Raw genomic sequence first — 56,082 nt, 5'->3', positions numbered from 1 at the left:
CAACTACCGGCTGCCCGACGTGCTGTGCGCGCTCGGCCTCAGCCAGCTGCGGCGGCTGGCGCGCTTCCGCGAGCGGCGCGCCGAGCTGGTCGCGCGCTACAACGTGCTGCTGCGCGACGTGCCGGGGCTGACGCTGCCCGCCCAGCACGCCTACGTGCGGCCGAGCTGGCACCTCTACCCCGTCCGGGTCGGCGGCGGGCGCAGGCGCGAGGTCTACGAGCTCATGCGCGCCGCCGGGATCGGGGTCCAGGTCAACTACGTGCCGGCCTACTGGCACCCGGTGTTCGAGGACCTCGGCTACCGGCGCGGTCTCTGCCCGGAAGCCGAGTCCTACTACGCCGAGGAGCTGTCGCTGCCGCTGTTCCCGGCCCTGACCGACGCGCAGCAGGAGCACGTCGTGGAGACGCTGACCGGCATCCTGGCCTGAGCCGGCACCCGGGTCGGCGCCCGGTCAGCGTTCCGCCAGCAGCAGGCAGCCGTCCTCGCCCCGGTCGATGAGGAAGCGCCGCTCCTCCCGGTCGGCGCCCTCCACGGTGGCGATCGCCCGCTGCCTCGTGCGCACCAGCGGGCGGATGGCCCGGCCCTGGTCGATGAGCACCTCCCACCACGACTCGTGGCCGACGCACTCGTCGATGTCGGCCAGCGGCACCCGCGCGTGGAAGTCCTGGCCGGCCAGCGCCACCGGGAAGTACATCTCCTCGCCGTCGCTCCTGCGCCGCAGCCTGAGCACCGGCTCGCCGTCGCCGATGTCGGACATCTCCCCCGAGAACACCAGGTCGCCGCCGTCCAGCCGGCAGTCGCCGATGATCGCCTGGGCCGTGCGCAGGCGTATCCCCCAGGCGCCTCTCGAGCTGCGCACCGGCACCAGCCACACGCCCGACCTGCGGCGCGGCGCCGGGATCAGCGGCGGCAGCCAGCGCGGCCCGGCCACCCTGCTCTCCAGCTTCAGCCCGTGGCTCCGCAGCCGCACGCACAGGTCCCATTGGCCGTGCCTGGCCAGCTGCGCCCGCGACAGCGCGACCGGGTCGAACGCGAACCTGAACGGGAACGCGTGCTCCGGCAGCCGCCCGCCGTCCTCCTGCTCGACGCTCTCCCACGCGGGCGCGCTCTCCTCGTCGGACAGCTGAAGGGTCTCGCCGGTCCCGCGCTCCTCCAGCCAGATCCGTACGCGCACCCGCCGCAGCCCGCTCACGTCGAACCTGCCGACGGCCACCCGCCCCGACCCGTGCAGCACGCCGTCGCGCCAGTCGAGGCTCACCAGCCTGGCCTGCAGGCCCAGCTCGCCGGAGAGCTCCGACAGGTGGACGGGCATCGAGGGGTGCCGGCCGTACCAGCGCCTGCGCAGCAACCCCTCCGAACTCATCCCGGGTCGCAGGCTGCCCTCCCGGGACTGGGCGAAGAGGTCGGCCAGCTCGGCCAGGCGGCGCCGGTGCAGCAGGTGGACCAGCAGGCGGTGCTCGAACGGGATGCTCTGCCAGGCCTCCCGCGACACGCCGTCCAGGTAGCGGACGGCCAGGTCCACCAGGTCCGGGTCCGCCGCCGGGCCCATGGCGGCCATCGCCTCCACCGCGACGCCCATGTCGATGTCCAGCGTGTCGCGGTCGAAGTCGGGCCTGAGCTTCGGCGCCCCGCGGCCGAGCAGCTCGGCGGTCTGCAGCACCGACAGGAGCCGGTCGCGCAGGTTGCCCGGCTCCAGGCGGCGCTGGGTGATGGAGGCGCCGGGCTCGTCGCGCTGCCGCCAGTGGTAGACGACCTTGGCCAGCACGTCCACCGAGCTGGCTCCGACGTGGGCGGCCATGGCGACGGGCTGGTCCTCGTACATGCGCTCGGGGAAGCTCAGGCCCAGGCCGTCCCAGAAGCTACGGCGGTAGACCTTGTTCCACAACATGCGGTCGCGGACCAGCAGCGGGTGGCGGGTGATGTGGGTGCGCCTGACCGCCCGGGCGAACGCCTCCCGGTGCGCCCACGACGGGATGAGCAGGTTGCGGTGGAGCCGCATGACGTTTCCGCAGGCCAGGTCGGAGCCGGTGGTCTCGAGCGAAGACACCAGCCGCTTGAACGCCTCACGCGGCACGGTGTCGTCGCCGTCCACGAAGGCCAGGTAGTCGCCGCTCGCGCGACGCACGCCGACGTTGCGGGCGTGGCCCACCCCGTGGTTGTCCTGCCTGATGAGGGTGATCCGCGGGTCGGTGGCCTGCCGGGACTCGACGACGGCCGAGCCTCCGTCGCCGCTGCCGTCGTCCACGCAGATCACCTCCAGCTCCCCCAGCGTCTGGGCGGCTATGGAGTCAAGGCAGGGTCCGATGTACTTCTCGACGTTGTGGAACGGGACGATCACCGAAAGAACCGGCACATGTACTCCTCATCGTTTCCTCAGCCGGACAACAGGCGGATGACGCGGCGGGCGACCTTGCGGGGCCGGGCCAGGCGGCGGGACAGGCGGTAGCCGAGCGTCCTGCGGTAGGCGGTGGCCTTGCGCTGGGTCCTGCGCAGCTTGGCCTTGGCCCTGACCAGCTCGCGCTCGCGGTAGGACAGCTTGGTCTCCAGGCGGGAGATCCTGGCCAGGGCCGCGGTGAGCTGGTCGGCCAGGCGGTCACGCGCGCCCAGCAGGTCGCGGTAGGTCGGGGCGTGCTCGGTCAGCTCGGCGGGCTGACCCAGCTCGGCGTCGAGCTTGCGGGCCCGGTCGAGGTCGCGATGGTCGCACGACCGGCCGGCCATGCCGCACAGGGTCAGCGTGAGCTGGTCGGCCTCCAGCGGCCACGGCCACGGGTGGTGGTGGCCGGCCGCCAGCAGCCGGACCGCGAACCGCCACAGGATCCGGCAGAGCACGACGTGCGGCTCGGGCCGCGTGGCCGGGCCCGACGGCGGGTTGACGGCGGCGAACCGCTCGCCGTCGTAGACCAGGCTGTCGGTCGCCGCCGACGCGTCGCCGCCCGACTCCAGCCAGTCGGCCAGCTCGGCGAGCAGCTCGCGTACGGTCCTGACGTCCTCGCGGGCGCACGCCTCGACGAGGATCTCCTCCACCACGCGGCCGGCCGGGATCGGCCGCTCCTGGCCGCCGGGCAGGCGCCGGGTGCCCGCGGGGGTGAGCTCGTACAGGGCGGGGCCCTCCTCGATGAGGCCCAGCGGCAGCTCGACCGCCGGGGCCTCGGCCGCGCCGTGCGGGGGGCGGGAGGCCACGGCCAGCCAGAGCGGGGCCAGCTCCTCACCCAGCCGGTGCCGGAAGACCAGCCTGGTCAGCCGCAGCGGGTCGGCCACCAGCATCCGGTCGCCGTCCTTGGCGCTCAGCGGGAACGTGAGCGCCTCGGGCAGGTCGAACGCCAGCGCCTCCCTGGACAGCAGCGAGCGCGGCGTCTGCCGGTCGGGGTAGGCCGCGTAGCACCGCTGCATGCTGAGCCCGGCCGACTCCAGCCCGAGGTCGAGCGCCCCGGGGCCGCTGGGGTAGCTGGGGTCGAAGCCGTGCGGCGCCCACTGGTCGTCGGCGCACTCCCGGTCGGCGGGCCTGGCCTCGATGAACCGGTCCACGCCCAGGTCGTTGCGGACGCCGAGGACCAGCCGCCCGCCGGGCGCGACGAGGTCGGCCAGCGCTTCGAGCGACTCGTTCCAGGCGGCGGCCGGGGCCTCGGCCGAGTGCGTGCGCAGCAGCCCGTCCAGCGCCAGCACCAGGTCGTACGGCTCGTCCGCGGCCAGCAGCTCCAGCCGCCCGCAGTAGACCGCCAGCCCGGGATGCCGCTCTCCCAGCGCGCAGGCGTCAGGGTACGAGCGCAGCAGCACGGCGGCCGCAGGAGCCCGCGCGACCACGTCGTCCACCAGCGCCTGGGGATGCGGCCCGACCAGCAGCACCCTGCCGCTCTCCGGGACCATCCGCCTGATCAGCTCCAGCGCCGCCCCCCGCCAGCCGGTGACGCCGCCCATGCCGGACACGTCCGACCACAGCAGCATCTCCCCGCCGATCAACCGGACGTTCTCGGGTGCCTCACTCGTGCGCGTGCTCGTGCTCATGCGCAGCGCACCCGCTTCCAACCGAACATTCGCCGTAGCTCCTCCGGTGTCGCCTGATACTCGAATCCCAGCTCGCGCCGCGCCACCTCGGCCGCCACCCCCGGATCGACGTGCGTGCCGTGCAGTTCGGGCCAGAGCCGCATGCGGCGCGCCGTGCCGCCGTATTCGGGCCGCTCGTCCTCGAACTGCATCGGGTCCCCGTACACGCCCAGCTCGCACCCCACCGAGGCGCCGTAGAACAGCGCGCTGCCGAGCCTGTTGGAGGCCACCCTGCGGTGGCGCCGCAACTCGACCAGCTGCTTGCGCAGGAAGTCGCGGCCCTTTCCCTCCCAGCGGGATCCGCGCTCGCCATGGCAGATGACCCGGAATCCCCTCGATTCGTACGCATGTCGAATGTCCGGATTTGCGAATTCCAGCCAATAAAGACATACCGTGACCGGACCAGTCTCGACATCTCGGATTTCGTCGGCGAGCCGAGCATGGTCACCGCTGACGGAACTCTTCTCCCAGCCGTGAAAGGGATACCAGATCGTACCCTCGCGATCGGGCCGCGCGCCCAGATCAGGCTCCAGGTAAAGGAGGTAAATCCAGGGGGCGCCGACGAGGTAGTGACTCCTGCGCCCCATCGACCAACCCCTGCGACGTAGCACGTCCGACCAGATGAAACGGGGATAACCAGGGCTGCACCAGTGGTCGTTCGGGGGAAATCCGTGGAGATAGTTCCATCCATGCTGGAGGAAACCTTGAATTCGCTTTGGCGACTCGTCCGGCAGGCCGCAGTATCTGCCGAGTATGCGGGAGTGCCCGTACCAGTGATTGGATTCGTCCATCATTCCCCCCGTACGGTTGCCGTGTCCCATCCGACATTCCCAGCCCCCAACGCGGGTCACGCCTCGTTATACGGTTCCATTACTCAGGTCGGGGCCTTGGTTTTCTCCTGGCACGCAATTGCCGCTACACTTCGTCGTGGCTTGAGGACAGAGAGTGAGAGTGATCATGAGTCATCTCGACCGCCTGCGGGCCGTGTTCCGCACGGCGCTCAACCTTCCGCCCGACGCCGACGTCGACGGCCTGGAATACCGGGCCATCCCCCAGTGGGACTCCCTGGCGCACATGGCGCTGATCGCGGCGATGGAGGACGAGTTCTCCATCATGATCGACACCGACGAAATGATCGACATGAGCTCGTTCGCCGAGGCGGCCGGGCTGCTGGAGAAGCATGGCATCGGCGCGGCCGCCCTCTGAGACCCCCACCCAGACACCCACTGAGACACCCACTGTGACCTCCATGGAGGCGCCGGCCGAGCCCGGCGTCGCGCTCGTCACCGGGTCGACGAGGGGCATCGGCCGGGCCATCGCCGGCACGCTCGCCGCGACCGGCCACGCGGTCGTGCTCCACGGCCGCGACGAGGAGCGGGCCGCCAAGGCGGCGGCGGAGGTGGCCGCCGAGACCGGCGGCGCGACCGACTCCGTCCACGGCGACGTGGCCGACCCCGCGCAGGTCTCCGCCATGATGCGGCGGATCTACCAGCGGCACGGCCGGCTCGACGCCCTCGTGGTCAACGCCGGCGTCCACGAGGCCGGCCTGCTCGGCATGACACGCCACGAGACGGTCGGCCACCTCTTCGAGGTCAACGCCATCGGGGCCACGCACACCCTGCAGGCCGCCATCAGGCTGCTGCGCCGCGGCGCGGCCCCCGCCGTGGTGCTGGTCACCTCGATCATGGGCCGCGCGGGCGGCCCCGGCCAGGCGGTCTACTCCGCGACCAAGGCCGCGGTCATCGGCCTCACCCGGGCCGCGGCCAAGGAGCTCGGGCCCGCCGGGGTCCGGGTCAACGCCGTGGCCCCCGGCTACATCAGGACCGACATGCTCGCCACTCTCGACGACCGGGCGCGCGCGGCCAGGGTCGAGGCGACCCCGCTCGGCCGCATCGGCGAGCCCGGCGACGTCGCCCGGGCCGTGGCGTTCCTGCTGTCACCGGACGCGGCCTTCATCACCGGCCAGGTCCTCGGCGTGGACGGCGGGCTGGTCCTGTGATGTTCCCGCACCCACAAGCCCGGCTCGTCGTCTCGGGTAACGGACAGGGGATCCGAGGCGACGAGCTGGCCAAATACGTCGGCCGCGCGGCCGCGAACCTGGACGGCCTGCGGCCCGGGCCGCTGTTCTGCGCGATGCGCAACACCCTGGCCTCCGTGTTCTGCTATCTCGGCGCCTGGCACGCCGGCCGGCCGGTCGCGCTGCTCGACCCCGACCTGCCGGCCGCGACGCTGGCCGATCTGTCGGAGCGGTTCAAGCCCGCCGCGCTGCTCGGGTTCACGCACACGCTCGACGGCCCGCCGCCGCCGCGCCGCGACGTGCCCGACCCGCATCCCGATCTCGGCCTGCTCCTGGCCACCTCGGGCTCGACGGGCAATCCCAAGCTCGTCCGCCTCTCCCGCCAGGCCGTGCTCGCCAACGCCGCCGCCATCGCCTCCGCCCTGTCGATCGGGCCCGGCGACATCGCGCCGACGAGCCTGCCCCTGCACTACAGCTACGGCCTGTCGGTGCTCAACAGCCACCTGGTGGCCGGCGGGACCGTGGTGCTGACCGAGGCGGGGCTGCTGGAGCGCTCGTTCTGGGCCGACCTGCACGACCACGGCTGCACGTCGCTGGCCGCGGTCCCCTACCAGTACACGATGTTGCGCCGCATGCGCTTCGACCGGTCCAACTACCCGGCGCTCACCACGCTCACCCAGGCCGGCGGGCGGCTGGCCCCCGAGCTGGTGAAGGAGTTCGCCGAGCAGGCCGACCGGTTCTTCGTCATGTACGGGCAGACGGAGGCCACCGCCCGCATCGCCGTCCTGCCGCCCGACCGGCTGGCCGACAAGCCGGGCTCGGTCGGGGTCGCCGTCCCCGGCGGACGGCTGACCGTCGAGGACGGCGAGGTCGTCTACCACGGTCCCAACGTCATGATGGGCTACGCCGAAGACGCCGCCGACCTGGCCAGGGGCGACGACCTGGGCGGGGTGCTGCGCACGGGCGACCTGGGGCGGCTCGACGACGAGGGGTTCCTACACGTCACCGGGCGGCTCAAGCGCATCGCGAAGGTCTTCGGCACCCGGGTCAACCTCGACGACGTCGAGCGCATGCTGCGCGGCACGGGGCCAGTGGCGGTCACCAGCGGCGACGACCGGGTGACCGTCTGGACCGAGCGGGTCGGCGACCCGGCGGCGCGCGTGAGCATGGCCCGGCGGCTGGGGGCCGAGCTGCGGCTGCACTGGAGCGGGTTCGACGTGCGCCACATCGAGCACCTGCCGCTCCTGGCGACGGGCAAGGTGGACTACCGGACGCTGGAGTCCCTCACATGACCGAGGTGGATGGCCGGGTGCCGGGAGTGCGTCACATGACCGAGGTGGACCGTCGGGCGCCGGGGTGCCGCTCATGACCGGGGGCGAGGCGCGGTGAGCGTCTTCACCCTGACCGGGCCCGAGCGGGAGGCCGTGCTGCTGCCCGAGCTGGCGGCGCTGACCGAGCGGCACCGCGCGGCCTGCCCGCCCTACCGCCGGATCCTCGACGCCGTCGGCGCGACGCCTCCCTACGAGCGGGTGGCCGACTTGCCGTGGCTGCCCGTCCGGCTGTTCAAGACCCACGAGCTGCGCAGCATTCCCGAGGAGCAGGTGTTCCGGGTGCTGACCTCCAGCGGGACCACCGGCCAGCGGCCGAGCCGGATCTACCTCGACCGGGAGGCCGCGGCGGCGCAGACCCGCATGCTGGCCGCCACGATCAGGGTGGTCCTGGGCGAGCGGCGGCTGCCGATGCTGGTCGTCGACAGCCGCTCGGTCGTCCGTGACCCCACGCTGAGCGCCCGCGGCGCCGGCGTGCTGGGCATGATGAACTTCGGCCGCGACCACACGTTCGTGCTCGACGAGCAGGGCCGGGTGGACGCGGAGGCGGTCAAGGGGTTCCTGGCGCGACACGGCGGCGGGCGCTTCCTCGTCTTCGGGTTCACGTTCATGGTCTGGCTGCACCTGCGCGGCCTGGGCGCGGACCTGTCGCAGGCGGTGCTGATCCACTCCGGCGGGTGGAAGCGGCTGGCCGAGCAGGCGGTGGACAACGCCGAGTTCCGGCGGCGGCTGAACGCGGAGTGCGGGCTGAGCCGGGTGCACAACTTCTACGGCATGGTCGAGCAGATCGGGACCGTCTTCCTGGAGGGGCCCGACGGCGACGGGCTCTACTGCCCCGACTTCGCCGACGTCGTGATCCGCGACCCCGAGACCTGGCAGGAGGCGCCGACCGGCGTGCCGGGGCTGGTCGAGGTGGTCAGCACGCTGCCCACGTCCTACCCGGGCCACGTGCTGCTGACCGAGGACCTGGGCGTGGTGCGCGGCGTGGACGACGGAAGCCTGCCGGGCAAGCGGTTCGAGGTCCTCGGCAGGTTGCCGCGGGCCGAGGCGCGCGGCTGCAGCGACACCTTCGGGCAGGGCTGATGCTGGACGACCGCACCACAGTCGACGTCAGGTTCCCCGCCGCCGGGCCCGTACCGGTCGAGGAGCTGATCGGCCGGCGCGCCGGCACCCTGCGGGTCGGGGACGAGCGGATCCGCGAGTTCCTGGCGGGGTTCGGCAGGCGGCTGCTGCGGCCCGCGCTGGCGCGGCGCCATCCCGAGCTGGGCTCGCTCGGCTTCTTCCTGCGGCCCAGCGAGCTGGCCCGCACGGTCGAAGGGCTCGGCCGCGAGCACGTACGCGTCCCGCGCGGCCTGGTCTTCCACATCCCGCCCGCGAACGTCGACACGGTCTTCGTCTACTCCTGGGCCCTGTCGGCCCTGATGGGCAACCGCAACGTCGTGCGCCTGTCGCCACGCGCGGGCGCGGTCGCCGAGGCCATCGTGGAGACGCTGCACGAGTCCCTCGACGGCGCCGACCCGGCCGTCGCCGCCACGCAGCGGATCATCTCCTACGACCGCTCCGACGCCGTCACCGCCGCGCTCTCGGCCGCCTGCGACCTGCGGGTGGTGTGGGGCGGCGACGGGGCCGTACGCGAGATCCGGCGTCACCCGCTCGCCCCGCACGCCCGCGACCTGACCTTCCCCGACCGCTCGTCGTTCGCCGTGGTGCGGGCGGCGGCGTGGTTGTGCGCGCCCCGGGCCGCGCGGGTCACCGTCGCCGAGGGGTTCGTCAACGACACCTACTGGTTCGACCAGGCCGCCTGCTCCTCGCCCAGGACCGTGTTCTGGGTGGGGGCCGAGGGTGACTGCGAGGCGGCGCGGGCCGACTTCACCGACCACGTCGCGCGGGTGGTGACCGCGCGCGGGTGGGGGGTCGACGCGGCGATGGCCGTGGAGAAGCGGGTCTCCACCTACGGGCTGGCCGCCGACGGGCTGGCCGAGAGCGTGGAGTTCCGCGGGAACGCGCTGGCCAGCGTGCGGCTGTCGGCCGCGGCGGCGGCCCCGCGGCGGTGGCTGGGGGCGGGGACGTTCGCGCACGCCAGGCTCGCGGCGCTGCCGGAGCTGGTGGCCCTGGTCGAGCGGCGGGACCAGACGATGACCCACTTCGGGTTCGGCGCGGCCGAGCTGGAGGAGCTGGCCAGGGAGCTGGCCGGGCGCGGGGTCGACCGCATGGTGCCGGTGGGCAGCGCGCTGAGCTTCCACCGGGTGTGGGACGGGGTGGACCTGCCGGCCGAGTTCACGCGACTGGTGACCGTGATCAGATGACGCTGGCGCCGCCCGAGAGCACGCTCGTCCGCCTGTCGATGTCCCGCGGGCGGCGGCTCGGCTCCCGGTGGGTGCCGGCCGCTCTCGTGTGCGCGGGCGCGGTCGGCGTCTTCCTGTGGTGCGGGGTCTCCGGGCGTGACCTGGCCGCCTTCGCCGCCTATCTCGGGGTCGGGGTGGCGCTGCCGGGGACGCTGCTGTGGCGGGGGCTGACCGGGGGCGGGCGGTCCATGGCCGAGGACCTGGCGGCGGGGCTGGCGCTCGGCTACGCGGTCGAGGTGCTGGCCTACATCCCCGCCCGGGCCGCCGGGGCGCCGCTGCTCGTGGTGGTGCCGCCGGCCGCCGTGCTGTGCGCGTTCGCGTTCGTGCCCCGCCTGCGGCGGCACTGGCGGGGGCCGGCCGTCAGGGAGCGCCTGCCGGGATGGTGTGCCTGGGTGCTCGCCGGGATCGTGGCCTACCTGATCGCATGGAGCACGTTGTTCCTGTACCGGCTGCCGGTCGGCACCGCGTACGTGGACATGCCGTACCACCTGTCGCTGGTCGGCGAGGCGCGGCACCACTTCCCGCTCACCCTGCCGTCCGTGCTGGGCGAGCGGCTGTCCTACCACTGGTACGTCTACGCCGAAATGGCCGCCACCAGCTGGGTCACCGGGATCGAGCCGGTGACGCTGGTCTACCGGCTGTCCACGCTACCGATGGCGGCGGCGATGGTCGTGCTGGTGGCGGTGCTCGGGCGGCGGCTGGGCGGGAGCTGGGGCGCCGGGGTGGCGGCGGCCGGGGTGACGTACTTCCTGTTCGGGCCCGTGCTGGTGGAGGGCGCCGAGTTCACCTCGCGGTCGATGTTCACCGTCTGGGCCAGCCCCACGCAGACGTTCGGGGCGCTGCTGTTCGCTCCCGTGGTGTTGCTGCTGCTCGGCGGGCCCCGGTCGCGGTGGGCGGCGCTGGGGGTGCTGCTGCTCGCGCTCACCGGGGCGAAGGCAACCTACCTGCCGCTGCTGCTCGCGGGGCTGCTGCTCGTGGTGGTCGTGCGCGGGGTGGTGGAGCGGCGGGTGCGGGGCGAGTGGCTCGCGGCGGCGGGTGCCACGCTGACGTGCCTGGCGTTCGCGCAGTTCGTGGTGTTCGGGCAGCGGGCGCAGGGGACGGTGCTCGCGCCGTTCGCGGCCATGCGGGCGTTGTGGGAGACGGTGGCGGGCGTCGGGACGCCCGTCGCGGTGCCGGTCGGCGAGCTGGTCGTGCTGGCCGGGGTGCACCTGTTCTGCCTGGCCTGCGTGTGGGGCGGGGTGGCGGGGCTGGGGCGGCGGGCGCTGGAGCCGCCCGTGCTGCTGCTGCTCGGGATCGGGGCGGCCGGGATCGGCGCGGCGGTGCTGCTCGGGCATCCGTCGCAGTCGCAGCTCTACTTCCTCGAAGGGGCCCGGCCCTACCTGTCGATCGCGGCCGTGTGCGGGGTGCTGGCGGCGCCGCGCGTGCCGTGGGCCCTGGCCGCGTGCCTGCTGGGGCTGGGGGCGGGGGGCGCGCTGGTGGCGTCGGGGCTGGAGTTCTCCGGCGGTACGGCGGCGCGGGTCGTGCTGCCGTACCTGGTGCTGGCGGCGGGGGCGCTGCTGCTGTGGCGGCGCGGGCACGTGCTGGCGGTGGTGGCGCTCCTGACGGGGTACGCCGTCCCGGCCTCCGTCCAGGAGGTGGCCGGGCACGTCCTGCCGGAGGAGGACAAGCGCGAGCGGCTGATACCGGAGGGGGCGCTGGAGGCGGGGCGGTGGTTGCGGGCGCACTCCTCGCCCGATGACGTGGTGGCCACCGATCTGCACTGCCGCTACCGGTGGTGGCAGGTGTGCGACAGCCGGCACTACTGGGTGTCGGGGTTCACCGAGCGGCGGGTGCTGGTCGAGGGGTGGGCGTACGCCGAGAGCACGCTGTCGCGGGCCCGGTCGTTCGAGGGCTCCTACCTCGCGGTGCCGTTCGCGGATCCGCCGCGGCTGGCCGCGAACGACGCGGTGTTCCGGGAGCCCTCGGCGGAGAACGTCCGCCTACTCGCCCAGAAATACGGCGTCAAATGGCTTTTCACCGGGATAAATCCGGAATTGGGGAAATTTGCCCGGCTTCGATTCCGGAATGCGACCTCCTCGGTCTACCAGCTCCCCGAATGGTAAAGATCTTTCCGGTTCTCGGAATGGTGAGGAGAAATCGTACGCGCCCCGCTGGACGCCCCGAGCAACATTTCCGTGGACCCACGGCCACGAGCAAGATCAGGGGAGTCTATGGACACGCGTGCCGCCATGGAGTCGAGCCCCCGCATCCTCGACCCGGCGACCCGGCTCGCGAGCGTCGACATCGTCATCCCGGTGCTCAACGAGGAGCGCGCCCTGCCCGGCTGCGTACGCACGCTGGCCGCCTTCCTCGACGGCTTCCCGCTGCCGTGGCGCATCACGATCGTGGACAACGGCAGCACCGACGCCACCTGGGTGATCGCCACCGCGCTGGCCGGCGAGCACGAGGACGTGTACGCCCGGCGGCTGGACATCCGGGGCCGGGGCGCCGCGCTGCGGGCGGCCTGGCAGGACAGCCCGGCCGACATCGTGGCGTACATGGACGTCGACCTGTCCACCGACCTCGACGCCCTGTTCCCGCTGGTCGCCTCGGTGGCCAGCGGCCACTCGGAGATCGCCATCGGCACCCGGCTGGCGCACGGCTCGCGCACCCGCCGCTCGCTGCGCCGCGAGGTGGTCTCACGGGGGTACAACGCCCTGCTCAGGTACGGCTTCGGGGTCCGGTTCAGCGATGCCCAGTGCGGGTTCAAGGCGGCCAGGACCGACGTGGTCAGGCCGCTCATGGGCAAGATCGAGGACGACTCCTGGTTCTTCGACACCGAGTTGCTGCTGCTGGCCGAGCACAACGGGCTGCGGGTGCACGAGGTGCCGGTCGACTGGATCGAGGACGCCGACTCCCGCGTCCGCGTCGTCAGGACGGCCATCGACGACCTGAAGGGGCTGGCCAGGGTCGCCTGGTCGATGTCGACGGGCCGGGCGGAGGTCGAGGTCGCGCGGTCCGAGCCGACGCCCACGCATCCGGACGCGGTGCTCACCGGCCGCCGGGCGGTGACCATGGCGAAATTCACCTCGATCGCCGCCATAGGTGTCGTCTCGGTCATGCTGTACGCGCTCATCTTTCTCCCCCTGCGCGAACTCTGGTCACCGGCGGCGGCGAATCTCGGCGCGCTCGTCCTGACCGGGGTCTTCAATGTCGAGGCCAGTCGGCGGTGGGCGTCCGGACGGCGCGGCGCGGCTCATCTCCGCGCGGCCGCGCTGTTCGCGACCGGCTTCGTGCTCACCACCGCGGCCGTGCTCACCCTGCCCGCCGGCACGGGGCGGCCGGTGGAGGTGGGGGCGGTCGTGGCCACGTACGGCCTGCTCACCCTGTTCCGCCTGGCCGCCCTGGACCGCCGGGTCTTCTCCCGTACAAGGAAATAGCTGATGGAAACCTCTGAGCTCCGCCGCCTGATCACCCTTGAGGACACCCACTGGTGGTACCGCGAACGCCGGGCCATCCTCCGCAGGGAGCTGCGCGAGCTGGGCCGGCCGGGGCGGGCGCTGGACATCGGCGCCGCGGGCGGCGGCAACACCAGGGTGCTGGTCGAGGCCGGCTGGGACGCGACGGCGACGGACAATTGCGAGGCGGCGGTGGAGACGGCCAGGCAGCGCGGGCTCAAGGCGGTCCACGCGGACGCGCGGGCACTGCCGTTCGAGCCGGGGAGCGTGGACCTGGTGACCGCGTTCGACGTGCTGGAGCACATCCGCGAGGACCACCTTGCGGCCGCGGAGATCGCCAGGGTGCTGGCGCCCGGCGGGCACGCGCTGATCGCGGTGCCGTGCGACATGGCGCTGTGGTCGGCCCACGACGACGCCGTCGGCCACGTACGCCGCTACGACCGCGACTCGCTCACGGTCGTCGTCGAGAAGGCCGGGCTGACCGTGGACCGCATCTGGAGCTGGAACGTGCTCCTGCGCCCGCTCGTGGTCCGGCACCGCCGCCGCTCCAGGGGCAGCGACCTGCGCAAGACGCCCTTCCTGGTCAACGCCGGCCTGTCCGCGATCGTCCGCGCCGAGCGCTACCTGCCGGTCAGGTCGCTCAAGGGCGTGAGCCTGTTCCTGCGGGCCCGCCGGGGGAGGCCGACTCCCGGATGATTCCCCGCGCGGTGCCCAGAACGTGACATCGACCGGTCGCATGGGCCGGTGGCGTTGGCTTTAGGCTGTGACATGTGGTGATTCATGCCCTACTCGCGGCCTCCCTGGCCTTGACCTCGCTGCCCGCCCAGGCGGCCGCCGTCGACTGTGACCGGGTCAAGTGCCTGGCGCTGACCTTCGACGACGGTCCTGGCGCACAGACGCCCGCCCTGCTCAAGGCGCTGTCCAAGGCGGGCGCCAAGGCCACGTTCTTCCTGGTGGGCAAGCGGGTGGAGGAGCGGCCCGAGGTGGCCAGGCAGATCGTCGCGAAAGGGCACGCGATCGGCAACCACACCTACTCGCACGCGTCGCTGCCGACGAAGCTCGACCACGAGATCGCCGAGGAGCTCGAGGTCACGCAGGACGTGATCGAGCAGGCCACGGGGCGGACGCCGACGATCTACCGCCCGCCCTACGGGCACACCGACGAGCGCGTGCTCGGGCTGGCGGCGCAGAGCGAGCTGGCGGAGATCCTGTGGACGGGCACCACGCTCGACTGGCAGCTCCGCGACACCAAGAAGATCAAGGCCGCCGTGCTCAAGCTGGCCAAGCGTGACGGCGTGATCCTCATGCACGACGTGGTGCCGCAGACCGTGAAGGTCATGCCGGAGGTCGTCAAGGAGCTCAAGAAGCGCGGTTACCACCTCGTCACGGTGCCGACGCTGCTGCGCGGCAAGCGACCGGTGCCAGGGGTCAGCTACTTCTAGCAGTCTCCCGGCAGTACGGATTGGATTCATGGGGAGTGACACCAGGCCCAGGCCGTGGGTCGCGCTCGCCATCTTCCTGATCATCCAGGCGGTGCTCGGATGCTGGTGGGCGGCGTTCTATCCCGGCCTGTTCAGCCGCGATTCCGTCCTCTACCTCAGCCACACCGTGGTCGGGCCGTGGGTGAGCGATCACTCGGTGGTCTACGACGCGCTGGTGTGGCTGAGCTTCACCCGCACGGGCGACCTCGGGGCCGTCACGTTCGCGCAGACGACGGCCATGGCGGGGGCGCTGACGTACCTGGCGCAGTCGCTCAAGCGGCTGGGCGCGCCGCGCCTGCTGACCACTGTGGTGGCCGTGCTGATGCCGCTGGCGCCGCCGGTGGGCGCGTTCACGGTGACGTTGTGGAAGGACGTGCCGTTCACGATCTGCGCGGTGGCGATCGCGGGCACCTGCGCGCGGATCGCCGCCCGGCGTGCCGTCACCGTGCCCGCCCTGGCCGGGCTCGGGGTGCTCTTCACCCTGCTCGGGCTCTTCCGCGCGAACGGCTTCCTCGTGGTGGGCGTGGCCGTCGTGGCGCTGGTCGTGATCGTCCGGACCATGCGGGTGCGGCTGCTGCTCGCCGGCACCTTAGCCGCCGCCCTCCCGCTCCTGCTCACCAACCTGGTGTTCCCGCTGTACGGCATCGCGGCCCCGTCCAGGACGTACGTCTACCACACGGCCTACGGCGACATCGCGGTCGCCTACCGCGAGCGCCCCGACCTGTTCACCCCGCAGGACATCAGCCTCATGACGTCGGTGGCGCCGCTGGAACGGTGGTGGGAAGGCGGCACCTGCTACACGATCAACCCGCTGATCTGGCGGCGCGACTTCAGCTGGTGGCAGGCCGACGCGCACGCCACCGAGCTGCTGGGCCTGTGGCGGCGGCTGCTGGTCACCGAGCCCCGGACGATCGTGGACGCCCGGTTGTGCCGGGGGGCGATCGCGTGGCGGCCGGTGCAGGACGAGTCGGCCACCGGGGGGATGACGTACCGGTTCTCGCGGCGGCCCAACGCCGACACCTACGTGGGGCCGGGCAAGGTGGCGGACTTCCCCGGGCGGTGGGTCTACTCGCTGCGTCCGCTGTCCATGGAGCTGAACCGGGTGGCCGAGCCGTGGTTCGCCGGGGCGCTGGCGCCCGAGTACGACTGGGTGCTGTGGCGGGGGGCCTCGTGGTCGTACCTGTCGTACCTGGCCGTGGCGCTGGCGGCGTGGGTGCTGCGGAACCGGTACGTGCTGGGGGTGGCGGCGGTGGTGGCGGGGCAGCAGCTGGCGATCCTGGCCAACATCTCGGCGCAGGACTTCCGGTACATGGCCTCGCCCATCCTCGTGGGGGCCCTGCTGGTGCCGCTGCTGCTGGGGAGCTTGGGGCGGCTGCCGGCCCGCCTCGTGACGCGCCCGGCGACGGGCCTGGGGGCGCGCCGCCCACCGGCTGCTCCCGTGTCTCCTCCACCGGAACCCGCCGCGGCCGGCGAGGAACCGGCGGACGGGCAAGCGGAGGACGGGGCATCGGAGGACGGGGAGTCGGAGGACGACGCGCCCACCGAGCCCATCGAGGTCCAGGCCCCCCGGGACCAGGGGTGACTATCCGACGGTCACCGTCATGAGGTCGCGGCCCACGGTGAGCGGACCCGCGTAGCCGCCCCGGCGTACGTCGTCCGCGAACTCCTTCTCGCCCGCCTCGTCGGCCGGATCCGGGATGAGGTGGGTGAGCACGAGCCGCCGGACGCCGGCGCGCCCGGCCAGGCCGCCGAGGAAGGACCCAATGGCCAGAGCCCGGTCGGCGAGGTAGAGCCGGGCCTGGTTGGCCACGAGGGCTCACCACGACGACCGTGGCGCGCAGGAGCAGCACGGGCAGGAAGAAGTTCGTGGCCTCGCCCGACAGGACGGTGATGGCGGCGGCCCCGGCGGTCAGCGCGAACCCGCCCGCCGCGGGCCAGACGCCGCGGGCCAGACGCTGCGGGCCAGACGCTGCGGGCCAGACGCTGCGGGCCTGGCGCAGCCGGTGCACCGCGACCAGCGCGGCCACGCACAGCCCGGCCGACAGGGCAGGCGCCGGCCGGGCCGTGGTCGCGTAGAGCAGCGTGAACCCCACCGCGGGGGCCGCGGTCTCGGCGACGTGCAGCCCGACCCGGCACAGCGAGACCCGCACCAGGCAGGCGCTCATCGACGCCGCCCGCACCTTCCTGGCCGAGCGGGGCATGGCCGAGGTCAGCATCCAGGAGCTCACCGAGGCGGCCGACGTGGGGTTCGGCTCGTTCTACAACCATTTCGGGAGCAAGGATCCGCCGCGCCATGGACGCCGGGCGCTTCCGGCTCGGCAACCCGTACGTCGCGCTGGCCGGGGCCGGCGGCTCGATACTCGGCTTCCTGCAGCTCTGGCTCGACCACCCCGACCTGGTGGACGAGAGCTCGGCGGACGAGCTGGCCGAACAACTGCTGCGCATGTACGGCATGAGCCTCGAGGAGGCCCACGCCATCGCCCACCGCCCGCTACCTGACGGCGCCTGACCGTTCCGTAGGCTGGCCCGCATGCTGATCCTGGAACGCGCGGTCGCGGATGCCGGCCTCAGCGCCCTGCTCGACGCCGCCTTCGCCGAACTGGTCGCCAAATACGGCCCCGAGGGCCGCTCCACCGTCCACGCCGACGCGAGGTTCCTGGTGGCGGTGATCGACCGGCTCGCCGTCGGCTGCGGCGCCGTCCAGCCGGCCGAGGGCACGACCGGCGAGCTCAAGCGCATGTACGTCGCCCCCGGCCACAGGGGGCGCGGCATCGCCAGGTCCCTCCTGAAGGCGCTGGAGGGCCTCGCGGTCGAGATGGGGTACGACCGGCTGCGCCTGGCCACCGGGGTCCGCCAGCCCGAGGCCATCGCCCTCTACGAGAGCGCCGGCTACGAACGGACCGCCCCCTACGGCAAATACGTCGATGAGCCCCTGACCCTCTGCTACGCCAAGAGCCACCTGATCTAGGTTCTGGCTACCAGCCGCCCCGGTGGAGCTGCCCGCGCACCGCACCGCCGGGGAACTCGGCGGTGTGCAGGTTGACGTACCAGCCTCTGGGGTTGTTCCGGATCCGGCTCGCGACCGCGGCCGGGGCGGTGCCGGTGCCGGCGACGCCGTTGACCCCCGCCGGGAGGCCGTTCTTGTCGGTGAAGAAGCCCACGGCCACCGGCCCGTTCTTGCCCCGCACCCCGCGATGGATGTGCGCGTTCGCCGGCCGGGCGATGCCCTCCCAGGCGGTGGCGAAGTGCACCTTGGTGCCCTTCACCCAGACGAGCCAGGCCGCCCGGCCGTCCCGGTCGCCCACCTTCGTACCCGGTGCCGGCACTTCCTGCCTGCCGTCGGCCAGCGCGGTGAGCGTGGTGTGGCCCGCCCCGCCGGCCAGCACCGATTCGAGCGACACGGGCCGGATCCGGTGCAGCTGAGCCCGTACGGCACCGCCGGGGAACTGTCCGGTGTGCAGGTTGGCGTACCAGCCTTGCGGGTTGTTGACGATCCTGGCGAGCAGGGCCGTGTCCTTGACCGTGACGGTGCCCTTGACGGCCCGGAGCGTCGCGGGCAGCGCCTCACCGAAGAACGGGACCCTGACGGCGCCGTTCCGGCCGGCCTGGCCCTGGTGGATGTGGAACCCGGTCGGGGCGGCCACCCGGTGCCAGCGGACGGCGTAGTCGACCCGCGTGCCATGGATGCGGAACACGGCGATAGCGCTGCCGTTCCCGTCGCCGGCCTTCGTCCCCGGGGCGGGCACCTCGTTCCTGCCCAGCAGCGTCGCCGCCACGTACACGGGGGTGTTGTGCGTCTCCGTACCCACCTGCGCGAGTGCCGGGCTCAGGGAGCCGGCGATCAGCGCGGTGGCGAGCGCGAGGCCGGGGACGGTGAGGGTGCGCTTCATGGTTGACCCTTTCAGCGGTGGGTGACGCACGGTTGTACGCCCCACGCCACCCGCCGGGTTCAACCCTCGAACGAGGACAATTACCCACAGCCCCGGAAACGCCCCGATCGCGGCCGGCCGCGCGCGGTCAGCGGGCGCCGTAGCGGCGCCCGGCCACGCGCGGATCAGCGGGCGTCACCCTCGGAGGCGCGCCCGCGCCGGCGTCACGCCCGGAGGCGCGCCCGCGCGGCCGTCACTCCCACTCGATGGTGCCCGGGGGCTTGCTGGTCACGTCGAGCACCACGCGGTTGACCTCGCGGACCTCGTTGGTGATCCGGGTCGAGATGCGTGACAGCACGTCGTAGGGCACCCGCGCCCAGTCCGCCGTCATCGCGTCCTCCGAGGTCACCGGTCGCAGCACCACCGGATGCCCGTAAGTGCGCCCGTCGCCCTGCACCCCCACCGACCGTACGTCGGCCAGCAGGACCACCGGGCACTGCCAGATCTGGCGGTCGAGGCCGGCCCGGGAGAGCTCCTCGCGGGCGATCGCGTCGGCCTCGCGCAGGAGGTCGAGGCGGTCGCGGGTGACCTCGCCGATGATGCGGATGCCGAGGCCGGGGCCCGGGAACGGCTGGCGCCAGACCATGGCGGCCGGCAGGCCGAGCTCCTCGCCCGCGCGCCGGACCTCGTCCTTGAACAGCGCCCGCAGCGGCTCCACCAGCTTGAACTGCAGGTCCTCAGGCAGGCCGCCGACGTTGTGGTGGGACTTGATGTTGGCGGTGCCGGTGCCGCCGCCGGACTCGACCACGTCGGGGTAGAGGGTGCCCTGGACCAGGAAGTCGACCGGGCCGTCGGCCATGATGGCGCGCTGCTCGTCCTCGAAGACGCGGATGAACTCGCGGCCGATGATCTTGCGCTTCTCCTCCGGGTCCACGACGCCTTCGAGGGCCTTCAGGAAGCGGTCGGAGGCGTCGACGACGCGCAGCTTGACGCCCGTCACGGCCACGAAGTCGCGCTCGACCTGCTCGGCCTCGCCCTTGCGCAGCAGGCCGTGGTCGACGAAGACGCAGGTGAGCCGCTCGCCGATGGCACGCTGGACGATCGCGGCGGCCACGGCGGAGTCGACCCCGCCCGACAGCGCGCAGATCGCGCGGCCGTCGCCGACCTGGCGGCGCACGGCCTCCACGGAGTCCTCGACGATGTTGAGCATCGTCCACGAGGGACGGCAGCCGGCCGCCTCCAGGAAGTGCCTGAGCACCGTCTGGCCGTGCTCGCTGTGCAGCACCTCCGGGTGGAACTGCACGCCGAAGAGGCCGCGTTCCACGTGCTCGAAGGCCGCGACCGGCGTCTCGCGGGTCGAGGCGGTCACCGTGAAGCCCTCGGGAGCCGCGGCCACGCTGTCGCCGTGGGACATCCACACCGTCTGGCTCGTGGGCAGGCCGGCGAAGATGACGCCCTCGTCGAGCACCTCCAGCGAGGTGCCGCCGTATTCGGCGACGCCCGTGCGGGCCACCTCCCCGCCCAGCGACTGGGCCATGGCCTGGAACCCGTAACAGATGCCGAACGTCGGCACGCCCGTGGCGAACAGCCCGTGCGGCACCGGCGGGGCGCCCTCGGCATAGACCGAGGAGGGGCCACCGGACAGGATGATCGCCTTCGGGTTCTTGGCCATCATCTCCTCGACCGACATGGTCGAGGGCACGATCTCGGAGTAGACGTGGCACTCGCGCACCCGCCTGGCGATGAGCTGCGCGTATTGAGCGCCGAAGTCGACCACCAGAACTGTGTCGAATTCAGACACCGTGAGAACCCCCCAAAGGCGAAATGCGGTAACCACAGTGTATCGGCCTTGCGTCTTACACCTGGCCTGGCACGGTCCGACGTGCTAACACAGAACGATGGATCTTGTCTGGCCGGCGGCGGCGTGGGCCCTGTGGGCCGCCACGCTGGCCGCCGCCTTCAAGGCGTCCAGCCGGCACGAGGCCCGGCGGCAGGCTCACGAGGAGCCGGTGCCCGCCCCCGTGGCCGAGCTCTTACGCGGCATGCGGGCACAGGAGGTGTTCCACGCGGCGCTGGTCGAGCTGGCCGGGCGCGGCTGGGTGACGATCGAGGGCGACCGCCTGTCGGGCAACCCGCCCCCGGACGAGCCGCTGCGGCCGTACGAGCGGTGGGTCCTGGACCGGGTACGCGCCCGCCTCGCGGGAGCGCCCGCGGCACCCGTGACCGCGCTCATGCCCGAGGCCTCCGACCTCGACGGCGGGTTCCTGCCCCTCGTCCGCCGGTGCGCCATCGAGCTGGGGCTGGCGCGGCGGCGCTGGCCGAGCATGGTCGTGCCGGTGCTGCTGGCGGCCGCGCTCGTCGTCCCCTGGTACGCCACCGTCGCGGCGGCCGGCCTGTCGTGGCCCGGGATGATCGCGACGATGGTGTGCCTGGTGGCCGGAATCGGGCTGCTCATGGGCGGACGGGGGTTCGTGCCGACGGCGGGCGGCCGGGAGGTCGCCGAGTCCGGCCCGGCCAGCCCCGGGCAGGAGTGGATCTTCACGGGGAGCGGCTGGCGGGACGGCGAGATCCAGCCGGCCGAGGCGCTGCCGCACGGCTCGGGGCGGCAGGAGGTCACCGGGCACGTCGTCAAGCGGTGGGTGGAGTCGGACCGCTGCTTCATCGCCCTGCACGACGGCAATTCGCGCAAGGCCACGGCGTTCCAGGTGGAGGAGGGCCTCTACCACGACGTGCTGCCGGGCGACGCCGTCAAGCTGCTGGTCCGGCCGCGCAACGGCACGGTGGTGCGGGTGCTGGCCCACGACCGCCACTGGTGACCGGCGATGCGGGCGCCGGCCCCCGACCGCCGCTGGTGACGGTCACCGGATCGCCGCTGATGACCGTCGGCGGAGCGCCGCCGGTGGCCGTCAGCGGATCCCTGGCAGGTGGCCGGTCAGCAGGGTCTCGGTCTGGAGGCGGAGCCGGGCGGCGTACTTCGGGTCGGTCAGCAGCAGGAACCGCTCCTCGTGGATCGCCGTCACGACCAGGTCGGCCACCTCGGACGGTTCGATGCCGCCCTCGGCCGCCCGGCTGACCGACTCCCGCGAGTCCACCTCGTCCGGCGTGGGGTCGGTGACCATGCTGGGCGGCCGGGTGCGGTCGGAGTCGCCGATGCGGGTCCTGACCGCGCCGGGACACAGCGCGCTCACCCGCAGCTTGGACCCCGTGGCGGCCAGGTCCTGGGCGAGCGCCAGGGAGGCGGCCAGCGCGGCGTACTTCGTCACCGCGTACCCGCCCGCCCCCGGCGTCGCGAACAGCCCGGCCACCGACACCGTGTTGACGATGTGCCCCTCGGTGTCCTGCTCGATCATGCGCGGCACGAACTCGTGGATGCCGTGCAGCACGCCCCACACGTTCACGCCGAGCAGCCAGGCGAAGTCCTCCGCGGCGCGCGTCCACATGTGGCCGCCCTGGAAGACGCCGGCGTTGTTGCACAGCACGTGCACGGCGCCTAACTCCCCGAAACACCGGTTGGCCAGGTGCCGCACGGCCGAGGCGTCGGACACGTCGGTGATCTGGGTGAGCACCTTGGCGTCCCCGGCCAGCGCGGCCGTCCGCGCGAGCCCGCCGTGGTCCACGTCGGCGAGCATCAGGGCCATCCCCTCGGCCGCGAACCGGAGGGCCAGCGCCCGCCCGATGCCGCTCGCCGCGCCCGTCACCACCGCGACCTTGCCGGAGAGCTCGCGCACGAACAAACCTCCCTAGCGACCGACGCCAAAGGATGTTCCCGATCAGCCCGAGACGCTACAGGATGGCGTCGATCAGGCCCAGGGGCGGCGAGCCGAGATCGAGCAGGGCCTTGTGGAAGCGCTGCAGGGTGAATCCGGCGCCCCATTCCTTGCGGGCCCGCTCGCGCAGGTCCAGGATGAGCAGCTTGCCCCAGGTGTACCGCCCGTACGTCGGGTCGAACGACGCCCGCCGTGCCTCCGACAGCGCCGCCGGACCCGTCAGGTGCGTGTCGGACTCGAAGCGCCGGGCACCGTCCTCGACCGTCATCTGGCCGGTGTGCACGCCGATCGCGCAGGCCAGCCGGGTGACGCGGATCAGCGCCTCCACCCACACGCCGATCTCGAAGCGCGGGTCGCCGGCCTCGAAGCCCTCCTCGACGCACAGCTCCTCGGCGTAGTGGGCCCAGCCCTCGACGAACGCCATCGACTGCAGCTGCCTGCGCACGTCGGACGGCGCCCGCCGCAGCGCCCTGGCGTGCGAGAAGTGCCCGGGCGCGACCTCGTGCACGTTGATCGCCGGCAGCGTCGTACGGCTGAAGACCTCCAGCCATTCCTCCTGGTCCTGCTCGGGCCAGGTGGGCTCGGGCGGCGTGATGTAGTACCACGAGGGGCCGTCGGGCTCGCCCGGCGAGTTCCACGCCATCATGGCCATCGCCCAGCGGCGCGACTCCGGCGCCGGCCCGACCAGGCACTCGCCGTCGTGGTAGGGCACGAGGTCCTTCTCGCGGGTGAACGCGATGGCCTTCTCCGTGCCGATCCGCGCGGCCTCGATGACGCCGTCGGCGTCGGGGTGGTCCTTGACCAGCTCCCGTACGACGTCGAGCGACGCCCTGCCGGTCTCCCCCAGCTTGGCGCAGGAGTCGGCGAGCAGCGCCATCAGCCGGTCGCGCTCGGCGTCGGCCCGCTCCGCCAGCCTGCCGAGGTCGACCGGCAGCCCTTCGGCGGTGCCCATGAGCCTGGCCAGCGCCTCGCCGCCGAGCGCCGCGTCGGGGTCGCCCTCGGCCGCGGCCCGCTCGACGTGGGCGACGAGCCTGCCGTGCGCCTGGAGCGCGGCCTCGTCCGTGACGCCCGCCGCCAGGCCCCTGGTGGCGCCGAGCAGGGACGTCGCGACGGGTGCCGGCACCTGGTCGAGCGAGGCGATCGCGTGGTCCACGGCCTCGGGCCAGAGCGCGAGGTGGGCCGCCTTGGCCGCGGCGCGCTCCTCCTCGGGGCCGTAGTCGCGGTCGTAGCAGGCCAGGTCGAGGTTGGAAAGGTGGATCAACGGGTTCTTGCGGTGCAGCTCCAGCTCGCCGAGCTGGGTACGCAGACTCTCCTCGAACACCTGTAGGTGCCTGGCGTCGTGCGCGTCCTCCGGCGCGGGGCCCTGGCCGAGACGGGCCAGCCCGGTCCGTACGCCGTCGGGCGACAGGTCCTGGATCCGGCCGTCGTACTCGTGCCTGCCGCCGCCCTCGCGCGCCTCGGCCACGAACAGGTCGGTGATGGCTCGCAGCCTGGCGTCAAGTTCACTCATGCCGCCGACGCTAGCGCACCGCCCTTATGGGCTTAAGTACCAATAAATGCGGCGCATTGGGGTCTTCCCCGGTGCAGGATGAGCCGCATGGCCTTGCAGATCACCACGCTCGCCGAGCGTCCCGAGTTCGCGTCGTCGTTGTGGGACATGGACCACACGTGGCGGGAGTTCATGATGCACGACCCGCTCGCCGACCTGTACTACGCGTGGATCACGACGTCCTACCAGGAGTACGTGCTCGTGGCCGACGACGACGCCGAGCCCGGCCGGCTGGTGGCGCGGGGCTGCATGATCCCGTATCCGTCGGACGGGGCCGCCGGGCTGCCCGACGACGGCTGGGACGGCGTGATCAGGGCCGGCTGGCTGGCCCGCGAGCGCGGCCGGCCGGCCGACGCCGTCTCCGCCCTGGAGATCACCATCCGCCGCGACCAGCTGGGCAAGGGCCTGTCGGCCCTGATGGTGGCGGCGATGCGCGACTGTGCCGCCCGCCACGGGCACCGCGAGCTCGTCGCACCGGTACGCCCCAGCGCCAAGCACCTCGAACCGCACACCCCCATGTCCGAGTACGCCTTCAGGACCCGTCCCGACGGCCTGCCCCACGACCCCTGGTTGCGCGTGCACGTGCGGGCGGGCGCGAAGATCGTCAAGGTGGCGCCGCGGTCCATGGTGGTGCCGGGCACACTCGACGAGTGGCGCACCTGGACGGGCCTGCCGTTCGACCGCACGGGACCGGTCGAGGTGCCGGGGGCGCTGAGCCCGGTGCACTGCGACGTGGAGCACGACCACGCCGTCTACGTGGAGCCCAACGTCTGGGTCACCCACCCGCTGACCTGACCAGGCGCCGCAGCTTCTCCTCGTGCTGCGCGACATCCAGCCCTCGCTCGGCCGCCCACGCGTCGTCGTGGCAGGTCGCCAGGTGCCGCTCGGCCGCGTCGCCGATCAGCGACACCACGGTGCCGCTCTCCCCTCTGGCCCGCATGCGGTCGATCAGCTCCAGCGCCGCCCAGAGCGCGGTGCCCGACGAGCCGCCCACCGGCAGCCCCGTGACCTCCCTGATGTGCCTGGCCGCCGCCACGCCGGCCGCGTCGGGGACGGGGATGACCAGGTCGACGAGGTCGGGCCGGAACCCCGGCTCCATGCGCGGGCGCCCGATGCCCTCGATCCGCGAGGGCATGCCGGTGGCGTAGTCGGGCACGTCGAGGGTCCAGCCCGGGAAATAAGCCGAATTTTCGGGATCCGCGACCGCGACCCGGCAGCTCCGGCCGTGGGCCCGGATCCAGCCGCCCAGCGTGGCCGACGTCGCGCCGGTGCTCGCGCCCGTCACCACCCAGTCGGGCCGCACCTGCCCGAACAGCTCCGCCGCCAGGTCGTGCTCGGCCGCCCGCCCGAACTGGTCGAGGAAGTGACCCTCGATCTCCCGCGCCGCGTCGTAGATGGCCGGCGGCGGCGTCACGAACCGGCATTCGCCGCCCAGCTCCTCCACCGGCCGGGCCCGCGCCCGGCTGTGCTCGCCCGGCATGACCACGATGTACGGCAACCCCAGCCGCCGCGCGAACCACGCCTGCGCCACGGCCGCGTTGCCGCCCGTCGCCTCCACCACGGTCGTGCCCGGGCCGACCAGCCCGTCGAGGACGGCCCGGCGGAACAGCGCCCTGGCGTGCCGGTGGCGCAGGCTGCCGGTCGGGTGCACGGACTCGTCCTTCAGCAGCAGCCTGATCCCCGGTGCCCGCACGGGGAAGTCGATCAGCGGGGTGGGCTCCCCCGCCGCCAGCACGTCCAGGGCTCGCGCGTTCCAGCTCACGATCCCACCTTGTCAGGCGGGAACCGGGAAAACCGTCCCCGTTCGCCAGGAGCCGATCACGAGCCGATCAGCAGCCGGTCAGGAGAGCTCCGCGCGCTCGCCCGGCCCCGGTTACCGGTCAGCCGAGTTCGGTGCGCTCCCCCGGCGTCAGCAGCCGCACTCCGCCGATCTCCAGGACCGCCGTGGGTCCTCCGGCGTAACGGATCTCCATGTCAGCTCACGACGTCCCGGGACGAGCGGTTATTCCATGGAGCAACGCGCCGGGAGCCCCGGACGGCACGGCGGGGCGGCGCGGCGCGACGGGCGCGACCCGCGCGTACGGCGACCCGGTCGCCGGGCGCGGATCCGGTTCACCGGCGTTCGGCCAGAACGACATGGCCCGCTCGGCCTGGGCGGTGATGGTCAGCGAGGGGTTGACGCCCAGGTTCGCGGACACGGCCGAGCCGTCCACGACGTGCAGGCCGTCGTGGCCGTACACGCGGTGGTAGGCGTCGATCACCCCGGTCTCCGGCGAGTCCCCGATGGCGCAGCCGCCGAGGAAGTGGGCCGTCGTCGGGATGTCGAACAGGTCCAGCCACGTCCCCCCGGCCACCCCGCCGATCTCCTCCGCCGCGTGCCGCACGGCCTCGTGACCGGCGGGGATCCAGGTGGGGTTGGGCTCGCCGTGGCCGCGCGCGGAGCGCAGGCCCCACCGGGTGCGGCGGACGGTGATCGAGTTGTCCTTGGCCTGCATGACCAGCGCGATCAGGGTCCGCTCGGACCAGTGGCGCAGGTTCAGCAGCCGCAGGGCCCGCAGCGGCTGCCGGGCCACCTCGCGGGCGAACGCGCGCAGGCGCGGCCGGCCGCCGTCCACGAGCAGGGTGCGGAGCAGGCCCATGGCGTTGGAGCCGTCGCCGTAGCGGACGGGTTCGATGTGGGTCTCGGGGTCGGGGTGGATGGAGGAGGTGATGGCCACGCCGCCGTTGAGCTTCTCGCCGGCGACGGCGGTGCGCTCGAAGCCGAGCAGCGCCTCGGAGTTGGTCCTGGTCAGCGCGCCGAGCCTGGCCGACAGGCGGGGCAGCGTCCCGTCGGCGCGCAGCTTGTGCAGCAGCCGCTGGGTGCCGTACGTGCCGGCCGCGAAGACCACCTGACCTGCCAGGAACGTACGGCGCGAGCGCACCGACCCGGTCCGGCGCGCGAGCACCTCGTAGCCCCCGGACGGCAGGGGCCGCACGGAGGTGACCGTGCACTCGGGATAGATTCGCGCGCCGGCCCGCTCCGCGAGGTACAGGTAGTTCTCGGTCAGCATGTTCTTGGCGCCGTGGCGGCAGCCCGTCATGCACTCGCCGCATTCGAGGCACCCGCGGCGCGCCGGTCCGGCACCGCCGAAGTACGGATCGACGCCGTCCTCGCCGAAGTAGACGCCCACGGGCGCGAGGCGGAAGGTGTCCGGCACCCCCATCTTCGCCGCGACCCTGCTCATGATCTCGTCGGCGCGGGTGAAGGTGGGGTTCACGACCGCGCCCAGCATGCGCCTGGCCTGGTCGTAGTGGGGGGCCAGCTCCGCCTTCCAGTCGGTGATGGCGGCCCACTGGGGGTCGTCGAAGAACGGGGCGAGCGGCTCGTACAACGTGTTGGCGTACACGAGGGAGCCGCCGCCGACCCCGGCGCCCGCCAGCACCATGACGCCGGTGCCGCGCTCGCCGCGCAGCACGTGGATGCGCTGGATGCCCTTCAGCCCCAGCCACGGCGCCCACAGGAAGTCGCGCACGTGCCAGGAGGTGGCCGGCAGCGTGGCGGCGTCGAAGCGGCGGCCCGCCTCCAGCACGCCGACCTTGTAGCCCTTCTCGCTCAGCCTGAGCGCCGCGACGCTGCCGCCGAAGCCCGACCCGATGACGATCACGTCGAAGCTCATTTGAGCCGGAGCCTCCGCATCGCCTTGAGCGTGCCCGCCAGGGTGCCGGCCCACTTCTCGTACGGCATCCCGAACGGCGGCTCGAACCCCAGCCACCCCGCCTGCGAGGCCACGGCCTTGGCCTCGGTGTAGCGCAGCAGCCCCTCGACGCCGTGCCTGCGGCCCAGCCCGGACGCCTTCATGCCACCCATGGGGGCGTCGTAGGAGGCGTACGCGGAGGCGTACCCCTCGTTGATGTTGACCGTGCCGGCCCGGACCCGGGCGGCCAGGCGGCGGGCGCGCGGACCAGATGGAGGCGTTGAGGCCGTAGATGGTGTCGTTGGCCAGCTCGGCCGCCTCGTCGTCGGTGGCGAACGGGTAGAGCGCCACCACGGGGCCGAACGTCTCGTTCCGGCACAGCTCCATGTCCTCGCCGACGCCCGTGAGCACGGTCGGCTCGTAGAACAGCGGTCCGAGGTCGGGCCTGGCCCGGCCGCCGGTCAGCAGCGTCGCGCCCTTGGCCACGGCGTCGTCCACGTGCGCGCTGACCGCGTCGAGCTGGCGGCGCGAGGTGAGCGAGCCCATCTGCACCGACCAGTCGTGCCCGGCGCCGAGCTTGAGCGCCCTGACCTGCGCGACGAAGCGCTCGGCGAAGGCGTCGAACACGGACGCGTGCACGTACAGGCGCTCGATCGACAGGCAGAGCTGGCCGGCGTTGGTGAAGCAGGCGCGGACGGCCCCCTGGACGGCCACGTCCAGGTCCGCGTCGTCGAGCACCACCATCGGGTTCTTGCCGCCGAGCTCCAGCGAGCAGCCGATGAGCCGCTTGGCCGCCTCCTCGGCGATCTTCCGGCCGCCCCGGGTGGACCCCGTGAAACCCACGTAGTCGGCGTGGTCGAGCAGCGCGTCGCCGATCTCGGCCGGCTCGCCCAGCACGACCTGCCAGATCTCGCGCGGCATGCCCAGCTCCGCGAGCAGGTCGATGGTCCAGAGCGTGGACAGGGCGGTCTGGGTGTCCGGCTTGTGGACGATCGCGTTGCCGGCCAGCAGCGCGGGCACCGCGTCGGTGACGCCCAGCGCGAGCGGGTAGTTCCACGGGGTGATCAGCGCGACCACGCCCTTGGGCCGGCGCAGCTCCGTCACGCGGGTGGCGCCGGGGAAGACGCCCTTGCGGGCGCGCGGGGCGAGCAGGCGGGGGGCGCGGCGGGCGTAGTAGAGGCTGCAGCCCGCGACGTCGAGCACCTCCTCGAAGGCGTGCTTGCGGGCCTTGCCGGTCTCGTTCTGGACGATGTCGAGGATCTCGTTCCTGCGGTCGAGGATCGCGTCGTGCAGCAGCAGGAAAGGTTCCGCCCGCGCGGCCGCGGATTTCCCGGCCCATTCGAGCTGGGCGGCCCTGGCCTTCTCGTACGCCGTACGCACGTCTTCGGCGTCTGATATGGGCAGCTCAGCGAGGGTTTCCCCGGTAAACGGGGCAATGATGGGCCGTGTCCTGCCACTGGACGTCACCTGCATGCCAGAAGGATATTCCGTGGTACTACCCGCGGGTAGTTTTTGCGGATCCGTTGCATAGCGACAGAATCCCTTCATGGCAACCTTCGCTCCGCTCCGACCCGGAGATCCACAACGGCTGGGGGGCCTGGATCTCCTCGGCCGGCTCGGCGAGGGCGGTCAGGGCGTCGTCTACCTCGCCAAAGACCCCTCGGGCAGCAACGTGGCCGTCAAGTGGCTGCGGCCGGACCTGTCGGGCGACCAGGTGAGCGTGGAGCGATTCCTGCGCGAGGTCCAGGTGGCCCAGCAGGTGGCGCCGTTCTGCACCGCCGCGGTCCTGGGCACGGGCGTCGAGCAGGACCGGCCGTTCATCGTCAGCGAGTTCATCGAGGGGCCCTCGTTACAGCGGGTCGTGCAGGAGGAGGGGCCGCGCACGGGCTCGGTCCTGCACCGGCTGGCCATCGGCACGGCCACCGCGCTGGCCGCCATCCACCAGGCCGGGATCGTGCACCGCGACTTCAAGCCGGCCAACGTGATCATCGGGGCCGACGGGCCGCGGGTGATCGACTTCGGCATCGCGCGGGCCCTGAACGCCACCTCCACGATCAGCAGCATGGTCGTGGGCACTCCGTCGTACATGCCGCCCGAGCAGATCATGGGGCACACCGTCGGCCCGGCCGCCGACATGTTCTCCTGGGCCAGTGCGATGATCTTCGCCGCCTCCGGGCGGGCGCCGTTCGGCAGCGACACGATGCCCGCGGTGATCAACCGGGTGCTCAACCAGCAGCCCGACCTGGGCGCGCTGGAGGAGGGCCCGCTGCGCGACGTGGTGGTGGCCTGCCTGGCCAAGGACCCGGCCCAGCGGCCCTCCGCCGAGCAGGTGATCATGCGGCTGCTGCAACAGCCGGCACCGAACTCCGGCATGCTCGCGCAGGCCGCGGCGGAAGCGGCCCCCGCGCCGCCCTACCCACCCCCTCCCAACCAGTACGGCCCCGCGTCCAATCCGCAGAGCCCGCCGTTCGGTCCCCCGTCCGGGCCGATGTCCGGCCCCGTTCCCTACGGGGGCCCCGTCCCGCAGGCGGCGCACCATCCCCAGGGGCAACCGCATCCCCGGGTCCCGTGGCAGCAGCAGCCCACCCTGCCGCCCTACGGGCAGCAGGGCCCCTACCCCAACCAGCCACGCAGGAGCGGCAAGGGCCCGCTGATCGCCGGCATCGCGATCGCGGTCGCGCTGCTGGTGCTCGCCGGCGTGATCGTGGTCATCCAGATCGACAAGGCGTCGGTGGCGGGGCCGATCGGCACCGGGACGCCCGGACGATCGAGGACCACGGGCGGGTCCAGCCCCTCCGACACGTCCAACCCGTCCGCCGCCGACCCGTCCGCCACGGCGAGCCCGTCGGTCACGCAGGCGGCGGTGCCGCGCACCGGCACCAAACGGGCGCTGCCCGGCGAGACGGTCTCCCTCTACGAGAACCCGGCCGACAACATCGTCCTGACCTCCTACGAGGTCTTCGACAAGAAGAAGGACGACTGGATCGACTACGCGCGAAACTCGTTGCGCGGCACGTTCACGAAATACCAGCAGAACTGGGAGTCGATGGTCTCCCCCGACGGCCGCTACCTGGCCGGCCGGGGCAGGAGCTACAGCTCCGACGACTTCGACTTCATCGTCATCACCGACCGGCAGACGGGCGAGCGCTCCACGGTCAAGACGGTCAAGGAGCCGCTGATCAGCAGCATCCGGGCCTGGTCGAAGGACGGCTCCAAGATCCTGCTCAACACCGAGAAGAAGAGCGGCGACAAGTGGCTCTATCTCGGCTTCGTCATCGTGGACGTGGCCACGGGCAAGGCCACCGTGGTCAACGTCAACGACACCTCCATCCGCGCCACCGCCTTCGGCTTCGACGGCGACGACGAGGGCGTGGTCAACGTCTACGGCGACGAGAAGAACCAGGGCCTGCGCTTCTTCAACCTCCAGGGCAAGGCCACCCGCTCGCTGCCGGGCATCGGCACGATGTCCGCCGACACCCAGGACATCTTCTCGCCCTCGGGCAAGCTGTTCGTCACCAACTGCCCCAACGGCGGTGACGGCGACCACTGCGTCTGGGACTCCACCTCGGGCGAGCGGGTGCGCAAGTTCTACTCCGAGTGCGACAAGGTGCTCGGCTTCTACGACGAGAGCCACCTCTACTGCTGGGAGCAGGACAACAACGACAAGGACGAGATCCAGGTGATCGACTTCCAGGGCAACCTGCTGCGCAAGATGCTGGACGTGCCCGACGACGTCGACTTCAGCCCCGCCTTCACCTTCAGGCCGGCCGCCGGCTCCTGAACCATCCCGGCCGCCCAGCCGTGATGGAGGGCATGAACACGCTGATCCGTACGGCCGTGACCGCCGCGGCACTCGCGGCGGTCACGACCGCCTGCACCGCTTCGACGGGAGGGACCCCGGACCCGCCGCCCCCGAAGGTGAGCCTCGGCGCCGTCCGCCTGGTGGCCTACAGCAGCTGCGACGACCTGCTGGCCGGCCTGCGCGAGAAGGCCAGCGCGAACGTCACCCCGTACGGCTTCGGCAACGTCATGCCCTTCGCCGCCATGGAGGACACCGCGGCGAACGTTCCCCAGGGCAAGGGCAGGGCCGCCACGCCCGAGCACTCCACGACGAACGTGCACGAGGCCGGCGTGGACGAGCCCGACCTGGTCAAGACGGACGGCAACCGGATCATCACGGTCGCGGACGGCACGCTGCGGATCATCGACACGGCGACCAGGAAGGTCACCTCGTCGCTCAAGCTGACCGAGGGTGACAACGCCGGTCCGGGCGTACCCGCCGACCTGCTGGTCTCGGGTGACCGGGCGCTGGTGCTCATGCGCGGCGGCGACATCATGTACAAGTCGTTCGCCCCGCAGGCCGACACCCGCTACGTGGTGGTCGATCTGGCGGGCGAGCCGAAGGTCCTGAGCACGATCAGGCCGCAGGGCTCGTACGTGGACGCCCGGATGATCGGCTCCACGGTCCGCCTGGTCACCCGCAGCCAGCCGAACATCGCCTTCCCGGAGCCCCAGGGCGAGACCACCGAGGCCCAGCGGCTCAAGGACAACCAGGCCACGGTACGCCGGGCACCGGCGGAGGCCTGGCTGCCCAAGATCGAGATCACCGACGCGTCGGGCGCCGTCAGGAGGGACACGGTCAAGTGCGAGCGGGTCAGCCGCCCCGCCGACTACACCGGCACCTCGATGCTGACCGTGCACACCATCGACCTGGCGCAGGGCGTCACCGCGGCCGGCACCGACCCGATCAGCCTGGCCGCCGACGGCGACGTGGTCTACGGCACCGGCCAGAGCCTGTACGTGGCCAGCAACCCGCGCTGGTGGATGCCGGTGGTGCGCCCGCTCCCGGTCGACGAGCCCCCGGCCACCACCACGTCCGACGGCGTGGCCCCGGCCGAGGAGCCCACCCCCGGCGAGCCGAGCGTGTCCGCACCCCAGGGGTCGAGCACGGGGTCGAGCACGGGGTCGAGCACGGAGTCGAGCACGGTGCCCAGCCCGGTGCCCAGCCCGGTGCCCACGCCGACGATCCCGCCGGAGGAGACGGAGGTGCACCGGTTCGACATCACCTCGCCCGGCGCGCCCGCGTACGTGGCCTCGGGCAAGGTCCCGGGACGCCTGCTCAACCAGTACTCCCTGTCCGAGCACGAGGGTCACCTGCGCCTGGCCACCACCCTCAGCTCCGCCGACGGCAGGACCAGCTCCAGCGCCGTCTACGTCCTCAAGGCCGACACCATGGCCAAGGTGGGCGAGGTCGGCGGCCTGGGTGAGGGCGAGCGCATCTACTCGGTCCGGTTCATCGGCGCGGTGGGCTACTGCGTCACGTTCCGGCAGGTGGACCCGCTCTACACGCTCGACCTCCGCGACCCGGCGGCGCCGAAGGTGACGGGCGAGCTGAAGATCACCGGCTATTCGGCGTACCTGCACCCCGGCTCCGAGGGCCGCCTGATCGGCATCGGCCAGGAGGCCAGCGAGCAGGGCAGGACGCTGGGCACGCAGGTCTCGCTGTTCGACGTCAGCGACCCGGCCGCCCCGCGCCGGCTGTCGCAGTACTTCCAGAAGGACTCGGGCTCCGGGGCCGAGTGGGACCCGCACGCGTTCCTGTACTGGCCGAAGACCGGCCTGTCGGTGATCCCGCTGAACAAGCAGAACGAGTCGGGCGCCCTCGTGCTCAGGATCGACGACTCCGGGGTGAAGGAGCTCGGCATGATCAAGCATCCGGCGCAGCGTCAGGACGGCCGGTACGCGTACGATCCCGGCATCCAGCGTTCGATGATCATCGGCGACTCGGTGTGGACGGTCTCGTACGAGGGTGTCCAGGTCAACGACACGGCGACGCTCGCCTCACAAGCGTGGATTCCACTCCGTTAAGCAACCAAAGAGTGCCGGTTCGTAGCGAACCGGCACTCTTTTTATGGACTTATCCCGACAAATGGTGAAAGCTTTACTAACACTGTCATGTCGGATCGGGTGGATCCTGTCATAGCGGGGTGCTCCCGGTCCACGACCGAGAAAGGGCCCACGCTGCCATGCGATCACGCACCCCCCTGCTCGCATTGCTCGTCAGCGCGCTGGCGTTACTCGCGGCGCCGCTACCCGTCTCAGCAGCCGCCCCTGAGGGCACCTACATCGTCCAGCTCAACCCGTCGATGCGCGCGCCGCGCGGAGCCGCCGAGGACCAGGTGGCCCAGCACGGCGGGCAGCTCGTCGGCGTGTACGAGCACGCCTTCAAGGGCTACACCGCCCGGCTGAGCGCGACCGCCGCCGAGCAGCTCAAGCGGAACCCCAACGTGCTCAGCGTGGAGCCCGACGCCGAGGTCACCGCGTTCGTCCAGACCGTCCCCACGGGCGTACGCCGGATCTTCGGCCCCAGCAACCCCAACCTGGACATCGACGGCACCGACGACATACGCATCGACGTGGACGTCGCCGTGGTCGACAGCGGCGTGGACAACACCCACCCCGACCTGAACGTGGTCGCCCGCGCCAACTGCCAGACCGGCGCCTGCGTCAACAACGCGGGCACGGACGACAACGGCCACGGCACGCACGTCGCGGGCACCGTCGGCGCCATCGACAACACCATCGGCCCGGTGGGCGTCGCACCCGGCGCCCGCATCCACGGCGTGAAGGTCCTCAACGCGGCCGGTTCCGGCACCCTGTCCGGCATCGCCGCGGGCATCAACTGGGTGGTGGCGCGCGCGTCCACCATCGAGGTCATCAACCTGAGCCTGGGCTGCAACGGCTGCACCAGCAGCGCGATCAGCACGGCGATCACCAACGCGGTCAACGCCGGCATCGTGGTCGTGGTGGCCGCGGGCAACAGCCACACGAACACCTCCTCGTTCTTCCCGGCCAACCACCCTGACGTGGTCACCGTCTCCGCGCTGACCGACAACGACGGTTTGGCCGGCGGAGCCGGGGGCAGCACGCTGTCGTGCCGCAGCGAAACCGATCAGGACGACACCTCGGCGTTCTACTCCAACTACGGCTCCACCGTGGAGATCACCGCGCCGGGCACCTGCATCTACTCGACCTGGCGGGGCGGCGGCTACAGCACGATCAGCGGCACGTCGATGGCCAGCCCGCACGTGGCCGGCGCGGCCGGGCTGCTCACCTCGGGCGCCAACAAGCCGACGACGCGGGCGGGCGCGCTGGCGGTGCGCAGCACGCTGATCTCCACCGGCAACTCCAACTGGACCGACGACTCGGGCGACGGCGTCAAGGAGCCGCTGCTCGACGTGCACGACGCCACGCGCTACCCGCCGTCGTGACCTTCGTGAGGTAGAGAACCATCCTGGAACGGGCGGTCCGCGGACCCCGCAGCGCCGCGGGCCGCCCCTCCTAATCGGCCAGCTCGCGCGCGACGTCGAGATGGCCGGCGTGCCGCATGTACTCCTCCAGCACGTGGAACATGATCCAGCCCAGCGTCGGCGGCTCGTGCGGCGGCTGGAACCTGCCGATCCGCGAGGCCACCTCGGACAGGCTCGCCCGCGCCACCACCTGCCTGGACCGCTCGCACTGCGCCAGGTAGAGCTTCCTGATCTCCTCGTAGGACTCGCTCGCGACCAGCCCGCCCTCGGCGTCGCGATCGCCCTGGGCGTCCTCGATCGGCTCGCCCGCGAAGTCCCACACGAACCAGCGCCGCTCCATGTACGCCAGATGCTTGAGCATCGCCAGCGGCGTCCACCCGGAGGGCACCCGGCTCACCCCGGGCTCGGGGAACCCGTCGAGCGCCCGCAGCACCTCGGCCCGGTAGTGGTCGAGGTATCCCGACAACAACTCCCGGGGGTCGGACAACTGGCGGGACGGCTCGCTCATGAATGCTCCGGCGCGACGACGGGGACGATCTCCGGCGCGCCGAGCCTGATCGCGTCCGCCTCCTGGTCGGAGTCCTGCTCCTGCGAGCGGCGTTCGGACTCCACGCGCTTCGAGTAGTATTCCACCTCCCTCTTCACCTGCTCGCCGTCCCAGTCGAGCGGCTTGGCCATCAGCTCGGCCGCCTCCTGCGCCACCGCCATCCCGCGGTGGAAGGTCTCGATGGAGATGCGCGTGCGCCGGGTGAGCACGTCGTTGAGATGCCGGGCGCCCTCATGGGTGGCGGCGTAGACGATCTCGGCCCGCAGATAGTCGTCGGCCCCCGTCAGCGGCCGGCCCAGCGACGGGTCGCGCTCGATCAGCTCCAGCACCTCGTCGATCAGCGAGCCGTAGCGCTGGAGCAGGTGCTCGATCCTGGCCACGTGCAGGCCGGAGGTCTGGGCGATGCGCCCCCGGGAGTTCCACAGCGCCTGGTAGCCCTCGGCGCCCACGAGCGGGATGCGGTCGGTGCACGAGCGCGGCACCCGCTGGTCGAGCCCGTGCGCCACGGCGTTCACCGCGTCCTGCGCCATGACCCGGTAGGTGGTGTACTTTCCCCCGGCGATCATCACCAGCCCGGGCACGGGATGCGCCACCACGTGCTCCCTGGACAGCTTGGAGGTCTCGTCGGACTCGCCCGACAGCAGCGGCCGCAGCCCGGCGTAGACGCCCTCGACGTCGTCGCGGGTCAGCGGCACGGACAGGACCGCGTTGACGTGGTCGAGCAGGTAGTCGATGTCCGTGCGGGAGGCGGCCGGGTGGCTCTTGTCGAGCGTCCACTCCGTGTCGGTGGTGCCGATGATCCAGTGGCGGCCCCAGGGGATCACGAAGAGCACCGACTTCTCGGTGCGCAGGATGATGCCGGTCAGCGAGTGGATCCGGTCTCTGGGCACGACGAGGTGGATGCCCTTGGAGGCGCGTACGTGGATCTGGCCGCGCCCTCCCACCAGCTCCTGGATGTCGTCGGTCCAGACCCCGGTCGCGTTGACCACCTGCTGGGCGCGTACTTCCAGCTCCTCGCCGCACTCCAGGTCGCGCACCCGCACGCCGGTGACCCGCTCGCCCTCCCGCAGGAACCCCACCACCTGCGCCCGCTGCGCGATGTGCGCGCCGTAGGTGGCCGCGGTGCGCAGCGTCGTCATGACGAAGCGTGCGTCGTCCACCTGCGCGTCCCAGTATTGGACGGCGCCGGTGAAGGCCGACTTCTTCAGCGCCGGCGCCAGCCGCAGCGCCCGGGACCTGGACAGGTGCCGGTGCCCCGGCACGCCGCGGGTGAGCCCGGTCGCGAGGCCGAGCGTGTCGTAGAGCGCGACTCCCGCGCCGACGTAGGGCCGCTCCCAGGCGTAGTGGGTCAGCGGGAACAGGAACGGCACCGGCCTGACCAGGTGCGGCGCGATGCGCTGCAGCAGCAGGGCGCGCTCCTGCAGGGCCTCGCGGACCAGCTCGAAGTTGAGCTGCTCCAGGTAGCGCAGCCCGCCGTGGATCAGCTTGGACGAGCGCGAGGAGGTGCCGGAGGCGAAGTCACGCGCCTCGACCAGAGCCACGTCGAGCCCGCGCGTCGCGGCGTCGAGCGCCACCCCCGCCCCCACGACGCCGCCCCCGACCACGACGACGTCGAACTCCTGCGCCGCCATACGTTCCAGGGCCTCGGCCCGCTCCGCGGGCCCGAGCCGGGCCGCGCTCCTTCCCGACGCCATAACTCCCCCTGGGACGGCACTGTCGCCTGCGCTCCATTCCTACCCGCGCAGGACTCGACCTGTAACGCCGGAGTCGGTCAGAGACCGGCGTAAAACCCCTCGCTCCGCCACACACGGCGTTTACCTCGCAAGAACCGACCGGCCGGAACCCCGCGAGAGCCGCTCAGGCGCGTACGACCTTGACTCCCGCGTCGGTGAGCTGGCCCGCGAGGGCGTCGGAGAGCCGCGCGTCGGTGACGAGCGTGTCGATCTGGTTGATCGGGCAGATGCGGGAGAAGGCCCGCTTGCCCACCTTGGACGAGTCGGCCACCACCACGACCTGGGCGGCCCGGCTGATCAGCAGGTGGTTGACGCTGGCCTCGCCCTCATGGTGGGCGGAGGCGCCCAGCTCGACGTCCAGCGCGTCGACCCCGAGGAAGGCCACGTCCAGCGTCACCTGCTCCAGGACCCCGTTGGCCAGTGGCCCGATGAGCTCGTACGACTGCTGCCTGGCCACCCCACCCGTCACCACGATCTTGACGTGCCGGCGGACGGTGAGCTCGGCGGCGATGTTGAGCGCGTTCGTGACGATCGTGAACCCGGTCTCCAGCGTGGAGAGGGTGGCCAGGGCCCGCGCCAGCTCGGAGGTGGTGGTGCCGCCGTTGAGCCCGACCACGGCGCCGGGCGTCACCAGCTCGGCCGCCGCCGCCGCGATGCGGTGCTTCTCGTCGGCGTGCCTGGCCGTCTTGTAGCGCAGCGGGAGGTCGTAGCTGACGCTCTGGGCCACCGCGCCGCCCCGGGTGCGCATGAGCATCTGCTGCTGGGCGAGCTGGTCGAAGTCCCGCCTGATCGTGGCGGTGGACACGTCGAGCGCCCGGGCCGCCTCCTCCACCGACAGCCTGCCCTCCTGCGCCAGCAGCTCGAGGATGGCGTTCCAGCGGTCGTAGCGGGACACGAAGGCCTCCCTGAAGGGACGAGGTCAGGAGCAAGCGTGGCACAACCTGGGGCGCCAGACCACCGGTGTTCATAACTGCTCTTTCCTGATATAAAAAACGCAGAAACAATCAATCATGGGAGGTAAGTGGTGACCACCCACACCGAGGCCGAGATCGCGTCCCAGCCGTCGTGCTGGCGCCGCGCCGTGGCGAGCGTTCCCGCCGACGCGCTGCCGCGCCAGGGCGAGCGGGTCGCCGTCGTCGGCTGCGGGACGTCGTGGTTCATCGCGATGGCGTACGCGGTGCTGCGCGAGCGGGCCGGGCACGGCGAGACCGACGCGTTCGCCGCCTCCGAGTTCCCCTCCGGGCGCCGCTACGACCGCGTGCTGGCGCTGTCGCGCTCGGGCACCACGACCGAGGTCCTGGAGCTGCTCACCAGGACGACCGGCACGAGGACCACGGCCATCACCGCCGACCCCGACACGCCGATCATGACGGCCGCCGACGAGGTCGTCGTGCTCGACTACGCCGACGAGAAGTCGGTCGTGCAGACCAGGTTCGCCACCACGCAGCTGGCCATGCTCCGCGCCGGCCTGGGCGAGGACCTCACGCAGGCCGTCGCCGACGCCGAGGAGGCCGTGGCCGCGCCGCTGCCCGACGAGCTGGTCAACGCCGAGCAGTTCAGCTTCCTCGGCACCGGCTGGTCGGTCGGCCTGGCCCAGGAGGCGGCGCTGAAGATGCGCGAGGCGTCCCGCTCGTGGACGGAGGCGTACCCGGCGATGGAATACCGGCACGGCCCGATCAGCATCGCCGCCCCCGGGCGGGTGACGTGGATGCTCGGCACCGCCCCCGAGGGCCTGCGCGCGCAGGTCGAGGAGACCGGCGGGGCGTTCTTCGAGACCGGGCTCGACCCGATGGCCGAGCTGATCCGCGCGCAGCGGGTGGCCGTGGCGCGGGCCTTCGCCAAGCAGCTCAACCCCGACGAGCCCATGCACCTCACGCGATCTGTGATCCTTTCTTCATGAGCCTTACTCTTGCCGACGCCAGGATCGTGACGCCCGAGGGAGTTCACGAGGGGTGGCTGACCATCGAAGACGGCCGCATCACGCATGTCGGCCACGGATCCGCCCCGGGTCCCGGCCTCAGCCTGGGCGGGCGGCACGTCGTTCCGGGGTTCGTGGACATCCACAACCACGGCGGCGCGGGTGGCTCCTTCCCCACCGGCGAGCCGGACAAGGCGCGTGACGCCGTGGCACTGCACCGGCGCCACGGCACCACCACGACCATGGCCAGCCTGGTCACCGACTCGATCGAGGGGTTGACCAGGGCGGCGTCGGCGCTGGCCGAGCTGTGCGAGGAAGGGCTGCTGGCCGGCATCCACTTCGAGGGCCCCTACATCTCCAGGGCCCGCTGCGGCGCGCACGACCCGACGCTGCTGCGCGAGCCGTCGACGCAGGAGTTCGCCGGGCTGGTGAAGGCCGGGCGCGGGCATGTGCGCATGGTGACCGTCGCGACGGAGCTGCCGGGTGCGCTCGACATGATCAGGACGGCCGTGGCGGAGGGCGTGATCGCGGCCATCGGTCACAGCGACGCCGACTACGAGCAGACGATCGCCGGCATCGAGGCGGGCGCGAGCGTGGCCACGCATCTCTACAACGCGATGCCGCCGCTCGGGCACCGCGCGCCCGGTCCCGTGGCGGCGCTGCTGGACGACGAGCGGGTGACGGTCGAGCTGATCAACGACGGGGTGCACGTGCATCCGGCCATGCTGCGGCTGGCGTACGAGGTGGCCGGGCCCGGCAGGGCCGTGCTGGTCACGGACGCCATGTCGGCCACCGGCCTCGGCGACGGCGACTACGTGCTGGGCTCGATGCGGGTGCGCGTGGACGACGGCGTGGCCCGGCTGGTCGAGGGCGGCTCGATCGCGGGCTCCACGCTGACCATGGACGTCGCGTTCCGGCGCGGGGTCCAGGAAGTGGGCATGTCGCTGCCCGACGCGGTCCAGGTGGCCTCGCTGACGCCCGCGCGGGTGCTCGGCCTGGCCGACCGGATCGGCTCGATCGCCGTCGGCAAGGCGGCCGACCTGGTGGTGCTCTCCGATGCCCTGGAGGTGGACGGCGTGTTGAAGGACGGCGTCTGGATCACGGAGCCCTGATGATCCTCACGGTGACGCTCAACCTCGCTCTCGATGTGACCTACCAGGTCCCCCGCGTGGACTGGGACGGTGTCAACCGGGTCAGCGCGGTGCACAGGCGCGCGGGCGGCAAGGGGGTCAACGTGGCCAGGGTGCTGGCCGCGCTGGGCCACGACGTGCTGGTCACGGGGCTGGCGGGCGGGCCGACCGGGGAGGCCGTCGAGGCCGACCTGCGGGCCGCGGGGCTGCCCGCAGCGCTGCACGGCATCGCCGCCGAGTCCCGCACCACCCTGGCCGTCTCCGACGCCCCCGCCCCAGGAGACGTCTCGCGTACGGCGCTGTTCAACGAGCCCGGCCCCGAGGTCACGGCGGCCGAGCTCGACGGCTTCACCCGCCGCTACGAGTCGCTCGTGGCCGCCACCGACGCGGTGGTCATCTCGGGCAGCCTCCCGCGCGGCGTCCCGGCCGACACCTACGCCGGCCTGGCCGCCATCGCGGCCGACCGGGGCGTCCCGGCCATCGTGGACGCCGACGGCGAGCCCCTCAGCCACGCGCCCAAGGGCCGCCCCTCCATCGTCAAGCCCAACGCCGAGGAGCTGGCCAGGGCCGTGCCCGGCGGCACCCCGGCCGAGGGCGCGCACGCGCTGCGCGGCCGGGGCGCCCAGGCCGTCGTGGTGTCCATGGGCGCCGACGGGCTCCTGGCCGTGACCGGGGAGGGAACGTTCCGGGCGCGGATGCCGTACACCGTGCGAGGCAACCCGACCGGGGCCGGCGACTCGCTGGTCGCCGGGCTGGCGCTGGGCCTGGTGGAGCGGGCGCCGTGGCCCGACCGGCTCCGGAGGGCCGCCGCGCTCGGCGCCGCGGCCGTGGCCACGCCCGTGGCCGGGGAGTTCGACCCCGACGTGTACGCCGACATACACCCCCAGATCACCATCACGTAAGGAGCCGGCCATGCCCCTCGCCACCATCGGCGACATCGTCACCCAGTCACCCGCGGGGGTGGGCGCGTTCAACGTGATCCAACTTGAGCACGCCACCGCCATCGTGACCGGCGCAGAGGCCCTCGGTCTGCCGGTCGTGCTGCAGATCAGCGAAAACTGCGTGCGCTACCACGGCTCCCTGGAGCCGATCGCGCTGGCCTCGCTCGCGGTCGCCCGGCGGGCCGAGGTGCCCGTCGCGGTCCACCTCGACCACGCCACCGACCGGGCGCTGGTCGAGCAGGCGGTGACGCTGGGGCTGGGCTCGGTCATGTACGACGCCTCGGCCCTGCCCGACGAGGACAACGTCGCCGCCACGGCCGAGGTGGCGGCCTGGTGCCACGAGCGTGGCGTGTGGGTGGAGGCCGAGCTGGGCGAGGTCGGGGGCAAGGACGGCGTGCACGCGCCCGGCGCCCGTACCAAACCGCACGAGGCGGTGGACTACGTGACCAGGACCGGCGTGGACGCGCTGGCCGTGGCCGTGGGCACCTCGCACGCGATGACGACCAAGGACGCGGTGCTGGACCTGGAGCTCATCGCCGAGCTGCGCGCGGCCGTGCCGGTGCCGCTGGTGCTGCACGGCTCTTCCGGGGTGCCCGACGACGTGCTGCGCGAGGCCGTACGCCAGGGCATGAAGAAGATCAACATCGCGACCCACCTGAACAAGGCGTTCACCGGGGCCGTCCGCGACTACCTCACTCACGACGAGCGGGTCGTGGACTCCCGCAAATATCTCAAGGCCGGCCGCGACGCGGTGGCCCGCGAGGTCACCCACCTGCTCGGCGTGCTCACGGGCTGAGCTCCTTGCGCATCAGCACGGCGGCCCGGCCCTCGATGCCTTCCCGGCCGGTCTCGACGTAGCCGAGCGACTCGTAGAGAGCGATGTTGGCGGCCATCCTGACGTTCGTGTAGAGGCGCAGCGCGCGCAGGCCCAGCCTGCGCGCCTCGTCCTCCGCGTACGCCATCAGCGCCCGCCCGATCCCCTTGCCGTGCAGCTCGGGGCGGACCGCGACGTTCTCCACCAGCAGGACGCCGTCCTCGGGAACGAGCACGACGAGCCCTTCGAGCCCGTCGGTGACGTGCACCCGGCCCGCGGCGACGAGCGCGGCGTAGTCGGCCTCCATCGGCAGCGGCCGCATGCCGATGACCTCGATCCACGGCGTGTAGGCGTCGCGGACGAGCCGCTCGACGGCGACGACGTCGCTCTGTTCGGCCAGTCTCATGCGCTCAATCTTGCCAAAACCCGCTCGATCTGGCGCTGGAAGGTGCCGGGCGGGTTGCGCGGGTGCTCGTGGGAGAGCAGGAAGAACCAGACCAGCGCGTGCGCCTTGCGGCACTCGCGCATCCGCCGCTCCTCCTGCGGGCTCAGCTCGAACCGGCGCGCGATCTCCACCTCCCCGTCCACCCACATCGACACGTGCTCGGCCAGCTCCGCCAGCTCGAACGCCACGTCGCTGCGCCCGGAGTCCTCGAAGTCGACGATGCGTACGCGGGTGCCGTCCCACAGGAAGTTGGCCAGGTTGCCGTCGCCGGCCCCGAACACCGGCGTGACTCCCGCCTCGCCCGGCGACCAGCTCTCCAGCCACCGCAGGCCCTCCTTGACGGCCCGGTCCGCCGACGGCTCCCTCGGCTGCCACGCCGCGCACCGGCTCCTGACCCAGTCGACGATCGCCTCGCGCTGCCAGGGGCGCACGGGGAGGGTCCGCAGGACGTGGCCGGGCACCGCGGTATGCAGCTCGCGCAGGGCCTCGGCCATGGCCGACACGTGCTTGGCACGAGCGAACAGCCCGCGCAGCGGCACCCCGTCGATCCTCGACATGGTCACCACGCCGTCGTCGTACGCGATCGGCTCGGGCGCGAGATCCGGGGCGTACTCGGCCAGCAGGTTCAGTGCCCGCCATTCGCGCTCGGCCGCGCCGGGCTTGCTGTCGACGTACCGCTTGACCACGCGGTCGCCGTCGTAGTCCAGCTCGTGCGTGTGCTGAAGATCAGCCATTCCCGCATGCTAGGGCCAACAGCCGCTCGACGGCGCCGGACACGAGCCGGTGCACCTCCTCCTCGCCGAACACGCGATACTCCGCCGACGCCGGCGGGTTCCCGTAGTCACGCGAATGGACGATGAGCCCGTCCCTGACGCGAACCTGCCCCGATGCCCTTCCCGGCCCTCGAACCGGGTCGCGATGCCCGGCTGCGCGAACGGGATCGCCGAGCCCGGCCACCGCGCACCCACCTAGGCCGACACGTCACGCGCCCACGCGGGCCGACACGTCACGCATCCGCCGGGTCGGCGCGTCACCAGGGCAAGGGCGCCCCGTCCTGGAAGAACCCCCCGGTAGGCCCGTCATCAGGCAGGTCGGCGGCCCACAACACGCTCCTCGCCCCCTCGGCCACCGGCCGCCCGCCGGCCCCGCCCATGTCGGTCGCCACCCACCCCGGGCAGACCGAGTTGACCAGGACGCCCTCCCGGTGCAGCTCGGCCGCCAGGATCCTGGTCAGCGCGTTCAGCCCGGCCTTCGACACCGCGTACGCCGGGGTCCCCGCCCCCATCGAGGCCAGCGACCCCACCTCGCTGGAGACGTTCACCACCCGCGCGTGGTCGGAGGCCCGCAGCAGCGGGAGCAGGGCGAGCGTCACCCGCCACGCGCCCAGCAGGTTCGTCTCCAGCGCCTCCTGGACCACCGTCAGATCCGCGTCGGTGGCCCGCTGCCAGGTGTCGTAGTGAATGGCGGCATTGTTGACCAGCACGTCCACCCGGCCGTGCGCCTCCCCGACCTCCCCGGCGAACCTCTCCACGGACCCCGGGTCGGACACGTCGAGCTGCCACGCCCCCACGGACTCGCCCAGCTCACTGGCTGCCTTCTCCGCCTTGCCCAGATCCCTGGCCGTCAGCACCACGAGGTCACCGGCCAGCGCGAGCTGCCTCGCCACCTCGCGCCCGATCCCCCGATTGGCCCCCGTAACCACGCAAACCCGGCCGCCCGCCATCACATCCTCCTCCGCAGGAACTCCCGCTCCACCTCGTTGCCGGACCGCGCGATGGCCGCCTCGTACGCCGCCACGGCCTCCCCCTCGCGCCCCAGCCGCCGCAGCAGGTCCGCCCGCACGGCATGCAACAGGTAATAGTCCACCTCGAGCCCGTCGACCACCCGCAACGCCGCCGCCGGCCCCTCGACCTCGGCCAGGGCCACCGCCCGGTGCAGCGCCACCACCGCGGTGGGCGTGAAGGTCAGCAGCAGGTCGTACAGCCGCAGGATCTGCCCCCAGTCGGTGTCCCCCGCCCGCGCCGCGTCGCTGTGCACGGCGTTGATCGCGGCCTGCACCTGGCACGGCCCCGGCTCGTCGCGGCGCAGGCACGCCCGGACGATGGCCTGCCCCTCCTCGACGAGCCCCCGGTCCCACAACCCCCGGTCCTGCTCGGCCAGGGGCACCAGCTCCCCGTCCGCCCCCGTACGCGCCGGCCGGCGCGACTCGATGAGCAGCATCAGCGCCAGCAGCCCCAGCACCTCGGGCTCGTCCGGCATCAGCTCGGCCAGCAGCCGCCCGAGCCGGACGGCCTCGGCGCACAGCTCCTCGCGCACGAGCCGATCGCCGGAACTGGCCGTGTACCCCTCGTTGAAGATCAGGTAGACCACCGCCAGCACCGACCGCAACCGGTCGGGCAGATCGGCGTCGCCCGGCACCCGGTACGGGATGCGCGCGTCCCGGATCTTGTTCTTCGCCCTGACCAGCCGCTGGGCCATGGTCGGTTCGGGCACGAGGAACGCGCGAGCGATCTCGGCGGTCGTGAGCCCGCCCAGCAACCGCAGCGTGAGGGCCACCTGCGCGTGCACGGCCAGCGCCGGGTGGCAGCAGGTGAAGATCAGCCGCAGCCGGTCGTCGCGCACGGGCCCCTCCAGCGGCGGCTCGCCGGGCGCCTGCAGGAGCGCGGCCTGAGCGTGCTTGTCCGGGCGGGCCGACTCCCTGCGCAGCCGGTCGATGGCCCGGTTGCGTGCGGTGGTGATGATCCAGCCGGCCGGGCTCGGCGGCACCCCGGCCTCCGGCCACTGGCGCACCGCCACGGCGAACGCCTCCTGCACCGCCTCCTCGGCCAGGTCGATGTCGCCGAAGACGCGTACGAGCACGGCGACCGCCCTGCCGTACTCCTCACGGAACACCTGCTCGACATCCGGCATACCGCCTTACCGTAGTGCCCGCCGCTCACCTCCTACACGAACGCCGGGCACCCGGATCGACAGGCTCACATCTGCCGGGCCATGGCCTCCACGGCGTTCTTGGCGTTGAGCAGCGATGCCCCGGTGACCTCGCGGTAGATCTTGATCGCCTTGATCATCTTCCCGTTCCGCAACTCCTGGTAGAACTGCGGCGGCAGCTCCGGCCCGCCGGGGACAGAGTCGATGAAGGCGGGATCGATGCCGAGGTGACGCTGGAGGTACGCGACCTGCTGCTCAAGCCGCGCGATCCTCTCCTCAAGGGATTCCATGCCAGGAACCCTACGTAAAAGGCCGCTCCCAATCGCATGGGAGCGGCCCGAACCAGGATCGGCTTGGCCGGTCAGCGCTGGGTCGGCGCGACGACGACCTCGACGCGCTGGAACTCCTTGATGTCGGAGTAGCCGGTCGACGCCATGGTCCGCTTCAGCGCCCCCATGAGGTTCATCGACCCGTCCGCCACGCTCGACGGCCCGTGCAGGATCTGCTCCAGCGTCCCCACGGTCCCGAACGCGACCCGCCGCCCGCGCGGCAGGTCGGGGTGGTGCGCCTCCGACCCCCAGTGGAACCCGTGCCCGGGCGCCTCGGCCGCGCGGGCCAGCGGCGAGCCCACCATCACGGCGTCGGCCCCGCACGCGATGGCCTTGGCGATGTCACCGGAGGTGCCCATGCCGCCGTCGGCGATCACGTGCACGTAGCGGCCGCCCGACTCGTCCATGTAGTCGCGCCGCGCCGCCGCCACGTCCGAGATCGCGGTGGCCATCGGCACGGCCACGCCCAGCACGGTACGCGTCGTGTGCGAGGCGCCCCCGCCGAAGCCCACCAGCACGCCGGCCGCGCCGGTGCGCATCAGGTGCAGGGCCGCGGTGTACGTGGCGCAGCCGCCCACGATGACCGGCACGTCGAGCTCGTAGATGAACTGCTTGAGGTTGAGCGGCTCGGCCCGCCCCGACACGTGCTCGGCCGAGACGGTCGTGCCGCGGATGACGAAGATGTCGACGCCGGCGTCGATCACGGCCTTGTGGTATTGGACCGTACGCTGCGGCGACAGGCGCACGGCGGTGGTCACCCCGGAGCCGCGGATCTCCTCGATCCGGCGGCCGATCAGGTCTTCCTTGATCGGCGCCGCGTAGATCTCCTGGAGCCGCTTGGTGGCCGCCTCCTGGTCGAGGGAGGCGCACTCCTCCAGCAGCGGCAGCGGGTCCTCGTACCTCGTCCACAGCCCTTCGAGGTCGAGCGGCGCCAGACCGCCGAGCCGGCCGATCTCGATGGCGGTGGCCGGCGAGACCACGCTGTCCATGGGAGCGACGACCACGGGCAGCTCGAACCGGTAGGCGTCGATCTGCCAGGAGATCGAGACTTCCTCCGGGTCACGGGTGCGCCGCGAGGGCACCAGGCCGATCTCGTCAAGCGCGTACGCCCGCCGCCCGGTCTTCCCCCGGCCGATCTCCACCTGCTGAGTCATGAACTTACCTTCTGTGATAGTTCGGAGCTTCCACGGTCATCTGGATGTCGTGGGGATGGCTCTCCTTGAGGCCCGCCGCCGTGATCGGCATCAGCTCGCAGTCGGTGTGCATCTGGCCGATCGTGCGGCAGCCGGCGTACCACATGCCCTGGCGCAGCCCGCCGATGAGCTGGTGGGCGACGGCGGCGACCGGGCCGCGGTAGGGGACCTGGCCCTCGATGCCCTCGGGGATGTACTTGTCCTCGCCGCCGACCTCGGCCTGCGCGTAGCGGTCCTTGCTGAAGGAGGTGCCGCCGCGCTCGCGGTTGCGTACGGCGCCGAGCGAGCCCATGCCCCGGTACGACTTGAACTGCTTGCCGTTGATGAAGATCAGCTCACCGGGCGACTCCTCGCACCCGGCGAGCAGCGAGCCCAGCATGACCGTGTCGGCCCCGGCGGCGATCGCCTTGACGATGTCGCCGGAGTATTGCAGCCCGCCGTCGCCGATCACCGGCACGCCGGCCGGCGCGCACGCCTTGGACGCCTCGTAGATGGCCGTGACCTGCGGCGCGCCGACCCCGGCCACCACCCGGGTGGTGCAGATGGAGCCCGGGCCCACACCCACCTTGACCGCGTCGGCCCCGGCGTCGACCAGCATCTGGGCGCCGGCCCTGGTCGCGATGTTGCCGCCGATGACCTGGACCTTGCTGTTGGCCTTGATCTTGGCGATCATCTCGGCCAGCCCCTTGGAGTGACCGTGGGCCACGTCCACGACCACCACGTCCACCCCGGCCTCGATCAGCGCCTTGGCGCGCAGCTCGGCGTCGCCGCCGACGCCCACGGCCGCCCCGACGATGAGCCGGCCGTCGGCGTCCTTGGTGGACAGGGGGTACTGCTCGCTCTTGGTGAAGTCCTTGACCGTGATCAGGCCGCGCAGCCTGCCCTCGGCGTCCACGAGCGGCAGTTTCTCGATCTTGTTCTTCCTGAGCAGGGCGAACGCGTCGTCACGCGACACCCCCACGGGCGCGGTGACCAGCGGCATCTTGGTCATGACCTCGCGCACGGGCCGCGACTGGTCGTTCTCGAAGCGCATGTCGCGGTTGGTGACGATCCCGACGAGAGTGCCGGACATGTCCGTGACGGGCACCCCGGAGATCCGGTACGTGGCGCACAGCCGCTCGACGTCGGCCAGCGTGTCGTCCGGGCTGCAGGTCACGGGGTTGGTGACCATGCCGGCCTCGGACCGCTTGACCAGATCGGCCTGCTGGGCCTGCTCCTCGACCGACAGGTTGCGGTGCAGGATGCCGATGCCGCCCTGCCGGGCCATGGCGACCGCCATGCGGGCCTCGGTGACGGTGTCCATGGCGGCGGAGACCAGCGGGATGGACAGCGTGATGTCCTTGGACAGGCGAGATCGGGTGTCGGCCTCGCCTGGTTGGAGATCTGAGTATCCGGGCACCAACAGCACGTCGTCGAAGGTCAAACCCATCTCGGTGAACTTGGACATGCTGCGGCCCCCTCCTGCCGTTGCGCTGATTCAGCTAAGTCTAGGGCCTGCCTCCAAAACACATCGGCACCGGGCACACGACGCCCGGAAAGCACCGATGCCGAAAGCACGATGACCCCCACGGGGGGTCGCGTTCAGCGACCCCCCGCAGGCAGCAGTTCTGCGCCTACGGGGGGTCGCGTTCAGCGATCCCCCGCAGGCAGCAGTTCTGCGCCTACGGGGGATCGCGTCCAGCGATCCCCCGCAGGCAGCAGTTCTGCGCCTACGGGCGATCGCGTCCAGCGACCCACCACAGCCAGCGGTTCCCCGCGCCTGCGGTCCGTCGTACTTCCGGCATCAAAAAGTGCCGGGGGATGGGACGGTCGGTGATCCGTCCCATCCCCCGGCCACCGGCATCCGGGCGATGGCAGTGCACCGCACCACCGAACCCCCCTCCGCGTCCTGATGGCCGTGACCGCCGCGCCTTGTGTGGATGCCGACGCTAGGTAAAGCCTGCGTTACTCAACGGAACAACGCAATGTGAAAACGTGCAATTGCACGAAGTTGCACGGCGCGGCGGCCGAGTCGGCGGAACGAGCGGACAGAGGCCGGATGCGGGGTTATTCTCGCGGCACGCCCGTGTCCCCCCAACGGAGCCGCCCATAATGCGCAATGAGCCGCGAATCATGTCTGATCCCTTCGAGACCCTGGGCCTCGACCCGGCCCAGACGGCGCTCTACTCCGCGGTGCTCCGCCTGCACAAGGCGACCAGGACCGATCTGGCGCAGGCCATGGACGGCACCGTGGAGAAGGTCGGCCGCCAGCTCGACGACCTCGTGAAGCTGGGGGTGATCGACGAACAGAGCGGCCAGTACCTGGCCAGACACCCCGCGGCGGCTCTCGGCCGGGTGATCGCCGAGCGCCTCGACCGGCTGGCCGAGGAGAGCCGGATGATCGACTCGGCGCTCGGCTCGATCCGCAGCCTGATCCGCGACTACGACGCCGGCCGCGACTACCGCAGCGGCCCTTTCACGGTCGAGATGGTGAGCGGGGCGGACATCCTGTACGAGAGCGTGGTAGGCATCGCCGTTCAGTGCCAGACGCCGCCGATGCCATTACTCACGGCGGTTCCCGACGAACGCACCATGACAGACTTTGCACGGAAATTTGCGGATCCTTGGATTGACGCGCAAAAACGAAACCTTCTCACCGTTCATACGATCATTCCGGTCTCCACACTCACGGTCCCCGGCGTTCGCGAACAGCTCACCCGCCTCATCGAATCGGGCGGCAAGGTGCGCACGCTGGACCGGGTGCCGAGCTGGTTCCTGACCGCCGGCGCGGAGGTGGCGGGCATGCCCGCGCACTGGGGCGGCAACCTGCCCGACCACGCCTACAACTTCTACCTCGTCCGCACCTCCGTCGTGGTGGGCGTGCTGCGCTCGCTCTTCGAGGAGTTGTGGGCCCGGGCCATGCCCCTTCCGTGGGGCAGCAGGCGCGACGGCATGGTCCAGGTGCTGCGCCTGGCCGCGCAGGGCATGTGCGACGACTCGATCGCCCGCCAGCTCGGGCTGTCGGTACGCACGGTGCGGGGGAGGTTCGCCGACGCCATGACCGAGTTGGGCGCTCAATCCCGCTTTCACGCAGGTGTGGAGGCTGCCAGACGGGGATGGCTGAGGTAATCCCCACCGCTGGGGCCGCTTCGGTCATATGGTGGGAAGGTGCTGGAAGACGTCCCCCGCGATCCGTTCGCGGACGACCCTAACGACCCTTCCTCGGCGATGGGCGCCCTCGACGACGCCGAGCCGCTCACGGCAGCCGAACGCGACGAGGCCATCACCGACCTCGCCGACGTCGAGGTCTTCCGCTCCCTGCTCGAACCGCAGGGGGTGCTGGGGCTCGTACTCGACTGCCCGGAATGCGGCGAGCAGCACTTCTTCGACTGGGAGCTGCTGCGCGGCAACCTGAAACAGATGATCGAGAAAGGCCAGCCGCAGGTCCACGAGCCGGCCTTTCACCCTGACCCCGCCGACTACGTCAGCTGGGACTACGCCAGAGGCTATGTCGACGGCGTCATCGACACGGAGGAGCGCCGCTGACCGACATCCTTCCGCAGCGCGGCCAGCAGCCGCGCCGCCACATCGCCTGATCCAGGCGTCTCTCCACGACCGAGCGCGTCGAGCAGCGCGTCGGTCTCCTCCTCTGGCGTCAAGCCGACTCCAGCTCGGCCATCTGCCGCAACCTCGCCAGCGCCCGATGCTGGGCGACGCGAACCGCACCCGGTGACATACCGAGTACATTACCGGTCTCCTCGGCGGACAACCCCGACACCACCCGCATCAGCAGCAACTCGCGCTGGTTGTCGGGCAGCCTGGCCAGCAACCGCCGGGCGTGCTCCACCTCGATGTACCTGACCACCGTCTCCTCTGGCCCCGGCCCGTCGTCGGGCCCGTCGGGCAGATCCTGAGTGGGTACGGCCGAGCGCACCGAACTGCGCAGCGCGTCGGCCACCTTGTGCGAGGCGATCCCGAACACGAAGGACGCGAATGGCCGCCCCATGTCCCGGTATCGCGGCAACGCGGACAACACCGCGATGCACACCTCCTGGGCTACGTCATCGGCAATGTGATATTGCCCTGAAACCCTGCCCAGCCTGGCGCGGCAATACCGCACCACCATCGGACGCAACTCCCCGAGCAGAGATTCGATCGCACTGCGATCTCCCTGCACGGCGAGGCTCGTCAGTTCCCTAAGGTCGGAGTCATCCGTCCGTGCCGGAAGTCTCGACGCGAGCCTTACCCCAATTTTGGCGTCGGCGACGCTTCCCTCGCTCACGATAGGCATGATGCCCGCACTGATCCTGCCTGTCGTCATAGCGAACGGCTACGGATTGGTCACATTGAAGCGACGATAACCAGCAGTAATCAACCGACCACACTAAGCCTTAATATTGACATAATGTTTCACTTGATAACCCGGAATGCACGATATTTGTCAGACCGCCGACGCTTATGGCCCGCACCCGGTTTACTCCAATAATCCACCTTTTCCCACACTTCCCCCCATCCCGCCCACAACCTCCCCGGGTACAAATGCGAACCCATCGCAACAAGGTAGGCACCGCAGCGACCATCAGACGGCAGACCCACCGGCGCGATCACTCGGATTCGTCACGCGCGTCGAGCAGATCCAGGTACCCCCGGACCGCCTCCCACAGATGATGCTCCGGATACCGCCCCAGCCCCCGGTGCTCCCGCCGCCACCGCCGGTCCCAGTACGCCTCGTGCACGGCCCGCAGGTGCTCCAGAGCGGTCCCCAGCTCCCCCTCGACCTCGGCCACCCGCCCCTCGCCACCACCGGCGGCGCCGCGTACCGACTCGAACCGCCGCTCCCGCAGCGCCTCGAGCACCCCCTTCTCGACCCCTTCGAGCGACCAGAACCGTACGGGCTCCCGGATGCGATGGTTGGCCACCGGATCCCGATGGGACCGCCACCAGTAGGCGATCCCGCCCTTGTCCAGGCGCAGGAAGTCCACCAGCCAGGCCGTGCCGGGCGGCTGGGTCTCCCAGGCCACCTCCTCGGGCGGCAGGTTCAGCACGAGGACGACCTCGACGGCGTCGATGGGATCGGCCCCGTCGAGCAGGTCGCCGAACACGTACGCCGCCCGCAGGAACGGCTCGTCCGCCGGGACGCGCCTGGTCCGCTCGCACTCCTCGGCGAGCATCCGCAGCCGCTCCACCGCCCGCGCGTACCGCATCCCGCCCCGCCTCCCCACATCGAGCCCGCGACCAGCGTACGGCCCCTCACGGCCCCCGGAACGCGTACGGAAGAACCGGTCAGTGGCCGTGGCCGTGACCGTGACCCTGGCCGCCGGCCGGGGCCTCCTCCTCGGGCTTGTCCACCACGAGCACCTCGGTGGTGAGCAGCATGCCCGCGATCGAAGCCGCGTTCTGCACGGCCGACCGCGTGACCTTCACCGGGTCGATGACGCCCTGGTCGAGCAGGTTGCCGTATTCGCCGGTCGCGGCGTTGAGGCCGTGACCCGCCTCCAGCTCGGCGACCTTGTGCGTCACCACGTAGCCCTCGAGACCGGCGTTCTCGGCGATCCAGCGGGCCGGCTCCACCAGCGCGCGGCGCACGACGCCGACACCGGTGGCCTCGTCGCCCGTCAGGCCGAGGTCGTCGAGCTCCTTGGAGACGTGGATGAGCGCGGAGCCACCGCCGGAGACGATGCCCTCCTCGATCGCGGCGCGCGTCGCGGAGATCGCGTCCTCGAGGCGGTGCTTCTTCTCCTTCAGCTCCACCTCGGTGGCGGCGCCGACACGCAGCACGCACACACCGCCGGCGAGCTTGGCCAGGCGCTCCTGCAGCTTCTCGCGGTCCCAGTCGGAGTCGGACTGCTCGATGGCGAGCTTGATCTCCTTGACGCGGTCCTCGATGGCCTGCGCGTCACCGGCGCCGTCGACGATGGTCGTGGCGTCCTTGGTGACGACGACGCGGCGGGCCGTGCCGAGCACCTCGAGACCGACGTGCTCCAGCTTGAGGCCGACCTCCTCGCTGACGACCTGGCCGCCGGTGAGGATGGCCATGTCCTGCAGCATCGCCTTGCGGCGGTCACCGAAGCCCGGGGCCTTGACGGCCACGGAGGTGAAGGTGCCGCGGATCTTGTTGGTGACCAGGACGGCCAGGGCCTCGCCCTCGACGTCCTCGGCGACCACGAGGAGCGGCTTCTTCGTCTGGGCGATCTTCTCCAGCAGCGGCAGGAAGTCCGCGATGGAGGAGATCTTGCCCTGGGTGAGCAGGATGTAGGCGTCCTCGAGGACGGACTCCATCCGCTCGGGGTCGGTCACCATGTAGGCCGACAGGTAGCCCTTGTCGAACTGCATGCCCTCGGTGAACTCGAGCTCCATGCCCATGGCGTTGGACTCTTCGACGGTGAGGACACCGTCCTTGCCCACCTTGTCGAACGCCTCGGCGATCAGGTCGCCGATCTGCGCGTCCTGAGCGGAGATCGTCGCGACATTGGCGATCTCCTTCTTGTCCTCGACCGGCCGGGCGCTGGCGAGCAGCTTGTCGCTGATCGTCCTGGCCGCCTTGTCGATGCCGCGCTTGAGCGACAGCGGCGAGGCGCCGGCCGCCACGTTGCGCAGGCCCTCGCGGACCATGGCCTGGGCCAGGACGGTCGCGGTGGTGGTGCCGTCGCCCGCGATGTCGTTGGTCTTGGTGGCAACTTCCTTGGCGAGCTGGGCGCCGAGGTTCTCGTAGCGCTCCTCCAGCTCGATCTCACGAGCGATGGTCACACCGTCGTTCGTGATCGTCGGCGCACCGAACTTCTTGTCGATGACGACGTTGCGGCCACGCGGGCCGAGGGTTACCTTCACGGCGTCCGCGAGGGCGTTCACGCCACGCTCGAGCGCGCGGCGGGCGTCCTCGTCGAACTCCAGGATCTTCGCCATTGCTGAATGTCCTCTCCTAGCGTCGAAAGCCCCGGCCGCCCTCAAGAGCGCCCGGGGCTCGACACATCCGGCCTACTTCTCGATGATCGCGAGAACATCGCGGGCGGAGAGCACGAGGTACTCCTCGCCGCCGTACTTGACCTCGGTGCCGCCGTACTTGCTGTAGAGGACGATGTCGCCCTCAGAGACGTCGAGCGGAATCCGCTTGTCGCCGTCCTCGTCCCAGTTGCCCGGGCCCACCGCAAGAACCTTGCCCTCCTGCGGCTTCTCCTTGGCGGTGTCAGGGATGACCAGGCCGGAAGCGGTGGTCTGCTCGGCCTCAAGCGGCTGAACCACAATGCGGTCGCCGAGCGGCTTAACGGGAACCTTGGTGGCGGTCGTCACGATCGGACCTCCCCTTCAGATTTGAATGATCTAGAAGAGGCGACCAGCTGGGCCTGCCGTCGCGGGTGTCAGACCTGCCTCGTCGCACGTTGGCACTCTCAAGGGGAGAGTGCCAACAGGAAACATATGCAAGAGGGGCTTGACAGTCAACACGAACGCGTCTGCTGAGAGCGATCAGACCGTAATCAGACGGTAGAGCTCCCGCGCGTCCCCTGCGTGACGGGTACGTGTCCGGTGCCGCTAACGTCAGGTGACGTGGACCTGGACGCCTTCGCCGAGTTGCTCACCCCGCGCGGCCGGCGGGCGCTCGTGGAGGCCGGAGAGCTGGTGGGCGCCGATCCGGTCGCCGCCGCGACCACCCTGCGCAGGACGTACGACGCCGGGCTCACCTCCGCCGCCCTCACCCAGGCCGGGCTCAGGCAGCGGGCCAGGGCAAAGTTCGGGCAAGACGCCGGCAAAATGTATTTCACGTCACACGGCCTGGAGCAGTCCACCCGGGCGGAGGTCGCCGAGCACCGCGCCCGCCGCCTGCTCGCCCTTCGCCCCGCGGGCGCGCCGCACGTCCTGGACGCCTGCTGCGGCGTCGGCGGCGACCTCCTCGCGCTGGCCCGCGCCGGCTGCACCGTGACCGCCGTGGACACCGACCCGCTGACCGTCGCCGTGGCCAGGGCCAACGCGGAGGCGTTCGGCGTGGGCGAGCGGGTGACGGTGACGGTCGCGGACGCGGCCGGGGTGCGGCCCGAGGACTACGACGTGCTGTTCGCCGATCCGGCCCGGCGTACGGGCAGGGGCCGCACGTTCGACCCCATGGCCTACTCCCCGCCCTGGCCCGTGGTGCTCGACCTGATCTCCCGGGCCGCCCTGGCGTGCCTCAAGGTGGCCCCCGGCATCCCGTACGAGTTCATCCCCGAGGGCGCCGAGGCCGAGTGGATCTCCTACAAGGGCGAGGTCAAGGAGGCCACCCTCTGGACCGGCCAGGGCGGAGGCCGGCGGGCCACCCTGCTGCCGGGCGGCCACACCTTGACCGCCGCCGGAGTCCAGGCCCCGGTCGGCCCCGCCGGCCGCTACGTCTACGAGCCCGACGGCGCCGCCATCCGCGCCCACCTCGTCGGCGAGGTGGCCGAGCTCGTCGGCGGCAGGCTGCTCGACCCGATGATCGCCTACATCACGGCCGACGACCCGGTGGACTCCCCGTGGGCCACAAGATACGAAATAGAGGACATTCTTCCTTTCTCCCTGAAAAGACTTCGCGCCGCACTCCGTGACCGACAAATCGGCAATGTCACCATCAAAAAGCGCGGCTCCGCCATCGACATCGAACGCCTCCGCGCCGACCTGCGGCTCAAGGGCGACAACTCGGCGGTCATCATCCTGACCAGGATTATCGACAAACCATCGGTTCTCATCTGCAAGGCCCTCTCACCTGGCTGAACCCCCAAATCCGGTCATCCGCGCGTTAACCGCGATCTTTTCCTTCGCCACTGACGGACCTTGATCGAAAGGCTAAGGTGGGCGGGCGGGAGTTCTCCCCCCTAATGCGGTTGACCGCGTTCTCGCTCTTTCAGAAATGAACCGGACCTTACCCCACCGCTGCGCGGCAGACCGTCGGCGAGCGAAGGAGCTTTCGGTGGACCATTCCAACCACACCACCCTTCTTCAAACGGGCGCTTACGACGCCGTCCCCAAGAGGATGCGGGACCTCCTCGCGCGCGCCGCCCAGGACCACGTGTACGAGCAGCGCACCCAGGGCGCCGTGCTCGACGAGATCCGCCAGCGGCTCGAAGGCATGGAGTGGCTCCTGCGGGAGGTGCGAGAGCGCGAGCTGGGGGGCCTCAGCGGCACTCTTGAGTCGGTGAGCGGGCGGCTCGAGGAGATCTCCGCCAAGCCGCCGATGTGGGCGGAGGGCCTTGCGCAGCACGTGGAGGCCGTGCGCGACCACGTGGACGCCGTGGGCGAGAAGGTGGGCCACGTCGACGCCCGCGTGACCCCGGTCGCCGAGCTGCCGAGCCTGTGGGCCGAC

Annotated in this window: 51 protein-coding genes and 1 pseudogene (2 of these 52 only partly in view); 27 read left to right on the top strand and 25 right to left on the bottom strand. The window is 71.7% G+C overall.

All coding sequences use genetic code 11. The features are described 5' to 3' along the window. A protein-coding gene (locus ACBJ59_RS47610) for a DegT/DnrJ/EryC1/StrS family aminotransferase (RefSeq protein ID WP_375116650.1) crosses the window boundary here: on the top strand, positions 1-427 show its 3' end. It extends 698 nt beyond the left edge of the window; only the last 427 of its 1,125 coding nucleotides appear in the window; the start codon falls outside the window, past its left edge; it ends in the stop codon at positions 425-427. Between the two features lie 24 nt (positions 428-451). On the opposite strand, the gene ACBJ59_RS47605 is transcribed toward ACBJ59_RS47610, so the two are convergent. Genes ACBJ59_RS47605 through ACBJ59_RS47595 form a run of 3 tightly spaced genes read right to left on the bottom strand, consistent with a single transcriptional unit; the run spans position 452 to position 4,628 of the window. Beyond that, the gene (locus ACBJ59_RS47605) at positions 452-2,353 is read right to left on the bottom strand and encodes a glycosyltransferase (RefSeq protein WP_375116649.1); all 1,902 of its coding nucleotides are present in this window, start codon (positions 2,351-2,353) and stop codon (positions 452-454) included. Positions 2,354-2,373: 20 nt separating this feature from the next. Next, positions 2,374-4,002, bottom strand: a complete 1,629-nt coding sequence (locus tag ACBJ59_RS47600; RefSeq protein ID WP_375116648.1) for a hypothetical protein — start codon at positions 4,000-4,002, stop codon at positions 2,374-2,376. Beyond that, positions 3,999-4,628, bottom strand: a complete 630-nt coding sequence (locus ACBJ59_RS47595) for a hypothetical protein (RefSeq protein ID WP_375116647.1) — start codon at positions 4,626-4,628, stop codon at positions 3,999-4,001. The genes ACBJ59_RS47600 and ACBJ59_RS47595 overlap by 4 nt, the downstream gene beginning before the upstream one ends. Before the next feature lie 370 nt (positions 4,629-4,998). Between ACBJ59_RS47595 and ACBJ59_RS47590 the strand changes: the two genes are divergently transcribed. From ACBJ59_RS47590 to ACBJ59_RS47545, 10 genes are all read left to right on the top strand, one after another. Further along, entirely contained in the window at positions 4,999-5,247 is a 249-nt protein-coding gene (locus tag ACBJ59_RS47590; protein WP_375116646.1) for an acyl carrier protein, read from the top strand. A 43-nt stretch (positions 5,248-5,290) separates the two neighbouring features. Then, positions 5,291-6,040: an SDR family NAD(P)-dependent oxidoreductase gene (locus tag ACBJ59_RS47585; protein WP_375116645.1), complete on the top strand. Its 750-nt coding sequence runs from the start codon at positions 5,291-5,293 to the stop codon at positions 6,038-6,040. Then, positions 6,040-7,350 (top strand): AMP-binding protein, encoded by a 1,311-nt coding sequence (locus tag ACBJ59_RS47580; RefSeq protein ID WP_375116644.1) that lies wholly within the window; start codon positions 6,040-6,042, stop codon positions 7,348-7,350. The genes ACBJ59_RS47585 and ACBJ59_RS47580 overlap by 1 nt, the downstream gene beginning before the upstream one ends. 93 nt (positions 7,351-7,443) lie before the next feature. After that, a complete protein-coding gene (locus ACBJ59_RS47575; protein WP_375116643.1) occupies positions 7,444-8,469 on the top strand; it encodes an acyl-protein synthetase in 1,026 nt (341 codons plus the stop codon). Further along, entirely contained in the window at positions 8,469-9,692 is a 1,224-nt protein-coding gene (locus ACBJ59_RS47570; RefSeq protein ID WP_375116642.1) for an acyl-CoA reductase, read from the top strand. The genes ACBJ59_RS47575 and ACBJ59_RS47570 overlap by 1 nt, the downstream gene beginning before the upstream one ends. Next, a complete protein-coding gene (locus tag ACBJ59_RS47565; protein ID WP_375116641.1) occupies positions 9,689-11,833 on the top strand; it encodes a hypothetical protein in 2,145 nt (714 codons plus the stop codon). Before ACBJ59_RS47570 ends, ACBJ59_RS47565 begins: the two co-directional genes overlap by 4 nt. Before the next feature lie 108 nt (positions 11,834-11,941). Beyond that, positions 11,942-13,150 carry a glycosyltransferase gene (locus ACBJ59_RS47560; RefSeq protein WP_375116640.1) on the top strand — a complete coding sequence of 403 codons (1,209 nt, stop codon included), beginning with the start codon at positions 11,942-11,944 and terminating at the stop codon, positions 13,148-13,150. Between the two features lie 3 nt (positions 13,151-13,153). After that, complete coding sequence (locus tag ACBJ59_RS47555; protein ID WP_375116639.1) at positions 13,154-13,864, top strand: class I SAM-dependent methyltransferase; 711 nt, start codon at positions 13,154-13,156, stop codon at positions 13,862-13,864. 74 nt (positions 13,865-13,938) lie between these two features. Beyond that, entirely contained in the window at positions 13,939-14,610 is a 672-nt protein-coding gene (locus ACBJ59_RS47550; RefSeq protein WP_375116638.1) for a polysaccharide deacetylase family protein, read from the top strand. A gap of 28 nt (positions 14,611-14,638) precedes the next feature. After that, complete coding sequence (locus ACBJ59_RS47545) at positions 14,639-16,231, top strand: hypothetical protein (RefSeq protein ID WP_375116637.1); 1,593 nt, start codon at positions 14,639-14,641, stop codon at positions 16,229-16,231. Here the strand turns inward: ACBJ59_RS47545 and ACBJ59_RS47540 are convergent, their stop codons facing one another. Beyond that, positions 16,232-16,459: a hypothetical protein gene (locus tag ACBJ59_RS47540; protein ID WP_375116636.1), complete on the bottom strand. Its 228-nt coding sequence runs from the start codon at positions 16,457-16,459 to the stop codon at positions 16,232-16,234. It lies immediately after the preceding gene. A gap of 20 nt (positions 16,460-16,479) precedes the next feature. Between ACBJ59_RS47540 and ACBJ59_RS47535 the strand changes: the two genes are divergently transcribed. The 3 genes from ACBJ59_RS47535 (at position 16,480) to ACBJ59_RS47525 (ending at position 17,617) form a co-directional block, all read left to right on the top strand. Continuing rightward, positions 16,480-16,725, top strand: coding sequence for a hypothetical protein (locus ACBJ59_RS47535; protein WP_375116635.1), 246 nt, complete (start codon positions 16,480-16,482; stop codon positions 16,723-16,725). Between the two features lie 217 nt (positions 16,726-16,942). Then, positions 16,943-17,158 (top strand): hypothetical protein, encoded by a 216-nt coding sequence (locus tag ACBJ59_RS47530; protein ID WP_375116634.1) that lies wholly within the window; start codon positions 16,943-16,945, stop codon positions 17,156-17,158. A 21-nt stretch (positions 17,159-17,179) separates the two neighbouring features. Next, positions 17,180-17,617 carry a GNAT family N-acetyltransferase gene (locus tag ACBJ59_RS47525; protein WP_375116633.1) on the top strand — a complete coding sequence of 146 codons (438 nt, stop codon included), beginning with the start codon at positions 17,180-17,182 and terminating at the stop codon, positions 17,615-17,617. Between the two features lie 7 nt (positions 17,618-17,624). Here ACBJ59_RS47525 and ACBJ59_RS47520 read toward each other — a convergent pair whose 3' ends face one another. Beyond that, positions 17,625-18,539, bottom strand: a complete 915-nt coding sequence (locus ACBJ59_RS47520; RefSeq protein WP_364112821.1) for a CHRD domain-containing protein — start codon at positions 18,537-18,539, stop codon at positions 17,625-17,627. Between the two features lie 232 nt (positions 18,540-18,771). Next, entirely contained in the window at positions 18,772-20,319 is a 1,548-nt protein-coding gene (guaA, locus tag ACBJ59_RS47515) for a glutamine-hydrolyzing GMP synthase (protein ID WP_375116632.1), read from the bottom strand. 97 nt (positions 20,320-20,416) lie between these two features. Between guaA and ACBJ59_RS47510 the strand changes: the two genes are divergently transcribed. Beyond that, positions 20,417-21,334, top strand: a complete 918-nt coding sequence (locus ACBJ59_RS47510; protein WP_375116631.1) for a hypothetical protein — start codon at positions 20,417-20,419, stop codon at positions 21,332-21,334. A gap of 90 nt (positions 21,335-21,424) precedes the next feature. Here ACBJ59_RS47510 and ACBJ59_RS47505 read toward each other — a convergent pair whose 3' ends face one another. Both ACBJ59_RS47505 and ACBJ59_RS47500 read right to left on the bottom strand, forming a co-directional pair. After that, positions 21,425-22,246 carry an SDR family NAD(P)-dependent oxidoreductase gene (locus ACBJ59_RS47505; RefSeq protein ID WP_375116630.1) on the bottom strand — a complete coding sequence of 274 codons (822 nt, stop codon included), beginning with the start codon at positions 22,244-22,246 and terminating at the stop codon, positions 21,425-21,427. Positions 22,247-22,301: 55 nt separating this feature from the next. Next, positions 22,302-23,795 carry a DUF885 family protein gene (locus tag ACBJ59_RS47500; RefSeq protein ID WP_375116629.1) on the bottom strand — a complete coding sequence of 498 codons (1,494 nt, stop codon included), beginning with the start codon at positions 23,793-23,795 and terminating at the stop codon, positions 22,302-22,304. Between the two features lie 87 nt (positions 23,796-23,882). On the opposite strand from ACBJ59_RS47500, the gene ACBJ59_RS47495 reads away from it, so the two are divergent. Continuing rightward, positions 23,883-24,629 (top strand): N-acetyltransferase, encoded by a 747-nt coding sequence (locus ACBJ59_RS47495; RefSeq protein ID WP_375116628.1) that lies wholly within the window; start codon positions 23,883-23,885, stop codon positions 24,627-24,629. Here the strand turns inward: ACBJ59_RS47495 and ACBJ59_RS47490 are convergent. The 3 genes and pseudogenes from ACBJ59_RS47490 to ACBJ59_RS47480 form a co-directional block, all read right to left on the bottom strand. Continuing rightward, positions 24,610-25,596: a PLP-dependent cysteine synthase family protein gene (locus ACBJ59_RS47490; protein WP_375116627.1), complete on the bottom strand. Its 987-nt coding sequence runs from the start codon at positions 25,594-25,596 to the stop codon at positions 24,610-24,612. The genes ACBJ59_RS47495 and ACBJ59_RS47490 overlap by 20 nt on opposite strands. Positions 25,597-25,813: 217 nt before the next feature. Next, positions 25,814-27,490 (bottom strand): FAD-dependent oxidoreductase, encoded by a 1,677-nt coding sequence (locus ACBJ59_RS47485; protein WP_375116626.1) that lies wholly within the window; start codon positions 27,488-27,490, stop codon positions 25,814-25,816. Beyond that, positions 27,487-28,981: pseudogene (locus ACBJ59_RS47480) on the bottom strand (succinic semialdehyde dehydrogenase). Before ACBJ59_RS47480 ends, ACBJ59_RS47485 begins: the two are co-directional and overlap by 4 nt. A 73-nt stretch (positions 28,982-29,054) precedes the next feature. Between ACBJ59_RS47480 and ACBJ59_RS47475 the strand changes: the two are divergent. The 3 genes from ACBJ59_RS47475 (at position 29,055) to ACBJ59_RS47465 (ending at position 34,779) form a co-directional block, all read left to right on the top strand. Further along, a complete protein-coding gene (locus ACBJ59_RS47475) occupies positions 29,055-31,289 on the top strand; it encodes a protein kinase (protein WP_375116625.1) in 2,235 nt (744 codons plus the stop codon). Between the two features lie 32 nt (positions 31,290-31,321). Then, positions 31,322-33,376: a beta-propeller domain-containing protein gene (locus ACBJ59_RS47470; protein ID WP_375116624.1), complete on the top strand. Its 2,055-nt coding sequence runs from the start codon at positions 31,322-31,324 to the stop codon at positions 33,374-33,376. A gap of 158 nt (positions 33,377-33,534) precedes the next feature. Continuing rightward, complete coding sequence (locus ACBJ59_RS47465; RefSeq protein WP_375116623.1) at positions 33,535-34,779, top strand: S8 family peptidase; 1,245 nt, start codon at positions 33,535-33,537, stop codon at positions 34,777-34,779. A 70-nt stretch (positions 34,780-34,849) separates the two neighbouring features. Here ACBJ59_RS47465 and ACBJ59_RS47460 read toward each other — a convergent pair whose 3' ends face one another. The 3 genes from ACBJ59_RS47460 to ACBJ59_RS47450 all read right to left on the bottom strand — a co-directional run bounded on the left by ACBJ59_RS47460 (position 34,850) and on the right by ACBJ59_RS47450 (position 37,993). Continuing rightward, on the bottom strand, positions 34,850-35,326 hold the full coding sequence (locus ACBJ59_RS47460; RefSeq protein ID WP_375116622.1) for a DUF664 domain-containing protein: 477 nt from the start codon (positions 35,324-35,326) through the stop codon (positions 34,850-34,852). Beyond that, on the bottom strand, positions 35,323-37,059 hold the full coding sequence (gene glpD / locus ACBJ59_RS47455; RefSeq protein ID WP_375116621.1) for a glycerol-3-phosphate dehydrogenase: 1,737 nt from the start codon (positions 37,057-37,059) through the stop codon (positions 35,323-35,325). The genes ACBJ59_RS47460 and glpD overlap by 4 nt, the downstream gene beginning before the upstream one ends. 163 nt (positions 37,060-37,222) lie before the next feature. Further along, positions 37,223-37,993, bottom strand: coding sequence for a DeoR/GlpR family DNA-binding transcription regulator (locus ACBJ59_RS47450; RefSeq protein WP_364112851.1), 771 nt, complete (start codon positions 37,991-37,993; stop codon positions 37,223-37,225). A gap of 129 nt (positions 37,994-38,122) precedes the next feature. Here ACBJ59_RS47450 and ACBJ59_RS47445 point away from each other — a divergent pair, with 129 nt between their 5' ends. From ACBJ59_RS47445 to ACBJ59_RS47430, 4 genes are read left to right on the top strand one after another with little or no spacing between them, the layout of a single operon-like run. Further along, positions 38,123-38,998: an SIS domain-containing protein gene (locus ACBJ59_RS47445; RefSeq protein WP_375116620.1), complete on the top strand. Its 876-nt coding sequence runs from the start codon at positions 38,123-38,125 to the stop codon at positions 38,996-38,998. Next, entirely contained in the window at positions 38,995-40,128 is a 1,134-nt protein-coding gene (nagA, locus tag ACBJ59_RS47440) for an N-acetylglucosamine-6-phosphate deacetylase (protein WP_375116619.1), read from the top strand. The genes ACBJ59_RS47445 and nagA overlap by 4 nt, the downstream gene beginning before the upstream one ends. After that, positions 40,128-41,048: a 1-phosphofructokinase family hexose kinase gene (locus ACBJ59_RS47435; RefSeq protein ID WP_375116618.1), complete on the top strand. Its 921-nt coding sequence runs from the start codon at positions 40,128-40,130 to the stop codon at positions 41,046-41,048. The genes nagA and ACBJ59_RS47435 overlap by 1 nt, the downstream gene beginning before the upstream one ends. 10 nt (positions 41,049-41,058) lie before the next feature. Then, positions 41,059-41,883, top strand: a complete 825-nt coding sequence (locus ACBJ59_RS47430; RefSeq protein WP_375116617.1) for a ketose-bisphosphate aldolase — start codon at positions 41,059-41,061, stop codon at positions 41,881-41,883. Here the strand turns inward: ACBJ59_RS47430 and ACBJ59_RS47425 are convergent. From ACBJ59_RS47425 to guaB, 7 genes are all read right to left on the bottom strand, one after another. Next, on the bottom strand, positions 41,873-42,307 hold the full coding sequence (locus ACBJ59_RS47425; protein WP_375116616.1) for a GNAT family N-acetyltransferase: 435 nt from the start codon (positions 42,305-42,307) through the stop codon (positions 41,873-41,875). The genes ACBJ59_RS47430 and ACBJ59_RS47425 overlap by 11 nt on opposite strands. Next, positions 42,304-43,080, bottom strand: a complete 777-nt coding sequence (locus ACBJ59_RS47420; protein WP_375116615.1) for a phosphotransferase family protein — start codon at positions 43,078-43,080, stop codon at positions 42,304-42,306. The genes ACBJ59_RS47425 and ACBJ59_RS47420 overlap by 4 nt, the downstream gene beginning before the upstream one ends. 296 nt (positions 43,081-43,376) lie before the next feature. Continuing rightward, positions 43,377-44,069, bottom strand: coding sequence for an SDR family oxidoreductase (locus tag ACBJ59_RS47415; RefSeq protein WP_375116614.1), 693 nt, complete (start codon positions 44,067-44,069; stop codon positions 43,377-43,379). Further along, positions 44,069-45,256 (bottom strand): RNA polymerase sigma factor, encoded by a 1,188-nt coding sequence (locus ACBJ59_RS47410; protein ID WP_375116613.1) that lies wholly within the window; start codon positions 45,254-45,256, stop codon positions 44,069-44,071. The genes ACBJ59_RS47415 and ACBJ59_RS47410 overlap by 1 nt, the downstream gene beginning before the upstream one ends. Before the next feature lie 65 nt (positions 45,257-45,321). Further along, positions 45,322-45,564: a hypothetical protein gene (locus ACBJ59_RS47405; protein WP_375116612.1), complete on the bottom strand. Its 243-nt coding sequence runs from the start codon at positions 45,562-45,564 to the stop codon at positions 45,322-45,324. A 71-nt stretch (positions 45,565-45,635) separates the two neighbouring features. Further along, positions 45,636-46,757 (bottom strand): GuaB3 family IMP dehydrogenase-related protein, encoded by a 1,122-nt coding sequence (locus ACBJ59_RS47400; protein ID WP_364112871.1) that lies wholly within the window; start codon positions 46,755-46,757, stop codon positions 45,636-45,638. Between the two features lie 4 nt (positions 46,758-46,761). Further along, entirely contained in the window at positions 46,762-48,243 is a 1,482-nt protein-coding gene (guaB, locus tag ACBJ59_RS47395) for an IMP dehydrogenase (protein WP_375116611.1), read from the bottom strand. A gap of 665 nt (positions 48,244-48,908) precedes the next feature. On the opposite strand from guaB, the gene ACBJ59_RS47390 reads away from it, so the two are divergent. Further along, positions 48,909-49,904, top strand: a complete 996-nt coding sequence (locus ACBJ59_RS47390) for a LuxR C-terminal-related transcriptional regulator (protein ID WP_375116610.1) — start codon at positions 48,909-48,911, stop codon at positions 49,902-49,904. Positions 49,905-49,943: 39 nt separating this feature from the next. Then, positions 49,944-50,321 carry a DUF5319 domain-containing protein gene (locus tag ACBJ59_RS47385; RefSeq protein WP_080043188.1) on the top strand — a complete coding sequence of 126 codons (378 nt, stop codon included), beginning with the start codon at positions 49,944-49,946 and terminating at the stop codon, positions 50,319-50,321. 109 nt (positions 50,322-50,430) lie between these two features. On the opposite strand, the gene ACBJ59_RS47380 is transcribed toward ACBJ59_RS47385, so the two are convergent. The 4 genes from ACBJ59_RS47380 to groES form a co-directional block, all read right to left on the bottom strand. Next, the gene (locus tag ACBJ59_RS47380) at positions 50,431-51,066 is read right to left on the bottom strand and encodes a sigma-70 family RNA polymerase sigma factor (protein WP_364112969.1); all 636 of its coding nucleotides are present in this window, start codon (positions 51,064-51,066) and stop codon (positions 50,431-50,433) included. A gap of 313 nt (positions 51,067-51,379) precedes the next feature. Next, positions 51,380-51,979 (bottom strand): hypothetical protein, encoded by a 600-nt coding sequence (locus tag ACBJ59_RS47375; RefSeq protein WP_375116609.1) that lies wholly within the window; start codon positions 51,977-51,979, stop codon positions 51,380-51,382. Positions 51,980-52,058: 79 nt separating this feature from the next. Next, a complete protein-coding gene (gene groL / locus ACBJ59_RS47370; RefSeq protein WP_364112880.1) occupies positions 52,059-53,678 on the bottom strand; it encodes a chaperonin GroEL in 1,620 nt (539 codons plus the stop codon). 72 nt (positions 53,679-53,750) lie between these two features. After that, positions 53,751-54,065: a co-chaperone GroES gene (gene groES / locus ACBJ59_RS47365; protein ID WP_197093639.1), complete on the bottom strand. Its 315-nt coding sequence runs from the start codon at positions 54,063-54,065 to the stop codon at positions 53,751-53,753. Positions 54,066-54,317: 252 nt separating this feature from the next. Between groES and ACBJ59_RS47360 the strand changes: the two genes are divergently transcribed. Continuing rightward, entirely contained in the window at positions 54,318-55,493 is a 1,176-nt protein-coding gene (locus tag ACBJ59_RS47360) for a methyltransferase domain-containing protein (RefSeq protein ID WP_375116608.1), read from the top strand. Positions 55,494-55,689: 196 nt separating this feature from the next. After that, positions 55,690-56,082: the beginning of a hypothetical protein gene (locus tag ACBJ59_RS47355; protein ID WP_375116607.1), read on the top strand. Its footprint extends 1,407 nt past the window's final position; only the first 393 of its 1,800 coding nucleotides appear in the window; the start codon lies at positions 55,690-55,692; the stop codon falls past the right edge of the window.

Origin of the sequence: Nonomuraea sp. MTCD27 (genome assembly GCF_041950495.1) — a bacterium.
Taxonomy (GTDB): domain Bacteria; phylum Actinomycetota; class Actinomycetes; order Streptosporangiales; family Streptosporangiaceae; genus Nonomuraea.
This window is presented reverse-complemented; position numbering and strand designations above follow the sequence as displayed.

What these genes read in the sequence shown, in the direction of transcription:
- ACBJ59_RS47600 (WP_375116648.1), bottom strand. Translation starts at nt 4,002, where the DNA reads ATGAGCACGAGCACGCGCACGAGTGAGGCACCCGAGAACGTCCGGTTG.
- ACBJ59_RS47595 (WP_375116647.1), bottom strand. Translation starts at nt 4,628, where the DNA reads ATGGGGCGCAGGAGTCACTACCTCGTCGGCGCCCCCTGGATTTACCTC.
- ACBJ59_RS47590 (WP_375116646.1), top strand. Translation starts at nt 4,999, where the DNA reads ATGAGTCATCTCGACCGCCTGCGGGCCGTGTTCCGCACGGCGCTCAAC.
- ACBJ59_RS47585 (WP_375116645.1), top strand. Translation starts at nt 5,291, where the DNA reads ATGGAGGCGCCGGCCGAGCCCGGCGTCGCGCTCGTCACCGGGTCGACG.
- ACBJ59_RS47580 (WP_375116644.1), top strand. Translation starts at nt 6,040, where the DNA reads ATGTTCCCGCACCCACAAGCCCGGCTCGTCGTCTCGGGTAACGGACAG.
- ACBJ59_RS47570 (WP_375116642.1), top strand. Translation starts at nt 8,469, where the DNA reads ATGCTGGACGACCGCACCACAGTCGACGTCAGGTTCCCCGCCGCCGGG.
- ACBJ59_RS47565 (WP_375116641.1), top strand. Translation starts at nt 9,689, where the DNA reads ATGACGCTGGCGCCGCCCGAGAGCACGCTCGTCCGCCTGTCGATGTCC.
- ACBJ59_RS47560 (WP_375116640.1), top strand. Translation starts at nt 11,942, where the DNA reads ATGGACACGCGTGCCGCCATGGAGTCGAGCCCCCGCATCCTCGACCCG.
- ACBJ59_RS47555 (WP_375116639.1), top strand. Translation starts at nt 13,154, where the DNA reads ATGGAAACCTCTGAGCTCCGCCGCCTGATCACCCTTGAGGACACCCAC.
- ACBJ59_RS47545 (WP_375116637.1), top strand. Translation starts at nt 14,639, where the DNA reads ATGGGGAGTGACACCAGGCCCAGGCCGTGGGTCGCGCTCGCCATCTTC.
- ACBJ59_RS47530 (WP_375116634.1), top strand. Translation starts at nt 16,943, where the DNA reads ATGGACGCCGGGCGCTTCCGGCTCGGCAACCCGTACGTCGCGCTGGCC.
- ACBJ59_RS47525 (WP_375116633.1), top strand. Translation starts at nt 17,180, where the DNA reads ATGCTGATCCTGGAACGCGCGGTCGCGGATGCCGGCCTCAGCGCCCTG.
- ACBJ59_RS47520 (WP_364112821.1), bottom strand. Translation starts at nt 18,539, where the DNA reads ATGAAGCGCACCCTCACCGTCCCCGGCCTCGCGCTCGCCACCGCGCTG.
- ACBJ59_RS47510 (WP_375116631.1), top strand. Translation starts at nt 20,417, where the DNA reads ATGGATCTTGTCTGGCCGGCGGCGGCGTGGGCCCTGTGGGCCGCCACG.
- ACBJ59_RS47500 (WP_375116629.1), bottom strand. Translation starts at nt 23,795, where the DNA reads ATGAGTGAACTTGACGCCAGGCTGCGAGCCATCACCGACCTGTTCGTG.
- ACBJ59_RS47495 (WP_375116628.1), top strand. Translation starts at nt 23,883, where the DNA reads ATGGCCTTGCAGATCACCACGCTCGCCGAGCGTCCCGAGTTCGCGTCG.
- ACBJ59_RS47485 (WP_375116626.1), bottom strand. Translation starts at nt 27,490, where the DNA reads ATGAGCTTCGACGTGATCGTCATCGGGTCGGGCTTCGGCGGCAGCGTC.
- ACBJ59_RS47475 (WP_375116625.1), top strand. Translation starts at nt 29,055, where the DNA reads ATGGCAACCTTCGCTCCGCTCCGACCCGGAGATCCACAACGGCTGGGG.
- ACBJ59_RS47470 (WP_375116624.1), top strand. Translation starts at nt 31,322, where the DNA reads ATGAACACGCTGATCCGTACGGCCGTGACCGCCGCGGCACTCGCGGCG.
- ACBJ59_RS47465 (WP_375116623.1), top strand. Translation starts at nt 33,535, where the DNA reads ATGCGATCACGCACCCCCCTGCTCGCATTGCTCGTCAGCGCGCTGGCG.
- ACBJ59_RS47460 (WP_375116622.1), bottom strand. Translation starts at nt 35,326, where the DNA reads ATGAGCGAGCCGTCCCGCCAGTTGTCCGACCCCCGGGAGTTGTTGTCG.
- glpD (WP_375116621.1), bottom strand. Translation starts at nt 37,059, where the DNA reads ATGGCGTCGGGAAGGAGCGCGGCCCGGCTCGGGCCCGCGGAGCGGGCC.
- nagA (WP_375116619.1), top strand. Translation starts at nt 38,995, where the DNA reads ATGAGCCTTACTCTTGCCGACGCCAGGATCGTGACGCCCGAGGGAGTT.
- ACBJ59_RS47435 (WP_375116618.1), top strand. Translation starts at nt 40,128, where the DNA reads ATGATCCTCACGGTGACGCTCAACCTCGCTCTCGATGTGACCTACCAG.
- ACBJ59_RS47430 (WP_375116617.1), top strand. Translation starts at nt 41,059, where the DNA reads ATGCCCCTCGCCACCATCGGCGACATCGTCACCCAGTCACCCGCGGGG.
- ACBJ59_RS47425 (WP_375116616.1), bottom strand. Translation starts at nt 42,307, where the DNA reads ATGAGACTGGCCGAACAGAGCGACGTCGTCGCCGTCGAGCGGCTCGTC.
- ACBJ59_RS47420 (WP_375116615.1), bottom strand. Translation starts at nt 43,080, where the DNA reads ATGGCTGATCTTCAGCACACGCACGAGCTGGACTACGACGGCGACCGC.
- ACBJ59_RS47415 (WP_375116614.1), bottom strand. Translation starts at nt 44,069, where the DNA reads ATGGCGGGCGGCCGGGTTTGCGTGGTTACGGGGGCCAATCGGGGGATC.
- ACBJ59_RS47410 (WP_375116613.1), bottom strand. Translation starts at nt 45,256, where the DNA reads ATGCCGGATGTCGAGCAGGTGTTCCGTGAGGAGTACGGCAGGGCGGTC.
- ACBJ59_RS47405 (WP_375116612.1), bottom strand. Translation starts at nt 45,564, where the DNA reads ATGGAATCCCTTGAGGAGAGGATCGCGCGGCTTGAGCAGCAGGTCGCG.
- ACBJ59_RS47400 (WP_364112871.1), bottom strand. Translation starts at nt 46,757, where the DNA reads ATGACTCAGCAGGTGGAGATCGGCCGGGGGAAGACCGGGCGGCGGGCG.
- guaB (WP_375116611.1), bottom strand. Translation starts at nt 48,243, where the DNA reads ATGTCCAAGTTCACCGAGATGGGTTTGACCTTCGACGACGTGCTGTTG.
- ACBJ59_RS47390 (WP_375116610.1), top strand. Translation starts at nt 48,909, where the DNA reads ATGTCTGATCCCTTCGAGACCCTGGGCCTCGACCCGGCCCAGACGGCG.
- ACBJ59_RS47380 (WP_364112969.1), bottom strand. Translation starts at nt 51,066, where the DNA reads ATGCCTATCGTGAGCGAGGGAAGCGTCGCCGACGCCAAAATTGGGGTA.
- ACBJ59_RS47375 (WP_375116609.1), bottom strand. Translation starts at nt 51,979, where the DNA reads ATGCGGTACGCGCGGGCGGTGGAGCGGCTGCGGATGCTCGCCGAGGAG.
- groL (WP_364112880.1), bottom strand. Translation starts at nt 53,678, where the DNA reads ATGGCGAAGATCCTGGAGTTCGACGAGGACGCCCGCCGCGCGCTCGAG.